This window comes from Phaeobacter sp. SYSU ZJ3003 (genome assembly GCF_041300735.1).
GTDB lineage: Bacteria > Pseudomonadota > Alphaproteobacteria > Rhodobacterales > Rhodobacteraceae > Phycobacter > Phycobacter gallaeciensis_A.
The window spans coordinates 1-53123 of record NZ_PXNU01000042.1; the positions used below are offsets into that span (position 1 = coordinate 1).

Here is a 53123-nt window from a genome sequence, read left to right on the forward strand (position 1 = left end):
CGTTCAAACCGCCGTAGGCCTCCCTCTCGAAGAGCAAAAGGGAACCGCCCTCTTGGGCAATTCCCTCTGTTCATGCTGCTCTGACCTTCGGCCGAGCTCAGATAGTCACAGCTCGGCCTCCCGGCCGCGGGCCAGGAACCACACGAAAGACACCACCGACAAAAGCAGCAAAGCGACGGCAACCGGGCTTTTCAGAACCTGGGTCAGATCCCCGTTCGTCAGCGCAAGCGATTGTGCGATGGATTTCTCGAATCTTGGTCCCAGAAAGAACGCGATGATGAAGATCACCAGCGGATAGCCGAAACTGGACATCAGGTACCCGATCACCGCGAAGATCAGCATGATCGCAACGCCGAACAATCCGTTGGTCGCCATCGACACCCCGACAAAACACAACAGAACCGCCGAGGAAAAGATGATGGACTCCGGCGCCGACACCACTTTGACCCAAAGCCGCAGCCCGACCTGCCCGATCCACAGGTTGATGAAATTCGCCATGATCATGGCCCCGAACAACCCGTAGACAAGCCGCCCCTGATTTTCGAACAGCAAGGGGCCGGGCTGCATGCCGTGGATCATGAAGGCACTGATGATCAGTGCCGCGCTGACACTGCCCGGAATTCCCAGCGTCAACAGCGGGATCAGGTTAGAGCCGACAACCGCGGAATTGGCGGATTCAGCTGCGGCGATGCCATGCAGGTTGCCCTTGCCAAAGCTTTGCGGATCTTTTGAGCGGGCCTTGGTGAAGGCATAGGACATGAAGGCGGCAGCGGTCGAACCGATCCCCGGTAAGGCGCCGAAAATGGTTCCGATGGTGGCACCGCGCAGCATGGTATAGCGACAGGACCAGTATTCCGCCCAGGTCACCCGACGGTCGTCCGGGTTGCCGGTATCCTCCATGATGATGGCGGAACGGACGCTGCCATGGGCATCGGACATGCGGCGCAGGATTTCCGAAATGGCGAGCATGCCAATCGCAACTGATGGCAGGGGCAACCCGTCGAACAGATCCCAATAGCCAAAGATGAGCCTAGGTGTGTAATGCTCCGGATCGGTCCCGACCGAAGCCACTAGCAATCCCAGCGCCGCTGCGATGATACCCTTGGTGAGGGAATTACCGATCAGCCCGGCCAGAACGGAAAAGGCAAAGATCATCAGCGCGGCGATCTCAATCGGGCCCATGCGCAGGGCCAGAACCGCCAGCGGCGCCGACACGGTAATCAATACGATGTCGCTGAAGGTATCGCCCGTCACCGAGGAAAACAGCGCCATCTTGGTGGCCTTGAGCGGCTTACCCTTCTTGGCGAGCGGGTAGCCGTCCATCGCGGTTGCCGCGGCATCGGGGGTGCCGGGGGTATTCATCAGAACCGCAGGCACCGCGCCGCCAACCAGTCCGCCCTTGTTGACCCCCACCAGAAAGGAAATCGCCACCAGCGGATCCAGCGCAAAGGTAAAGGGAATAGCAATCGCCATGGCCATGATCGGGCCGATGCCGGGCACCGCGCCTACGAATTGCCCCAGGATCACGCCGCAGATGACGAACAGAAGATTGATAAGGGAAAAGGCATCGCCAAAGCCTGCCAGGATCGTCGAAAAATCCACCATGATTTTACTCCCTCAGGGCAAGGCGCGGCCAAGCGCGTAGGTCACCAGGAACCAGATCAGCGCAGGCATGACGATGACGCCCGCCGCCAGCCAGGCCGGGCGGCGTTCCCCGATCATCCACATGATCGCAAACGCCAGCGGCGGGGCGACATATTCAAAACCGAACACGGACATCGCATAGATTCCACCTGCCAGAACCGCCACATAGGCGCCTGTAATCGCAAAGACATGCGGTCTTTGGGTGCGGTGCCCGGTCGGTTTCAGCATCAGGAACGCGCCACTAACGGCGATCACAATGGAAATCAGATTGGGCATCGTATCCGGTGACAGATTTCCCCCTTCGACCCGCTCCACATAGGAGGGGATGACCAGGAAATAGAGCACAAGACCAAGCACAAGAAAGAACGCGCCCGAAGCACGGTCGGCAGACAAACCCATGGAACCCTCCCAAGTTCTGAAACCGCCCTGCGCGCCAACACGCGCAGGGCGGTTTGCGGTTTTATTTCGCGAACAACACGGCTGCGTTTGCCAGACCGTCGGTCATCATCTTATGGGTGCCCTCGGGTCCCATGTTGATCGGCGCGCCCTTGACCGCGTTCTGCACGATTTCAGCCATTTCCGGCGAGGCAACCGCCTGGTCAATCGCGGCTGCGATGGCCTCGACCGCAGCAGGATCGGTGCCTTTTGTGGTTGCCAGATAGAACACCGGGTCCACATAGGCGTTGATACCGGATTCCACGAAGGTCTTGACCTCCGGCGCATAGCTCAGCCGCGACTGGTTGGCGCCCGCAATCACCTTCATGTCGCCGGATTCAAGATAGGGAAACTGCTCTCCCGATCCGAAACCCGCCAGAACCTGACCGCCCAGGATCAGCTTCATCACCTCGGCACCGCCATCGGCGGTCACCAGGTTGAAATCCGCTCCTGTGGTCTTGGTCGTTGCCTTCATCATCAGAACCTGCGGCGGCGCCATGGTGGCAACCGCCAGCTGCCCCTGCTCCTTGGAATAGGCGATCAGGCCCTCCAGATCGTCAAAGGGCGCATCGGCGCTGGCCACCAGCGCAAGCTCTGCCTTGGCGACGGTGCCAAGATAATCAAAGCTGTCGACATCAAACGGCAGCTGATCGCCGCGCTGAACCAACTGGACCAGAACGGGGATGCTGACCCCCATGCCAACGACCTTGCCCTGCGGGGGGCGCTGCGACAGGCCGGTGAACATGGCAACGCCGCCGCCGCCAGGCTTGTTCTCGACCACGATGTCCCAGCCGGTGTTTTTCTCCATCACGCTGGCCAGCACGCGACCCATGGTGTCTGTCGATCCGCCGGCACCAAAACCGACCTGAATGGTCAGCGCTCCATCGGGTTTCCAGCCCTCTGCGGCCAGCGGCGCGGCAAGCGTCATCATCGCGGCGGCGCCCAGCGCCATAATCCGGGATTTAAGTGTCATGTGATTTCCTCCTCTTTGTTGTCTTTCCTCCGTCACCCACAAACAAGCGCGACGGGTCTCCTCCTGGAGAGTTACTTAACCAGTAAACTATTTACCTCTCCCCTTGCTCAACAGTGAATTTCCTCGGCCAGACGACGCAGATCTCCTCACCTGCGCCGGATAGTTATGCCCCGGCGGTTTGCGCAACTCCCAGCAACGCCAGCCGCGCCGGACGCATTGCGGCAATCACTTCCAGCTGGCGCGTGGCGACCCGCGTCAGCCGCTGCGGATCCGAATGGGCCGATGCGGCCCGCAGAACCCGGCTCCACAACGCAGTCAAAAGCGTATCGCGGGTCAGCAGATAGAATTCATGCGCAAAGGCGGTTGGGTCAGGGTTGTCCAGCAACTGTTTTCGCGCAAGGTTCCAGCCTTCCAAGGCAGCAGCAACGGCCTCGGCCTCCTTGCCCTCTGCCGCCATGAAGGCCGCGAAGGCCTCCGCCGGGGGTGTACCCAGCAGACGTGTCGCCAGCATGCGTTCGTGAATGCCGTTAGCCCCTTCATAGATCGCGGTGATGCGGGCATCGCGATAGGTCTGCTCCAACCGGTATTCGCGCAGATACCCATAGCCGCCCAGCACCTGCACCCCCAGTTCGGCGCCGCGGATGCCTGCCTCGGTGCCGCTGACCTTGGCCAGCGGGGTCAGGAACTCCACCAGATCGGGATTGTCGCCCTTCTCCATGGTGACAAAGGCCAGATGCGCGATGGCGCGAGCGCCCAGTGCCCCGGCGTCGATCTCATCCAGCATCCGGCGCACATCCGCGTGGCCATCCAGCGTCACCGGCTGTCCATCCGCGCCGCGTCCCTGCTGGCGCTCTGCCGCATAGGATGCCGCAACATCGAAAGCACGCGCCGCATGGGCCACGCCCTGAAGCGCCACGTCAGAGCGGGCGTGGTTCATCATCGTGAACATCGCCATCAGCCCCTGCCCCTCGGCGCCAATCAGTTCGGCCTCGGCGCCATCAAAGGCCAACTGGCAGGTAGGGGAGGCATGCAGGCCCATCTTTTCCTCGATCCGGGTGACGGTGACAGCGTTGCGACTGCCATCGGCGCGGGTGCAGGGACACAGGAACAGAGAGAGCCCTTTGATCCCGTTGTCCGAGGTTCGCGCCAGCACCAGATGCAGGACCTTGTCGCTCATGTCCTGGTCGCCGCCGGAGATGAAGATCTTCTCACCGGTGATGTGCCAGCCATCCCCATCGGAGGTCGCACGGCAGCGCACGCGCGAGAGGTCCGATCCCGCTCCGGGTTCGGTCAGGCACATGGTCGCCAGCGTCTCACCCGAAGCCAGCGACGGCAGGTAGCGGACCTGCTGATCCGCCGAGCCGAACCGCAACAGGGTGCGCGCAGCGCCCGGAACCAGCCCGGTGACCATCTGCATGGAATGGTTGGCCCCGGAAAAAATCTCGGACGTGATCGCCAGCATCATCGCGCCCATGCCCTGGCCTCCGAATTCCTCGGGGATGGTGAGACCCGGCCAGCCCTGTTCAGCGTAAGAGCGGTATAGATCCTTGAAGCCAGCGGGCATCGCAACGCGGCCATCCGTCAGCGTGCAGCCCTCAAGATCACCGGGTTCATCCAGCGGTGCGATCTCACCTTCGGCAAAGGCCGCGAAATGCCCGGCAATCTCGGATGCGAATTCCGCATCCCAATCCGGCAGATCCGCTGTGCCCACCACATGGTTCAGCGTGAACAGAATGTCCTCAACAGGGGCGGCAAAAGGCTTCATTGGTTATTCCACTGCATAATAGTCGATTTCAACGGCAGAGGCCCGGCGGATACCGGAGCAGACAAAGAGCATGTGATTGACCCAAGCATAGCGGTCATCGCCGGTCTCCAGCCGCGCGGCGGTGCGCATGTAATAGCTGGTGGGGTCCACATCCTCGCCCTTGGCCAGCCGCGCAATCACATCAGGCGGGCCGTGACGGCTGCCGACGTTGACGATCTCGATCACCGCGCCGTCTTCGGTTTTCACCGCATAGCGCGTATCAAGATGGGCGGCGCCATCGCTGTAGATGGTCTGCCAGTCGGCCCCGAGGTTCAGCACCTCGCCGGTCAGATCGGGGCCAAGCGCCTTGCCCCCGATGATCGGTATGATCCGTCGCACACCCGCGCGTCCCTGCCCCATTTCAATCGGGGCACCCAGTTCCACCCGCAGGCGGAAGGCATGGCGCAGCTTTGGTGCGGGGATCTCCATCTCAGTCGACCCCGAGCAGACGCATGGCGTTGCCCTTGATGATGTCTTCGCGCAGGTGGTCCTTAATCGCAATTTTCTCGAAATCAGACAGCCAGCGTTCCGGCGTGATCATCGGCCAGTCGGATCCGAACAGCACCTTCTTCTTCAGAATCGAATTGCAGTATTTCACCAAGATCTCGGGGAAATACTTGGGCGACCAGCCGGAGAGGTCGATATAGACGTTGGGCTTGTGCTGAGCCACCGACAGCGCCTCTTCCTGCCAGGGGAAGGACGGATGCGCGAGAATGATCTTCATGTCCGGGAAGTCCACCGCCACGTCATCCATATACATCGGGTTGGAATACTTCAGCCGCATACCGTTGCCGCCGCGCATACCGCTGCCAACGCCGGTCTGACCGGTGTGGAACAGGGCGATACCGCCTTCTTCGGCAATCGCTTCATACAGGTCATAGGCCATACGGTCATTGGCATAGAAGCCCTGCATGGTCGGGTGAAACTTGAAGCCCTTGATTCCAAAATCCTTGATCAGGCGACGCGCTTCGCGGGCGCCCATCTTGCCCTTGTGTGGGTCGATGCTGGCGAATGGGATCAGAACATCGTCGTTCTCGGCCGCCAGCTCGGCAACCTCTTCGTTCTTGTAGCGGCGATAACCGGTTTCACGCTCGGCATCGACCGGGAAGATCACCGCGGCGATGTTCTGCTCGCGGTAATGAGCAGCGGTCTGCGGCACGGTGGGCGGATGCTGCCAAGGCGCGCCGAAGTAGCTGGCCATGGTGGCCTGCAGCTCATCATAGCCGTCGTCGGCATGGCAGCCGCAGGGCTCTTCGGCGTGGGTGTGGAAATCGATCGCGCGGACCTTGGAAAAATCTACCATCGTTGTGTTCCTATCAGAGTTTCGCAATGCCGCTGGCAGCGTCGTCATAAAGCCGCTCCAGCAGATCTGCGCGGCGCGTCAGCACCTTGCGGAAGTTGAGGTTGCCCTTGGCGGTGATCTCAGCATCGGTGAGCGAAGGCGGCTCGGCCAGCACAATGGCGCGCACCACCCGGGTAGAGGAGCCAGAAACCCGCCCTGCGCGCTCGTTCAGCCGGTGATGAATGTCGGACAGAAGCTGCGGACAGACCAGCGCGCCGCCGTCTTCTTCCAGCGTGAAGCCTGCTGCCTCGATCGCCTCGCGGTTGGGGAAGACCATCACGCCGATCTCGTTCTTGTCCTGCCCGGTCACCACCAGATCGGCGGCCAGCGGCGCCAGGGTCGAGAGCATTTCGATCCTGAGGCCCGCCGCCCGCACCCAGGTGCCGGTCAGCAGTTTGAAGTCCTCGGAAATCCGCCCGTCAAAGCGCATGCCCTTGTTGATGTCGTCCTTGTCCACGAAAACCATCGCATCACCCGTGATGAAATAGCCTTCCTCATCAAAAGCCTCGGCGGTCTTTTGCGGATCTTCGAAATAACCGGGCATCACGTTCGGTCCCTTGACCCGCACCTCGCAGCGCATGTCGTCATCCGGGATCAGCTTCAGCGTCACGCCGGTCATCGGCACACCCACCACGCCCGAACTTTCGGTCGGCTCCTGCTGGATCATCGTCGCCGGGGCGGTTTCCGTCAGCCCCCAGGAGGAGGTCATCAGCGGCACCTCGCCCTTGATCTCCATCGCCATGGTCTCAAAGCCCGACCAGACCTCCTGCGGCAGTGAGGCGCCGGCGTAAAAGATCATGTCCAGCTCTTCAAAAAAGCGCTGACGCAGCCCCGTGTCCTTTTCCAGCGCCTCCAGCAGCATGGCAAAGCCCATGGGCACGTTGAACACAAGGCTGCCGGTTACCATCGACAGGTTCTCGACGGTGCGGTCAAACAGGCCCTTCACCGGCTTGCCATCGTCGATGTAGAAACTGCCGCCATTGGCCAGCATCATGTTGAAATTATGCGAGCCGCCAAAGACGTGGTTCCACGGCAGCCAGTCCACGATGCGCGGCGGGCGCGCACGCAGGAACGGCAGGCTGTCGGCGAGTTGGGTCTGGTTGACGCACATCATCCGCTGGGTGGTCAGCACCCCCTTGGGGTTCGAGGTCGAGCCGCTGGTCATCAGGATCTTGGCAACGGTATCGGGCGTCACCTTGGCAAATCCCGCATCCACATCGATGCCCGCATCGCCTTTCAGAAGATCCGCAAAGGCCGTGACATTGGCGCCGCCGGTGCGGGTCGCGACGATCTCGACCCCTTCAAGGGCATCCAGTTTCAACGCCTCGCCGTATTGATCGGCGTCGACAACATAGGCCATCTTTGGCCGCACCAATTCGATGGCGTGACGCAGGCGGCCATGGGCGCCGTGGATCAGCGAATACTGCTCGGCCACCGGCACCGTCGGCACACCGGCGTATTGCGCGGCCAGCGACAGCAGCCCGTGATCGACACCATTGCCCGACATGATTAGGATCGGCGTATCCGCTCCCATGCCCCGCGCCAATAACGCCGCCGCAATGGCGCGCACCTGCTGCAGGGTCGCCGCATAGCTTTCCTCGCGCCAGCCCGCGCCACTGCGCTCGGCCAGGAACACCCGCTCGGGCGCCTCTTCGGCCCAGCGGTGCAGCCAGTCACCAGTCCGTTCTGTCACCGGCCCCAGATCGTATTCAGACCGCAACAGCAGGCTGCCATCGGGGCGATCCTCGCGCGTGACGGCGTGTGGCAGGAAGTTGGACGTCCGTTTCATGGTCTATCCTTTCGACAGGCTTTTCTGGATCAACTGCATCGCCGCGATCACCGTGTCGCGGGTCGTTGCATCCATGTTCTCCAGCAAGCGTTGTTCATGGGCGGTCACCGCAGCGACCGCTTTCTCATAGAGCTGGCGACCGGCCAGCGTCGCCTTCAGCGCATAGGCCCGCCGATCCGTCGGCACCCGGTCGCGCACGATCAGCTCGCGCCGCTCCAGCTCGTCTATGATCACGACAAGATTGGGCCGTTCCACATCCATCGCATCCGCCAGCTGCGACTGGCGCAACCCCGGATTATCGACGATCAGCACCAGCGCCGTATAGGTCAGCATCCGCAGATCAAAAGGCTTCAGCGTCCGGGCCAGATCGGTCTGCACGACGTTGAATGCCCGCTTCATGTGATAGCCGACAAACCCGCGCAGGGTTTCATCGCTGACGTGAGAAACGCCCATTTCAGGCTCAGGCTCTTTGATGTCGGTCTTCATCGGGTCACCGGAACTTAGGGGCACGTTTTTCAAGGAAAGCACGCAGGCCTTCCTCGGCATCCGGCGTGGTCTGCGACAGCGCCGCCGCCAGCGATTCCGTGAACAGACCATCGGCCTGCGACATGTCGTTGATGCGGGCAATCGACTGGATCATCAGATAATTCGACAAGGGCGCATTGCGGGCGATCTTGCCCGCCAGGGTCTGCGCCAGCTCCAGCGCCTCACCTTCGCCCACCGCATAATGGGCAAGGCCAAGCGCCACGCCGGTTTCGGCATCGTATTTGCGCCCCGTCAGCATCATCTCGGTCATCCGGTCCGCGCCCAGAAGACGCCCGACCCGCGCGGTGGCGCCGCCACCCACAAAGATGCCGCGCCGCCCTTCGGGCAGCTGGAAGATAGTCGAAGGTTCAGCGATGCGCACATGGGTCGAGCTTGCCAGCTCCAGCCCGCCACCGATCACCGCCCCGAACATGGCGGACACAACCGCCAACCCGCCGAACTGGATCTTCTCCATCACCTGGTGCCACTGGCGCGAGTGATAGAGGTTTTCCTCGGCCGAGCGGTGCACATGTTCCGACAGGTCCAGCCCCGAGCAGAAATGTCCCGCAGTGCCGGTCAGGATGACAACACGCACCTCCTTGGGCGGCGCCGAGAAGAAGGCATCCAGCGCCTCCAGCAGCTCTTCGCACATGGCGTTACGCTTGTCCGGGCGGTTCATCGTCAGGGTGGCGATGCTGTCATTGATGTCGATTTTGAGTATCTGATCGCTCATGCGCGGGATCCTTCAGCGCGGCGGCAGGCGCACAGCGCCATCCAGCCGGATGGTTGTTCCATTGAGAAATGGATTGGTGACGATCTGCTCGGCCAGAAGCGCGTATTCCTCGGGCGCGCCCAGCCGGGCAGGAAAGGGAATATTGGCGGTGATCTGCGTCGAAATTTCGGGCGGCAACCCTTCCATCATCGGGGTCTGAAACAGGCCCGGTGCGATGGCCATGACGCGGATGCCCGATTGCGCCAGCTCGCGCGCCGCAGGCAGGCACATGGAGGCAATCGCCCCCTTGGAAGCCGCATAGGCCGCCTGCCCCAGCTGGCCATCCTCGAAAGCAACCGAAGCGGTGTTGATGATCACCCCGCGCTCGCCATCCGCCAGCGGGTCCAGCTCTGCCATCAGGCGGGCGGCGTGGCTCATCACATTGTAGGTGCCAAAAAGGTTCACCCGCAGCGTCTTTTCGAACACATCGAACGACAGCTTGCCGCCACGACCAACGATGCGCGCCGCCATGCCGACCCCGGCGCAGCTCACCGCGATACGGGGGGCACTGCCCAGCTGCTCTGCGATGCTGTCGAGGGCTGCACCGACGGCGGCCTCATCACTGACATCGACATGCAGGGCGATGCCGCCGATCTCAGCCGCGACCGCCTTTGCCCGTTCGATATCGAAATCCAGAATGGCGACTTTCGCGCCTTTTGCGGCCAGATGCCGGGCCGTCGCCGCACCAAGGCCACTGCCGCCACCTGTGACCAGCGCCACATGTCCATCTATCTGCATAGTTCCTCCCCGAACTGGATAACTGATATTATAGTTATCCTGCATATCTTCTTTTTAATCGTTATACGAAATATCTATCTCGCGCCAACAAAACTTTCACAAACACTTAAGTTGCTAATTTTGAATGTATTTTCCGGACCAACTCGGATCTATCAGCACGAATCCATACTCCTGCATAGCTCGCGCCGCGGTCAGGTTTGATCCTGTTTCGGCTCGGCTTCGCCGTCAAAAACCTGCGCCAGGCGGGTCAGCGCCGCGTCGATTTCGGGGATCTCCATGTGGCAACAGCCCAGAACAAGCCCGTTCAGCCCGGTCACCTCGGCGGCAAATCCCGAAAGCGGGCGCAATCCCAAACCGGCGCCCCGCGCCCGCTTGCAGATCTCATGATCCTGCCAGCCATCGTTCAAATGAAACACCAGCTGCATACCCGCGCCGTGATCCGGTGCGCTGCCATAGGCGGAGAATTCCTGCTGCAGCCGCGCCAGCAGATGCTTGCGCCGCTCACCATAGATACGCCGCACCCGGCGCAAATGGCGGTAGAACTCGCCGCTGTCGATAAACTCTGCCAGGGCCTGCTGCGGCATGCCGCTGGCCCGGGTGCCAAAGCGCAGCAGGCTGTCGTGCAGCGGCGCAATCAGTGTCTCGGGCGCGACCACATAACCGATCCGCAGCGCGTTCGAGAAGGTCTTGGAAAAACTGCCCAGGTATATCGTCCGGTTCAGCCCATCGAACCCCGCCATTGCCGGAATGGGGCGCCCCGCATATCGGAACTCGCTGTCATAATCATCCTCGATGATCCAGGCGCCGGTCCGTTTGGCCCAATTGAGAAATTCCAGACGCCGCCCCGGCGCCATCGCTCCGCCCAGCGGATGCTGATGCGATGGCGTCAGCACCACCGCCTTCAGGTCGGCATCCTTTTCGGGAACACAGGCGCCAAGAGCATCGACGCGGAGGTAGTGCGAGCGCAATCCCTGCGACTGCACGATACGGTTCAGAGGCGGATACCCCGGGTCCTCGATCCCGATGGCGCTGCCGCGTGGTGCCAACGTGCGCAGGCAGAGCTCAAGCGCATCCGTCGCCCCCGCAGTGATAATGATTTGCTCGGCGCCTGCCTCGATCCCCCGCCACTCTGCCACATAGGCCGCAATGGCCCGGCGCAGCGCCGCGTTGCCCCGGACCGCGCCACCATCCAGCATGGTTTCCGGCGCCACCCGGCATATCCGCGATACGCAGCGCGCCCATTGCCGGTGCGGGAACAACCGCATGTCCGGCTCTCCACTGTTGAAGGGCAACAGGGCACGCGGCGTCTCCTTTGCAGGCTCCGGGGGTGCAGGATGCACCGGCTGCAGTTCGACCTGCCCCATGGCGCAGACGGTAAACCCCGAACCGCGTTTTCCCGCGATGTAGCCTTCGGCTTCCAGCTGCTCATAGGCCGCCACCACGGTCGAACGCGACACCCCCAGCTCTACCGCGAAACTGCGGGTGGCCGGCAGCTGGCTGGCCTCCGGGATCTCTCCCGCCGCGATCCGCGTCCGCAGCGCCGTGCAGATCTGCTCGAACACGGGAACAGACAGACTGCGGTCAATGGAAAAGGTCGGCCCGGGTACCTGCTGCACGGTATTGGTCTCCACGTTCCGCCCAATACTGCCCCATTGCGTCAGTCCGGTCTACTGTCCCACCCACGCCGCAGATCCACAAAGGTTTCGTTATAGCAGGCGCCCCCGGCGATATCCGTGCGCAGAGCCGAGGGGATCAGCGCGTTCGCCGTGCGCCCGCTGCGCGAGCTGGACAGCCAGGTGCCCTTGGGGCTGTAGACCACACCGGGCCGGGTGGCTGTCGTCACCTCCAGCGCAAAGGTCACCTCGCCCCGGGCATTCCAGACGGTGACGGGATCGCCATGGCTGAGTCCGCGCGCCTCGGCATCCTGCGGATGCACCTGTACCACCTCAGCCCCCGCCGACAGCGCATGATGGCCAAAGGTCGCGTTGGTCCGCTTGTCCGAACTGGGGGTGACCAGCACCAGCGGCAGATCCTGCGGGGCGGGGTCATAGCGCGGCACACCACAGCCGAACCGATCCTCAAGATCCTGACTGAACAGCTCAATCCGCCCCGACGGCGTCTGCGGCATCACCGAGTGGCACAGCACCAGCGGATTGCCATCCCCGGCGGTCATCGCGATGGCCTGGTCGCAGGGGATTTCGCTGGGTGGCTTACCCCCGAACACCGGATGCGACACGTCCATGGCCTGATCCATCAGGTCCTTGTCACTGTCGCGGAACTCGGGCTCCTGATACCCGAACCGGGCGGCCAATCGGCGAAAGATCTCGGTATTGGGCAGGCTTTCCCCCACCGGCGCGATCACCGGTTCCGCCCGTTGAATGTAGTTCTGCCCATAGGCGCCATAGATGTCATCATATTCGAAATGGCTGGCGGCAGGCAGGATCACGTCGCAATAAGCCATGGAATCCGTCATCACCACATCCGCGCCTGCGATGAACAGGTCCTCTTGCATCAGGGCCTCGATCATCCGGTCCTGATCGGGGTGCGTTGCAACAGGGTTGTGGTTGTAGATCATCACGGCCCCAACCGGCACATCAAGGTTCCGGTCCAGCATCTTTTCCGCCACATCGACGATATTGAAACAGCGCGTGCCGGGCCGGATCAGATGATCCCCCTGCAGGCGGGCCGTAGTCTTTGGCGCGGCGGCCCCGGATTTCGCGACCACCCCGGCACCGAGGCGCCCGTGATGGCCTGTCAGCGCATTCAGAGCCATCGCCGCCCGCAGCCCGGCACCGCCCGAGCGGGTCCGTTCGATCCCGTTGCCAAAGGAGCTTGCCATCCGGCGGGACGCGACGATCCAGTCCACCAATTGGTGCAGCTCTTCCGCAGGGAGGCCGCAGATGTCGGCGACACGATCCGGGGTATAGGCGCGGGCCTCCTCCATATAGGCGTCAAACCCATGGGTCCATTCGCCGATGAAGGCCATATCCAGCGCATCGCGCCGCTCCAATTCGGCCGCCAGTCCCAGCGCAAGAACCACATCGGTTCCCGGCCGCAGCTGCAGGTGCATATCGCATTGCTCGGCCAGCTTGATCCGCTTGGGATCAATCACCACCACCCGCGCGCCGGATTTACGGGCCTCTTTGATCACGAGCATAAAATGCAGGTTGGAGACCGTGACGTTGTTGCCCCAGACAAGGACCAGATCGGACTGCACTGCCTGCTCCGGCGGCATGCCCGGCGCGCTGCCAAAGAGGCTGGCGTAGGCCTCTCCGCGCACACCACCACAGAGCGGCCCGCGATCCAGCAACGTCGCCCCCATCCGGTAGAAGAACCGCCGGTCCATTGAGCCCCCGGCCAGTTCACCATGCGGCCCGGCATAGTTAAGCGGCAGAACCGATTGCGGCCCATGCGCCTCGATTGCCTGGTTGAAACCTGCATGGATCAGGTCCAGCGCCTCCTCCCAGGTGATCCGCTCATAAGACCCCGATCCCCTCGGGCCGGTCCGCTTCAAGGGGTGCCGCAGGCGGGCCGCGCCATGCACGAAATCCGGATAGCAGCGGGCCACCTTGTTGCAAATCACCCCGGCGGTGAAGGGGTTCGCTGTCGATCCCCGGACTTCGGAAATCTTGCCACCCTCGACCTTGACGGAGAGGCTACAGGTATCCGGGCAATCCAGCGGGCAAACGCTTGGGCGAAAGGCGGTCGGGTCTTGATTGGTCATCTCGGCCTCTGAAAACAACACTCAAAGGGCGGATACACCGGCAACTGGGAGGGCGTTAAGCTCCAATTTGGGCAAAAATGACCAGACCAATCTGGTAAAAGCACGGGGCTGGTGGGCCAAAGTGGCCCGCTATCTGGCCGCCGCACGCGCTTTTGGCGCCTGCAAGAGGCGCCAAAAATCAGGTGACGAGGAAAAGAACCCACGGCAACAGGCAGACAGAAACGACGGAATTGGGCCGATCAGTGATCGAGAGCCAGAACCTTGTTTTCCATGCCTTTTTCATAGAAGCAATGCTGCGCTCGGCCAGATCCTTTGGCCGCATAAAGCGCGACATCCGATTCATTCAGAATTTCCGCAGCGGTAAAGGTGCCGCTGTGCCAAGCCGAAAGCGTAGTGCCCGCGCTCGCCGAAATCTTGCACATCTTGCCGCCATAGGGAATCGGCACCTCCAATTCGGAGATCAGCCGTCTCGCCAGCCCTTCGATCTGGCGCAGATCGCGCAGGTCATTGAAGATCAGGACAAATTCATCGCCGCCAACACGCGCAACCGTATCGGACTGGCGGGTGCATTCTACCATGACACGGGCCACATGCTGCAACACCGCATCCCCGGCGGCGTGTCCCAGCGTGTCGTTGACCTGTTTGAAGTAATCGAGATCCAGATGCATCAGGGCAAAATCCCGGCCGCCGCTGATCAACCGATCCAGAATGTGATCCATGGCGCGGCGGTTCTTGAGGCCCGTCAGCGTATCTGTGAAGGCCTGTTCCTCGGCCGCGATCTTGGCCCCTTGCAGACGCAGGTTCAGCTGGCGCGAGGCCTCCATCGCGGCGGACTTGGCCTCAACCAGATAAAGCATCTCGATAGTAAGATCGGTTGGAGAAAAATCCGCGCTGGTCAGATCATAATCCCGCACAGCTTCCAGAACCGAGATCCCGAAGGACAGGTTGATGATCGCGCCCTGCCCCTGTGGCAAAGGCACGAGAACGCCTTTCAGGCTGGTTTGCGGCGTGTCCCGAAAATGCAAATGCAATTTGGACCCGGCCGTATTGACCAGGTCCGCCATGGACCGAACCCGGCGCGGGCGCGACAGATCGAAGACACGGAAAAACCGGCGCCCCTCCCATTTCAGATCGGGTCGGAGCTTTCTGAGCGTGGGGCCGACGCGCTGGATATACCCCTTGGCATCCACGATCGCATACATCGGGCAGATCTGATCCGCGATGACGGCAAGCTGTTCATTGGTCATCATAGGGAGTGCGCTCCCAGATCAAAGGCCCGCCCTTCGGCAAATTCTCTTTCCACCAGGGTGATAGAAATCACCTCTGCCCCGTCCTGCGCACCGCTTGAATCCAGAATAACGAGATCTCCGTAATCGTCGGCCATGGCCCGCAAAACACCCATCATGACATTTGAATAGCCGGGCAGCCCCGGCTGGCAAACCAGTTCGAAATGCCCCGGTGACTGTTCCAACAATTCCAAGCCCGGCAGATAAAGATCGGATACGGCAAGACGGGCACGCCCCGGAAGGTCATCCAGAGAATGCAAAAACTCAACATAATTGACCCCGCCGAACCGCAGCAGGCGGCGCAGGGCTTCGACCTGAGGGTTGGACACCAGAAAGGTCCCCATATCCTCAAGCATCTCAGGCAGCGGACGCTCCAGCACCGTTTCCATGGCACTCAGCATCTTGTTCGACTGGTCATCCGTATAGGTCAGCATGGCCTCGAATTGTCGAAACCCAAGCCCAGCCACATCCATGATTTCATACCAGCGGTCCGCGCCATAGGTGCTGGTCACAAAAGCCTGGATCGCCCTGTTGATCAGACCATGCATATCTTGGCCCCTTTTCCTACCGTGTCCCATTATTGGGCCCTGTGTGTTAAAAAACGCCCAACATCGGCAAAATTCATCCAAACAGCACCACGTTCCGGGCACATCCACGTGCCTCCCCCGAAACAGACCGCAGCCTCTAGGTATCCCTTGCCGACAGGACAAGCCCCCGGAGGTGGTCGTGCGCACACAGCCCGGTAAACTCCCGGTGAAACGGCATAATCCGCACCAGGCTCACAGGACACGGGCACCTGATATCTTAGCGCCAAGAGCAGGCACCGATGCGACATCATTTGCTTGAAAGAGTTCCGGCGCGGACCCTAGCGATGCCAACCCGCACCCGTCAAGCCAGATGGTATCTTGCTAGCATCCTTTCCTGCATCAGTCGCGGGGCGGCAGCAGTGCCCGCACCCGCGCAAGGGTTGCCGTGCTGACCGCGACCCCGGCCTGTTCCGCCCGCGCCCGTGCTGCGGCACGCCCATCGCCCGGCAGGCGCGCGCCTTCCTGCGCACGGACCGAGGCCACAAGCGCACCCATGCGGTCTGCATAACCTTCCCCCGAGGTCGCGCCCGGATCGATGGCAATGAAGAACTGTCCGGTGCGGGGCGGCCCGCCTACCGGCCCCGAAAACGGGCTGGCCTCACTGCCCAAAAGGGCCCCGGTCATCGCTGCCGCCAGCATCTCGACCATCAGCGCCACGCCAACGCCCTTGTACCCCCCGGCAGGCACCATGGTGCCCTTCAGTCCCGCCTCCGGGTCCGTGGTCGGATTGCCCGTCGCATCTAGCACCCAGCCTTCGGGAACCGGTCTGCCTTCGCGGGCGTGTTTCATCACCTCGCTTTTGGCGATGGTGCTGGCGGATTGGTCGATCAGAACCATGACCTGCCCACCGGGGCCTGGTGCTGCGATAGAAAAGGGATTGGTGCCCAGAACCGGCTGCGCGCCACCTGATGGCGCGATCGAAGCCGGCGCATTGGTAAAGCCGATGCCCATCAGACCCGCCTGCGCCAGCCGCTGGGTGTGACAGCCCAGAACGCCGCAATTGTAGGAATTGCGGATCGCAAGTACCGCAACACCCTGCTCCCGCGCCATCGGGATAAGATGTTCAAACCCAAGATCAATCGCGACATGGGCAAACCCGGTGGCCGCATCCACAGTCACCACGCCGGGCCGGGATCTGGAGACCTGCGGCTGGGCCTGACCGTCCACCTTGCCGCATGTCACATGCTCGGCGTAGATCGGCACATAGGCCAGACCATGGGAGGCAACCCCGTCCGCTTCGGTCATGGCCGTAGCCCGGGCCAAAGGCGCGGCATTTTCACGGCTGGTCCCCGCCGCCATCAGCGCCCGGAGCGCCAGATCTTCGATCTCTGCCAGAGAGAGGGTTTCTGTCGCGCTCATCTGTCTCCGCTTTCTGTCCGTTTCACGTCTTCATCCCGTATCAATCTCCGTATCAGTCATTGTCCGCCAGCCCGGCCCCTGCCCCGCGCAAGCGCGAGGCCTCAGTCGCCGGGGCATAGGTGCGATGGGCGAAGGTGGACAGCTGCGCCCAGACGTCATCTGTGACCTGCCCGCGCCTGACTGGCGCAAGGGGATCCCCCAACGTTGCCTCCGCGTGGCAGCGCAGCCAGGGCACATGGTCGCGCAGCATCTCTTGCCGCGTGCCGGTCGCGCAGATCTGGCGACCATCGGTCACCAGCCGTATATTCGGCCAATCAAGCGCTACGGGCCGGTCCAGCCGCTGCGCTGCCGCCGCCGCAAAGGGCAAGAGCAGCAAGGGAAAATCCACCTCCTCCATCTCAAAAACCGCACCGGTCTCAAACTGGGCGGCCCGGTCGCTCAGCGCACTGCCCGACACCAGAGGGCAAAGCCGCCCCGTGGCCTCGCGCCAGCGTCCAGCTTCAATCGCCGTCGGAGCAAGCGCGGCCACGGGACGCAGGTCGTTGCGCACCAGCAGCGCGGCCAGCTGCTCCGGGCCGGGCAAAGCCACCCTGGCCAGAAGACGCGCCGCCGCGCCAGCTTCCTCCGCCAGCCCCCAGGGCAGCCCAGCGCCCCGCGCCGCGCGTTTGCACATGGTTTCGATCTCGTTCAGCGACAGGTTCATGCGTCCGGCATCTCCGTCGAATCCGGATAGATCCAGAAATCCCCATCCCGCGCCGACAGCTCTTCGGGATAAGGCGCATTACCGAACATGCAGATCCGCACCCAGCGATCGGACCGCGGATCGAAATGCAGCGCGCCAAAGAAGGACAGTTTGCAGCGCAGCATGTCGATCGGCAGAAGATCGCAGGCAATCGTATTGTCCCGGATCTCACCATAGGGGGCCTCTGCAACGATCTGCACCCGCCGCACCGCGTGCCTGTGCTCTGGGTGGCGCAGCAGGAATTCCGCCACGCTTGTTTCCTCGGGCCAACCTTCCATCGCGCGCCCCATCGCCGCCACATCACGCCCCGGGGCCAAAGGCTGCTCATAGGGGGCGATAGGCTCCTCGGCGCGTTCACCCAGGCGCGGTTCCAGTTTTTCCTCAGAAACATACCAGACGCGGGCAGTGGTTTCGGGAAGATCCCAGTCGATGGCCAGCGCCCAGTCATGGGAGCGCTGCACGAGCTGCCGCAAACGTCCCAGCGTCATGGCGCCAGCAATCCGCCGGGTTTCCCCCACCCCACAGGCCATCGCGGAGGTCAGATCATCGACCAGCGCGCCATAGGGTTCCAGCATCAGCGACACCAACCATTCCTGCCCTTCGCAGGACAGAGATCGCTCGGCCCAGAGGTACAAACCATCCCAGGGGTGCGGGACCGATAGAACATCGCCCTCCAGATGTCCGGCCAGATGGTCGATATCCGAGATCAGCACGGAGCGTTTCCACGCTTGCCCCGGATGCCCGGTCTGCCATTTAGCCACGGAGCGACGGGCGCGGGCAAAAAGATCGCGAAACAGAGCCACCTCTTGCGGGCTGGCCTGCGGCAGGCTCCGCACCCGCTCCAGCGCGGTTTCCCGCGCGGTGATCCAGTTGTTGAACAGAACCGGGTGGTTCAGCAAAAAGGGCGCCATGCCAAGGCCGGTGGAATTGCCGATGCCCAGACGCCGGGCCAGCGCCGGATCCAGACGCGCCGCAACCCCACCCGAGCGGGCACGGGCGCGGGCATCCGCCATATGCTGCACCAGATCCCGAACAAAGGTCCGGGTCAGATACACTGACAGCATTTCAACCTGAAACGGTGCCGCGCATTCCGGCCTGTCCGCGATCATCTCGCGGTCGGCAGCGCCCAGTTTGCCCGAGCCATAGACTGCCGTGGTCCGCATCAGGTAGCCAACCGCCTCGATCTGCACCGGATCGGGCTGGCAGCCTGCCGCCAGCGCCGAGACCACATGTTCCCAAAGGCGCACCGAGCGGTTCGCCCGCGACACCGACAGCTCGCGCTCGCTCACCCGGCCAGCTTCTTGCAGCGGCACGTTCTGCGCCAGGCGGGCAATGTCGTCGGCGCCCGGAACACCATCGAACAAGGCAAAGGTCGCATCCCAGGCCTCGGCTATCACCCGGTCAGAGCGTTTTTCCGGCGGCAGGTCATGGGCAAAGGCCACAAGGGAATAGCTGCGTTCAGGGCCATGGGCGCTGTAGACCGCGTGTCCCGTACCGTCGTCGCCGATCTCGAACACCGGCCTGTCAAAGCGCCAGCCCTCGGCCTGCATCCGACGGGTCAGAATGCGCATGAAGGACAGCCGCGACTGATGGAAAGATCCCAGCCGTGCAAGGCGCATCACGGTTTCAGGCGGACGCAGCCCAGCGGGTCGGTGATCCGATGCTTCCCTTTCCAAGCTGCCCTCCTTCTTTGCTTACCCTTGTTTTTCCAGTGTTTTCCTTTGACCCGGTGCGAATTGCCTATGCCGGGCCGAACCCCTCGCTGAAGAAGCGGTACCAGTTGCCGCCCATGATCGCGGCGACCTCACCCGCGTTCATGCCAACAGCGCGCAAGCCGGTTTCGATATTGCCGAAATCGCGGTTGTCGCGGAACCAATCCGGCATCGGCGGAAATCCGGCGGCGTCAGCGGAGCCTTCGCCATAGTCGATCTCCTTGCTCCAGCGCCCGACGCGCATCCATTCCACCACGCTGTCCGGCTGATCCTGACACAGGTCCGAGCCGATCCCCAAATGCTCCACCCCAAACCTATCGGCGGTGCGGGCGATCATGCTGCAGAAACTATCCAGCGTGCATTCGGATTTGTCCTTCAGGTGGTGCGGGTAGAGCGAAAAGCCAATCATGCCACCGTTCTGCGTCACCGCTCGGATCACGTCGTCCCGCTTGTTGCGCAAGGCGGGCATCCAGCCGTGCGGGTTGGCGTGTGTGATGGCGATGGGACGCTGCGACAGATCTGCCGCTTCGATGGTGGAACGGTCGGCAGAATGGCTCATGTCGATCACCATGCCGACACGGTTCATCTCGCGGATCACCTGCCGCCCCATGCGGGTGATGCCGCTGTCTTCGGCCTCGTAACAGCCCGTCGCCAGCAGCGACTGGTTGTTATAGGTCAGCTGCATGAACCGAGCGCCGAGCGTGTGCAGGATTTCGACCAGACCGATGTCATCCTCAATCGGGGACGGGTTCTGAAACCCAAAGAAGATGGCCGTGCGCCCGCTGTCCCGCGCCCGATCGATATCGCTCGCCTGCGTGCCTTTGAGGATCAGATCCGGGTATTGCTCGAACCAGCGGTTCCATTGTTCAAAGTTCAGAACCGTTTCACGAAACCCTTCGTGATAGGCGATGGTGACATGCACCGCATCGACGCCCCCTTCGCGCAGCTGGCGAAAGATCTTTTCGGACCAGTTGGCATATTGCAGCGCGTCGATCCGCATCAGGGCCGACCCCATGCAACACGGCGCAGTGCAGTTTGGTCCATATGGCGTTTCTCCGTGTCCGATATTTGCCTTGGATGAAACTATGGACTCGGCATCCGCTTTCACACAAACTCAAACAACTCAAACTCATTTCAGAAATTTTGAAAATGGCGCTGAAAATTGAGATGCTTCGATGCTTTGCCACGGTGGCCCATTCCGGCACGCTGACCGGGGCGGCACAGCAGTTGGGACGCACGCCATCAGCGGTTTCGATGACGCTGAAACAGCTGGAGGACCATCTGGGCGAGCCGTTGTTCGAGACCGGACGCAAGAACAAGCTGACTGCGCTTGGCGCCTTTGTGCTGGAACAGGCGGACCGGGAGTTGCAGCAATTCGACACCACGGTGCGCGCAATCGAAGGCTTTGCCAGCGCCAGAACCGGCAGGGTGCGCGTGGCAGCGGTGCCCTCGGTGGCGGGCAGCATCCTGCCGCAGGCGATTTCCAGTTTCATCGCGCGGTTTCCCGGTGTCCAGATCGAGGTCTGGGATATGGAATCACGCGCCATCATCCGCGAGGTGAGCCGGGACCGGGTCGATATCGGCATTGCAACGGCCGGGTTGCCGGATTCAGATGCGATGCCCGCGCTGGATCCGCCAACGCATACTGGCCTGCATTGCAGCAACCTGATGTCAGATGCCTTTGGTTTGATCTGTCCCGACGGGCATCCGCTGGCAGCACCCGGCGGGCCGGTGTCGTGGCGCGACATCGCCGAACAGTCCTTGATCGCCAATCCCCTGTCCGCCGGGATCCGGACCAAGGTCGCGCAGACTCTGCACCGGGAGGCACTGCTGCAGGGGCACAATGTGACCTCTCTTCTGGCCATGGTGCGCGCCGGTCTGGGCATAACCATCCTGCCGGAGATGACCATGCTGTTGCTCGGCTCCTATGGTCTGGTCTTTCGCCCGCTGGCCGATCCCGAAGCCCGGCGCCACATTCACCTGCTGCGCAAGGCCGACGCCCCGCTGCTGCCGGTGGCCCGCGAGCTGGAGCGGCAGATTCAGCTGACAGCCGCCCCGTTCCAGATGTGATCCCCTGCCCCTCCACCGCTTTTTCACCGCCCCCTGCTCGCGAAGAGTTCATGACCCTGTAGGGTGGCTTTTCTTGACCGGGCAGAGTTTGGCGGGCATGCCCTATTGCACTCAGACAACAGAACACGGGTAGACCTGCGGTGGCACAGGCAACAGAAGCGCAGAGCGGAAACGAACTGACCGACCGGCTGGCGCAGGCCAGCATCCTGGTGGTGGATGACGAACCGGGCATGCGCAACTTCCTGGTCAAAACGCTCGCGCCCCACTGCCGAGAGGTCGCTGAGGCCGCGACGACCAAAGAAGCCGGAGAGCTGCTGGCCCAGCGGCATTTCGATGTGATGATCCTGGACAACATCATGCCCGGTCAAAAGGGCATCGACTGGCTGGCCCATCAGCGCAGCGCCGGCGGGTTTACCGATACCATCATGATCACCGCCTATGCGGATCTGGAAACCGCGATCGAGGCGATGCGCGCCGGGGCTGCGGATTTTGTTCTGAAGCCCTTCCGCTCGAACCAAATGCTGAATGCGGTACAACGCTGCATTCAGATGGCTCAGCTGCGGCGCGAGAACGCCCTTTTGCTGCACGAGCTGAACAGCGCCGACACCGGGCGCAGGTTGCGCAACCAACTGATCGGCAGCTCCGACGCGATTGCCGATGTGCGGCGGGTGCTGGATCAGGTCCGCGATGTCAGCACGCCGGTTCTGATCACCGGCGCCTCTGGCACCGGAAAGGAAGTCGCGGCGCGGCACCTGCACGCAGCCTCGGACCGGGCGGCGCATCCCTTCGTGCCGATCAACTGCGCTTCCATTCCGGCAGAGATGATAGAATTCGAACTCTTCGGCCATGCGCCCGGCGCTTTCCCCGGCGCGCAAGGTGGACGTGAGGGGCTGCTGCCCTCGGCACAGGGCGGAACCGTGTTCCTGGACGAGATCGCAGGTCTCAGCGCGTCGGCGCAGGCGGCATTGTTGCGGGTGCTGGAGGATGGCTTGGTCCGCCCTGTTGGCACCGAACGCAGCACCCAGCTGGATGTGCGCTTTGTCGTCTCGACCAGCAAATCGCTGAAGGACGAAGTCGCCGCCGGGCGTTTCCGCGAGGATCTGTTCTTTCGCCTCAATGTGATCGAAGCGGTGATGCCCCCGCTTAGCCAGCGCGGCACCGATGTGGTGGAACTGGCCGAGTTGTTCGTGCAGGAGATCGCCGAGCAGTTGACCCGCGCGCCCTTGCAGATCGATCCCCGTACCCGCAGTGCCCTGCTGCGCCACAAGTGGCCGGGCAATATCCGGGAGCTGCGCAACTTCATCGAGCGCTCTTTGATCTTTGGCAGCTTTCCCCTGGAAACGCTGGCCCACCCGGCGGACGGCAGCGGCCAGATCGAACCGCTGGATCAGATCGAGCGGCGCGAGATCCTGCGCGCGTTGGAGGCTGTCGATGGCAACCGCTCGGAAGCCGCCCGCAGGCTGGGCGTGTCGCGAAAGACCATCGACCGCAAATGCGCCTCCTGGGGACTATAAGCCGGGAATCGTCCATCCCCTCGCGCTCTGGCGCCCTCTGCCGACACCGCTGCTGGCACCTGATCACGCATATTTTTACCGAATTGAACAACCGGACAAACTGGCGCAAATTTTACCCCCTGGCTGGGAAACAATTTCCAAAATGTCCAAATTACCCCGGGTCGCGACTATAGCGCCCCGACAAAACGTCAGCGTAAGTTATTGTTTTTTATATTTAAAACATTGACGCACCCCTTCACAACAGCCGAAGACTACCACGTCGCATGCGCTCGCATGCCCAGCTTCGGCAGCCGACCTCGGGGAGGAGAGAGACGCCAGCCGGTCAATAATTTGGAGGATAATCCATATGAGTTCCGCACCCAATCGGGGGCCGCTTTCCTTTCTGCTGAAGGAAAACATCGTCGCAGGCCCCGGCTTCAACCGCTGGCTGGTACCCCCGGCCTCGATCGCCATTCACTTGTGCATCGGCTCGGTCTACGCCTGGTCCGTATTCAACCCTGCTCTGACGCGCCAGCTGGGCGTTGTCAGCCCCGCTGCTGACGACTGGAGCCTGACCTCGGTGGTCTGGATCTTCTCGGTCGCCATCGTGTTCCTCGGCCTGGCTGCTGCCTTTGCCGGCAAATGGCTGGAAAAAGTTGGCCCGCGCATGGTCGGCACCGTTGCTGCCTTCTGCTGGGGCGGCGGTTTCCTCATCGGCTCGGCAGGGATCGCCAGCCATCAACTGTGGCTCGTTTACCTTGGCTATGGCGCCCTCGGCGGCTGCGGTCTGGGTCTTGGCTATGTCTCGCCGGTTTCGACCCTTCTGCGTTGGTTCCCGGACCGTCGCGGCATGGCAACCGGCATGGCGATCATGGGCTTTGGTGGCGGCGCGATGATCGCAGCCCCGGTCAAAGGCTGGCTGCTGTCCATCTATGCCAAGGCACCTGAATACCTTGGCACGCGCGAAGCCATCGACACCGTGATCGAAGGCGGCCGAGTATTTGCCCAGACCGCAAACGGCATGGTTGAGGTTGTCATCGCATCGGCGTCCCAGGCGGCAGCCCTGCCCGGCGGCGGCGAGGCTGGCGTCTATGTGGTTGGCACCGGCGACACCGGCGCATCCTCCACCTTCCTGACCCTTGGCATCGTCTATTTCATTGTGATGATCATCGCCTCCTTCAGCTATCGCGTTCCTGCAGAGGGCTGGAAACCCGAAGGTTGGGAGCCGAAACCGGCCGCTTCGGGTCTGATCACCAAGAACCACGTCCATATCGACCAGGCGCTGAAAACACCGCAGTTCTGGCAGCTGTGGGTGATGCTGTGCTTCAACGTGACGGCTGGCATCGGTGTGATCGGCGTCGCCAAGACGATGATGTCGGAAATCTACGGCACCACCATGCCGCTGATCGTGACCGCGGCTTTTGCCTCGACCTATGTTCTGATGATTTCGGTCTTCAACATGGTCGGCCGCTTCTTCTGGGCCTCGACCTCTGACTTCATCGGGCGCAAGAACACCTATCACGCCTTCTTCATCCTTGGCACGATCCTGTACCTGTCGATCCCATATTTCGCGACCGCAGGCGCAGCAAACCCGTCGATGTTCTACCTGATCGGCTTCTACGTCGCGACGATGATCATCTTCTCGATGTATGGCGGCGGCTTTGCCACCATCCCGGCCTATCTGGCGGATATGTTCGGCACCATGCACGTGGGCGGCATTCACGGCCGGTTGCTGACCGCATGGTCCACCGCCGGTGTGCTTGGTCCGCTTGCGATCACGTCCTTGCGTCAGATGTCGGTGAACAATGCGATTACGGATCTTGCCGCCAAGGTAGATGCGCAGGCCTTTGAAACAGCCTTTGGCGCGCCGGTGTCGCAGCTGGACGCTCTGGTGTCCGCGAAGACGGTGACAATCGCCAAGCTGATGGAGATCGCACCGCAGGGCATCGTCGATCCGACGCCGAGCCTTTACAATACGACCATGTATTGCATGGCGGGTCTGCTGATTGTGGCCTTCTTTGCCAACCTCCTGATCCGGCCGGTGGGCTCGCACCACCACCACCCGGAAACCGGCGCAGCACCCTCACCCGCCGAGTAACTCCAAAAAAATCCCAGAACCTGAAGGGGGCCTGTAAGCGCAGGCTCCCTTTTTGCATTTATCGCCATGCACGGCCCGTGCGCCGGTCACGCCCGTAAGGTTCGCGTAAGCGGCACCACCCATATCGGGCGCCAACCCTGTACAAGTATCGCAAGGAGCGTGTCATGCAGATCCTCAGGAAACTCGCCGTTCTGGTCACAGCCATCGGGCTGGCAACGCCGGTATTGGCCTCTTCCCCACCCAGCCAGGGCGCATTGCGCTTTGACGTCATTCGCAAGGGCAAGGATATCGGAGAGCTCAGCTACAGCTTTTCAGGCTCTGCCGCCAAATACTCCGTCCAGGTCGTCACCGATATCGCCGTCAAGATCCCGCTGATCCGCGTCAATGCCTATGCCTTCAAGCAGAACAGCGTCGAGACATGGGCAAATGGCAAGATGACCTCGATCCGCTCGGCCACCGATGATGACGGCGACGCGCATCAGATCAGCGAAAAGGGGCGTGGCCTGCTGCCCGCAAGCCTGTGGAACGATGATATTCTGAAACGCCGCCAGTTACTCAACACCATCGACGGTACCGTCATGTCGGTGCGGGTGATCGATCTAGGTGTTCAGAATGTCCCCACCCGCAGCGGCCAGCTGCGCGCCCATCACTATCGTATCTCAGGCGATCTCGAACGCGATGTCTGGTATGACCAGAACGGAGACCTTGCACATGTTTCCTTCAAGGCCGATGATGGGTCAACCGTGACCTACCTGCGCAAATAGGATCGCAGCCCATGCGGCTTCTCTATGTGGAAGACAACGAAAGGTTGGCGCAAAACACCTGTGCCAGCCTTGAAAGCAATGATTTCGTCGTCGACTGGGTGGCGACTGGCGCGGATGCGGTGCATTCCGCGCGCAGTTATTCCTATGACGCGATCATCCTCGACCTGGGCCTGCCGGACATGGACGGGCTGTCGGTGCTTGATGGGATCAAACAGGCCAATGCCGACACGCCGGTGATCATCTGCACCGCCCGTGATGCACTGGACGAACGGGTAAAGGGCCTCAATGCCGGATCTGACGATTATCTGGTCAAACCCTTTGACAGCAGCGAGTTGATCGCCCGCATCCGCGCCGTTCTGCGCCGCCCGGGCGGTGCGCTGGGGCTGAAGCTGAACCTTGGCAACATCCGCTTTGACACCAACGATCGTTCCGTTGAGATTGCTGGCCAGCCCGCCCGGTTTTCCCGTCGCGAGCTGGATTTGCTGGAGGTCTTCATGCGCCGCAAGGGGCGCATCCTGTCCAAGGACAGCATTGAGAACGCGCTTTACGGATTTGATGCGCCGCCGACGCCGAACGCCATCGAAGTCGCGATTCACCGGCTGCGCAAGAAACTGCAGGATCTGGGCGCCGCAAGCACCGTCCACACGCTGCGGGGCATCGGCTACCTGATGGAAGACGACGGTCAATGAAGGCCCTCACCCAGTCTGCCCATGCCCCCCTTGGCGGACCGGGCTCACTGCAGCGCAAGCTGACAGTCAATATCGTCCTGGCGCTGCTGCTTGCCATCGCAATGTCCGTCACGATCCTGATCTCCGAGTTTTTCGAACATCTGGAAGAAAACCTCGAAGAGACCCTGCTGCGCGAAGCAAACGAGGTTCTGGTTCAGGCCGACCCGGAGGCGGAGAATTATGGCCTGCCGGTGCAATCGCTCCGGTTTCGCGGCGCCGAGGGCGCCTATCGCTATACGGTGTTTGGTCCGGAGATGGAGCTGCTCGCGGGCGGTGAGACCTCTCCGCAAATCAAGGCGCAGATTGCACCGCTGTCGCTTGGCACCGCTGCCGAGATTGACCTGCCGGGAGAGCGGCGCGGCATGGCGCTGTGCGGCATCAATGCAGGGCTGAAGATCTGCGTCCTTGCCTCGGCCTATGCCCCCATCGCCGATACCAGCATCCTTGATGCCATGTGGCACGAGGTAGAAGAGCAGATCATCTGGATCGTTCTTGGCGCGGTGCTGGTACTGTCATCGGCGCTGCTGGCGGCGCGGCTCTCCCTGCGGCCGCTGGATCGCGTCATGCAGCAGGCCGGCAGTATCGGCCCCGACGCCCCGGACCAGCGCCTTTCGCCCGAAGGATTGCCGTCCGAGATCGTGCCCCTCGTCGCTGCCGTTAACAGCGCCTTTGCCCGGCTGGAAAAAGGCTACCGGTCGCAGCGCGAGTTTTCCTCGAATGTGGCGCATGAGGTCCGCACCCCTCTCGCGGTGCTGCACTCCAGCGTCGATACCATCGGTGACGCCGAGGTCCGCCAACGCCTCAAACAGGATCTGAAACAGCTAGAGCAGATCTTTGAACAGCTGATCGATCTGGCCCGCGCCGATGCTCTGGAACCCTCGACCTTTCAGGAAATTGCTCTGGACGATCTGGCGGTGCAGATATCCTGCGCTCAGGCCCCGAACGCCATCCGCGCGGGCAAAAGCCTGGCCGTCACCGGCGCCAAGGGCGTCCGGATCCGCGGCAATGAGGGCCTTCTGGCCATCGCGCTGGACAATCTCGTGCGCAATGCGCTGATCTATTCGCCCGCCGGAACCGAGGTTGAAATCTGCGTCATGGCAAATCCACCCGGCATCGCGGTTCTGGATCGCGGTCCCGGAGTGCCCGAAACGGAACGCGAGGCGCTGTTCGAACGCTTCAACCGCGGCTCCGAGCCGGGCCGGGGCAAGGGCTCGGGAATTGGCCTGGCCATTGTAAAGGCCGTGGCCGAGGCCCATGGTGCCCGGGTCGACATTGCCGACCGGGATGGCGGTGGCAGCCGGTTCAGCACCGAATTTTCATAAAACATCACAGATACCTGACCTGCTCCGCCCATGGTTCTGCGAACCTGTAAGCGGGCTGTAAGCCTAGCGCGCGATTTCCCTAGACAACAGGAAATCCAAGCGAGGCGCTCCATGCGAATTGAGTTTTTGACGCCGACCTCTCCCGGCCGTGAAGCCGCTGAGGCCCATATCCGTGACGTTTACGACACCACCTATGCGGCGCAGGTCAAAGGCTTTGCCCCGGTTCTGGCAGCAGCCTCCAACGCAGAGGGTAAGATCCTCTGCGCGGCCGGGATCCGCACGGCGCAGGACGGTTTTTTCTCGGACTGCTACCTGAATGGCGATTTCTGCGAGGTCCTGAAGGAACGCACCGGACGCGATATCCACGCCAGCCAGATCATGGAGGTAACATCCCTGGCCTCGGTGTCGCCCTTTCCGGTATTGCCCCTGCTCGACCGCATGATCGACTGGGGACGGCAGCAGGGCGTGGTCTGCGGCGTATTCACTGCCACCCTGCCCCTGCGCCGCCTGCTGACGCGCACCGGGCTGGGCTATATCCCCCTTTGCGCCGCTGCGGCGGACCGCGTGGCAGATCCGGACAGCTGGGGCAGCTATTACGACACCGATCCCTGGGTCTGCGCCTTCATCGAGACCGAGACGGATCTGGCATTGCTGACGCCCGGCACCGCTGCGCCTGCATCACTGCCGGGCCTTCAGGGAGGCGCTGCATAATGGACATGGTATTCGAGGCCCTGTGGTGTCACGCGGCAGAGCACCCGCAAACGGTTGCCTTTTCCGGCGATGGCGACAGCCTGACCTGGGCCGATCTTGCCGCCGAAGTCACCGCGCTTGCGGCGCGGCTGGACGGTGCGCCGCGTACCGTTGGCATCGCCCTTCCGGGCGGCTGCGCCTATGTAGTGGCCGATCTGGCGCTAACCCTCACCGGCCGTCGGCAGGTGCCGCTGCCGTTTTTCTTTGCGCCCGAGCAGATTGCCCATGTGATCAAGGACGCCGGGATCGGCGCCCTTATCACCGCACCCGAAACCGCCGGGCAAAGCGCTTTGCCGGAGATCCCCCTGTCGCTCGGCCATACCGGTGCTGGAGCGCGGCATAACCAGACCTCGGCAGCCTCCAAGGCAGAGCGGATCATCTACACCTCCGGCTCCTCTGGGCGCCCGAAGGGCGTTGTCATCGGAAGCAGCCAGTTGCAGGCCTCGCTGAATGCACTGCTGCCCGTGGTGGCCCCGACGCACACCGACCGCCACCTGTCGATCCTGCCCTTGGCGCAGCTTCTGGAACAGATCTGCGGGATCTTCCTGCCCATTCTGGCGGGCGCGGAAACCCGGTTTGACTTCAACGCCACGCGCACTCTGTTCGGCGCCGAAATCGGACCATTGACCGCCGCCTTTGCCCGCGAAAGGCCCACCACCAGCCTGCTGGCGCCCGCGCTTCTGGGGCGCTGGGTTCAAGACCTCAGCAGCAAGGACGGCCGGGCGCCCAACTCACTACGCTTCGTGGCCGTCGGCGGCGCTGCCAGTTCGCCCGCGCTGTTGCACGCCGCCGAGGCTGTCGGCATCCCGGCGCACGAAGGCTACGGTCTGTCGGAATGCTGCGCCGTGGTGGCTATGAACCGCCCCGGACACAATGCCATCGGCACCGTCGGAGAGATTCTGGAGGGGCTCGACGTTCAGATCATCGACGACGAGATCACCGTCGCAGGCCCCACCGTGATGACCGGGTATCTCAATGGCGATCCGCCCCCTGCCCGCTGGCACACCGGCGATCTAGGCCGCATCGAAAACGGGCGTCTGATCGTGGACGGGCGCAAGGACGCGCTGATCGTCACCGGCGCCGGACGCAACATCTCACCCGAGTGGGTCGAGCAAAGGATCAACGCCGATCCCCGCGTCGTCAGCTCGGCCCTTGGTCTGCACCAGGACGGATCGCTGGTTCTCGTGGTCGCCGCCGTGGCTCCGATCAGCGGCACAGACATCGCCGCCGCACTGGAAGGGATCCCGCCCTATGCGCAGCCTGCGGCGGTAATCCTGACCTCTCCGACAGAGCCGGGCCTGCTCTTTGCGGCAGGCACCCCGAACCGCGCCGTCGCCGCCCGGATTATCAACGACCGCCCGGCGCAGCCTCTTTCCCAGACAGCCGAAAGCCTTGCCTCATGACCCAGAAAAAGACCGTTCTCATCACCGGCGCGGGATCCGGCATCGGCCGGGCGCTGACGATGGAAGCCGCACGCCTTGGCCATGTGCCGCTGATCACCGGACGCAGCCGGCACAAGCTGGAAGAGACCGCCACGCTCGCAGGATTGCCTGAGAGCGCCATCCTGCCCGCAGACGTGACCCTTGCTGAGGATCGCGCAAGGCTGGTGGTGCAGGTCGGTGGGCGGCTTGATATCCTGATCAACAATGCCGGCTGCCTGACCGTCGGACGGCTGACGGATCTTGGCGACGCTCAGCTGCAGGCGATGACCGACACCAACCTGATGGCCCCGATCGCGCTGACCCGGGACCTGTTGCCCGCGCTACGCGCAGGTCAGGGACGCGTGGCAAACATCGGCTCTGTCTTCGGCGATATCGCCTACCCCTATTTCGCGGCCTATTCGGCGACGAAGTTCGGCCTGCGGGGCTTTTCTGACGCGCTGCGGCGCGAATTGTCTGGCAGCGGCGTTGGCGTCACCTACATCGCCCCGCGCGCCGCCCGCACCGCCGCCGAAAACGAGTTCGGCGCCCTGATCGAACCGCTGGAGATGACGCTCGACAGCGCGGAACGGGTGGCTACAGAAGCCTGGGAGGCAATCCGCAAAGGCAAACGCGAGAGCTTTCCCCGCGGCAAAGAGCGGTTCTTTGTCAAAGTCCAGCGGCTGTTCCCGCAGCTGGTCGACCGCTCTGTCGGGGCTCAGGCCCGCACCGAGAAAACCATCGCCGCCCTGGACAGCCTGCGCCGCGTCTAGACCCTTCTGATTTCAAGTAGAAAGACCAATCATGACCTATACCGTGATCCGCGCCGCGCGCACCGGCAGCCAGATCGACGCCCCCGCCATTGCCGCCGTCCGCGACCATCTGAGCCGCGACGGCTGGGCGCTGCTGCGGGGCTTTGATGTCGACATGGCCGCCTTCAGCGCCCTGACAGCCGAGCTGTGCAGCACCATCACCTTTGACCCCGCACGGGAATTTTCCGAGCGCAACACCCAGATGGTGGATGCCGGGCTTGGCCCGATCGGGTTGCATATCGAAAACGGCAACACCCCGGTCTGCCCCGATATCGTTGCCTTCTATTCCGCCAAGGCCGCCTTTGAAGGCTCGCAAACCACGATCTGCGACGGGCGCGATGTGCTGGCCAGCATGTCGGAGGCGCAGCGCGCCCGGTGGAGCCAGCCGATGACCGTCTCGCGCAAGCTGCCGGAACTTTTGTGGAAACGCTACCTGGCCAATGAACACCCCGCGATCTCGGAACCTGAAGAGGTGACCGAAGAGCATATCCTGCAATTCAAGGCAGCGATCCCGAACCAGGATTTCGACATGCATGAGGATGGCTCGCTCACCTATCATATCACGCTGAACCCGGTGCGGCCCTCGGCCCTGTCCGGCGCTGCAGGCTTTGCCAATGCGGTTCTGGGCCCGTCGCACAATTACGAGCCGCCCGTCTACCGGCTGGCAGATGGCAGCCTAGTCAGCGCCGAAGAGATCGAGGAGCTGCGCGAACTGGCCGAAGACCGCACCACCGAGATCAACTGGCAGGACGGCGATATCGCTGTGCTCGACAATACCCGCATCATGCACGGGCGTCGAGCGATCAAGGATCAGGATCGCCAGCTGTTCATCGGCATGGGCCGGGTCTGATTATAGTCCCTCTGTGCCCTCACCCGTTGCCGGGAAACCGGCTGCGGGTCCGGTTGGCAAAGGCCACCAGCGACAGCATCACCGGCACCTCGACCAGCACACCGACCACGGTGGCCAGCGCGGCGCCGGAATTCAGCCCGAACAGCGAGATCGCAACTGCAACCGCGAGTTCAAAGAAATTCGAGGTGCCGATCAGGGCGCAAGGCGCGGCGATCCGGTGCGGCACCTTCAGCGCGAAGGCCGCGCCATAGGCCAGCGCGAAGATCCCATAGGACTGGATCAGGATGGGCACCGCGATCAAGGCGATAACCTCGGGCCGGTCCAGGATTACCTGCCCCTGCAGGCCGAACAGGATCGTCACCGTCGCGATCAACCCGATCACCGACCAGGGTTTGACGTGGGCCTGAAACCCCTCAATCCGCGCCGCGCTGCCCAGCCTTTTCCGGGTCCAGATCCCGGCCAACAGCGGTAGCAGCACAAAGAGGATCACCGACAGAACCAGCGTTTCCCAGGGCACCTCGATATCTGTGACGCCCAGCAGGAAGGCGACGATGGGCGCAAAGGCAAAGACCATCACCACATCATTCAGAGACACCTGCAGCAGGGTGTAATTCTCATCCCCGCGCGTCAGCTGCGACCAGACGAAGACCATCGCGGTACAGGGCGCCGCCCCCAGCAGGATCAGACCGGCAATGTACTGCTGCGCATCCTCGGGCGATACCAGATCGGCAAAGATGCCTTCGAAGAACAACACCCCCAACAGCGCCATGGTGAAGGGTTTGATCAGCCAGTTGACCACCAGCGTGATGCCCAGACCCCGCGGCTGTTTGAAAGCATCCTTCACCGCGGCGGGATCGACGCCGACCATCATCGGATAGACCATCGCCCAGATCAGCACCGCAACCACCAGATTGACCCGCGCCAGTTCCGCCGCCGCAATCATCTGCACCAACGCCGGTGCGATATTGCCGATGACGATGCCTGCCACCATGGCCAGCGCGACCCAGACGCTCAGATATCTTTCAAAGATGCTCATGGTGCGACCTCCGCCCCTTCGACATGCAGTTTGCCTGCAGCAAGCGCCGACAGCGCCACCATTAGGGCCGCCGTCCCGAGAACAAGCGCCAGCCCCCCGGCCTGATAGGTTAGCCCGGACAGAAGCGTACCAGCGAGACGCCCGCCCGCATTGGCCATGTAGTAGAACCCGACATCCATCGTCACCCGCTCAGCCTTGGTGAAGGCGAGGATCAGGTAGGAATGTAGCGAAGAGTTCACCGCGAACAGCGCCCCAAAGGCCAGAAGGCCAAGGACCAGAACAGCGGTCATCCAAGGCTGCGGCGCCGGGGACATCCAGACGGCAAGGGTCAGCGCCGCAGGCACGGTAAACAGTGCCAACGCCCAGCTACGCGCGGCGCGGATCAACGCAGCTTGGGGGCGTTTCGCAGCCCCGAGCAGCCAGGGTGCCGCCGCCTGCACCGCGCCATAGAGGATGATCCAGACTGCCATGAATGTGCCGATCATGAAAAAGGCCGCGCGGTTGCCCGCTTCGGTTCCATCCGACAGCACCGCGTAGAAATAAATCGGGATGCCCACCACGAACCAGACATCGCGCGCGCCGAACAGAAACACCCGCGCCGCCGACAGCCAGTTCACATTGGCGGATTTCGAGAACACCTCGGAAAACTTCGCGCCCTTTCTCCCGGTCCGTAGTCCCGGTGGCATCAGCATCACGATGGCGGCAAAGACCAGCGCCAGAACCATGGCCATGGCAATGATCGACCAGCTAAACCCAAGCGTCGCCAGCAGCGCCGCACCCAGCAAAAAGCCCAGGCCCTTTACCGCGTTCTTCGATCCGGTCAGCACCGCCACCCAGCGAAACAGCCCTCCGTTTGCGGATGGCGCCAGCAGTTTCACCGCCGATTTCGACGACATCTTGGCCAGATCCTTGGCCACGCCCGAAATGCCTTGCACACACATCACGAAGACGACCGAGACACCGATGGCCCAGTCCGGATCAAGCTGCGTCAGCGCGCCCAGCGCCGCGATCTGCAACGCCAGCCCGGCATAAAGCGTCGCCGCCAGCCCGAACCGCGCCGCGATCCAGCCCGCCGAAAGGTTCGTCACCATCCCGGCGATCTCATATAGGACAAAGAGATAGGCCAGCTGCACAGGGGAAAACCCCAGCGTGTGGAAATGCAGGAGGACCAGCATCCTCAGCGCCCCATCGGTGAGCATGAAGGCCCAATAGGCCGCCGTCACCGCGATATAGGCCGACAGACCCTCAGGGCGATGGTTCACAGTGAGGCTCCGACCATTAGGGCCACATCGACAAGGCGCCAAGCGTAGCCCATTTCATTGTCATACCAGGCATAAACTTTCACCTGGGTGCCATTGATCACCATTGTGGAGGGCGCATCGATGATCGAGGAGCGCTGATCATTGGTGTAATCGGTCGAGACCAGCGGGCGGGTCTCATAGCCAAGGATGCCCTCCAGCTCCCCTTCGGCGGCCGCTTTGAACAGGGCGTTTACTTCCTCGGCCGTGGTTTCACGCTCCACCTCGAAAACACAGTCGGTGAGCGAGGCATTCAGCAGCGGTACCCGCACCGCATGGCCATTCAGGCGCCCGGTAAGCTCCGGATAGATCAGCGTGATTGCCGTGGCGCTGCCGGTGGTTGTCGGGATCAGCGAATTCAGCGCCGAGCGCGCCCGGCGCAGATCCTTGGCGGGGCGGTCGACGATCGTCTGGGTATTGGTGACATCGTGGATGGTGGTGATGGAGCCGTGCCGGATACCCAGATTTTCGTGGATCACCTTGACCACAGGCGCCAGGCAATTGGTGGTGCAACTGGCAGCCGTCACAATGCTATGGCGCGCCGGATCATAGGTGCCCTCATTGACGCCATAGACGATATTGGCCGTATCGCCATCCTTGACCGGGGCGGAGACCACGACCTTTTTAACGCCCGCGTCGAAATAGGGGGCAAGCTTGGCCTCTGTCTTGAACACACCGGTGCAGTCGATGACCACATCCACGCCGTCGAGCGGCAGTTTGGACAGATCGGAGGTGCCGATGAAGGGAAGACGCATGTCATTGATCGTCACGCTGTCTGCATCATGGGAAAACTCTGCATCCCAGCGCCCATGCACCGTGTCGAACTCCAAAAGATGTGCGTGCATTTCCGGATCACCCACCGCGTCGTTAATCCAGGCGATTTGCGCGCCCTGCTCCAGCAGCGGTTTCAGGGCAAGTTTTCCGATCCGGCCAAGGCCGTTCACAGCATATGTGGTCATTGGGTGTCTTCCTGTGCTTGGCTGGCGATATCATCCACCGCGTGTTGCAGGGCGATGCGGTCCAGGGTTTCGATGGGCAGCGCCGTAAAGGCCTCGATCCGGCGTTTCAGCGCGCCATAGGCCTGATGAAAGGCAAGGCTTTTCTCGGCATCAGTGCCTTCGGCCTTGACCGGGTCCGGCATGCCCCAGTGACCGCTGATCGGCTGACCGTCCCAGGCGGGGCATTCCTCGTTTGCGGCCTGATTGCAGACGGTAAAAACGAAATCCATCTGCGGCGCACCGGGACTTGTAAACTCAGACGTGTTCTTGGCCCGCAGATGCGCGGTGTCATGCCCCTTGGATTGCAGCACCTCCACCGCGAAGGGATTCAGATCTGACTGGGGGCGGGTTCCGGCGGAGTAGACGTTGAACCGATCCGACGCGCGACCGCGCAGGATGCTTTCGGCAAAGATCGAGCGGGCGGAATTTCCGGTGCATATGAATAGCACGTTGTATTTGCGCGCGGTCATGGCGGGATGCCCTGTTTGGGGGGAAGTGGCGGCGGGCAGGCAAAGGTCCGGACGCCCGCGGCAACAATCGAGCATCAGATAGTCAAAGGTTTGTTGCACCGCTGACATATCGACTGTGTAAAGCAGCGAGGTCCCGGCCCGTTCCTGCGTCACCAACCCCGCCTGCATTAGCGCAGACAGATAGGTGGACAGGGTGCTGGCCTTCAGATCCAGCGCCCCGGCGATTTCACCTGCGGGCATCCGGTCCGGATAGCGCCGCATCAGCAGCCGGAAAATGGCCAGTCGCTGTGGATGGCCGAGCGTGGTCAGGCGGGAGGGAATCTCTTTTTCCATACTTCATGAATATCGGAAATATAAAGCATGCTCCAGTGAAGATTTTGTAACGATCTGATGACACGGGCCTGACGACACGGGCCGAAATGAAAACCGCCCCCAGGATGGAGGCGGCTACAGGTTACAGAACGGCAAGCGGGGTTATTCCCATTCCATCTCCTCATAGACGGTCTGCGCATTGCGCCCGGCCAGGCTGTCGAATTGCTCAAGCCCGGCAAAGGCAGACTGATCGATCCCGGGCGCGTCCATGATGTCGCCGCCCTCTTCGATAAGGGTACCGATCTGGGAGCGCAGGTTCACAAGGTATTCGTAGGTGTCAGCGCGGGCCTGTTCCAGCGTGGTGGCATGGCCATGGCCGGGAACCACATGGGTCGGCTCATTGGCCGCCATCGCCTCAAAGGTCTCGATCCAGCTTTTGGCATTTGACTGCGGCCCGACGCCAAGGATCCGCTCCACATAAACAATATCCCCGGTGAACATCACATCCCGGTCCTTGAGCCAGACAAAACTGTCGCCCGGCGTATGGGCCTGCCCGTGATGGGTGATCTGGAAGGTCAGACCACCGACCATGAGATCATGACCCGTTTCAAAGGTCACATCGGCATAGCGCGGCTCGGTGCCTGCCAGTTCATCGCCCAATAGCTGCGAAAGCATCGTCATCTGCATAGACTGGCGGTCCTTGTGATCCGCCACGGCAGCCTCGGATGCGATCACGGTTGCGCCTTGCGCCTGCCAATAGCCATTGCCTAGCCAGCGGTGATCCTGCCCGCCGGTGTCGATCACATAGGTCACCGGCTGATCGGTGATCTGATCTATGGTGGCGTCAATCATCTCGGCACCTTTCCAGGAGCCGCCGGGATCCATCAGCACGACCCCTTCGGAGGTCACCACTACGCCGAAGGTGGCATTGTTGCCGAGGTTTTCAGTGTTGCGTTGGCTTTTCGGACCAACCAGCGCCCAGACATCATCGGTAACCTTCTGCACCTCCAGCACATCCGCGAAGGCGGCCAGCGGCAGGGCTGACAGAACAAGGGTCAAGGTAAGTGATTTCATGTGCAGCCCTCCCGGCATCTGCGCGCGTTCCCGTAAGACCCTGCCAGAGTGGGCGAGCGTCAGACAGAGGACCATCCGACGCAGACAAAAAGACTGGCCCGGCATGTCCGCCCGGGCCAGTTCATAATTTCAGGGCTAATACTCAGTCGCCGTCGGACACGCCCGCTTGCCGCAGCCGCGCCCGGCGCGCGCGATAGCTTGGCAACAGCACCAGAAGCCCCGCCAACACCAGAAGAGCCAGCGTCATCGGCCGGTCCAGAAGGAATCCCAGCCCGTCATAAAGCTGCATCGCCCGGGCAAAGTTATCCTCCAGCATTGAGCCAAGGATGAAGCCGATCAGCAAGGGGGCAAGTGGGTAATCCGCGAACCTCAGTATGGTCGCGCAGACGCCAAGCCCAACGAGGATCAGCAACTCGGTTGCGTTGTTCTGCCCGATGTAGGCCCCCATCAAGGTGAAGAACAGGATGAAGGGGATCAGGTAGTTGCGCGGCACCGCCAGCACCTTGGCAATGTAAGGGATCAGCGGCAGGTTCAGCACCAAGAGCACCAGATTGCCCACATACATGGAGATGATCACCGCCCAGAAGATCTGCGGCTCGTCGATCATCAGGCGCGGCCCCGGCGAGACATTGAGCGCGATGAGCGCACCCAAGAGGATCGCCGTGGTGCCCGATCCGGGAATGCCCAGCGTCAGCAGCGGCACGAAGGATCCGGTGCAGGCCGCGTTATTGGCGCTTTCCGGCGCCGCCAGCCCTTTGACCGAGCCTTTGCCGAATTGCTCCTGCTCCTCCTTGGGCGCAATGTTGCGCTCCACCGCATAGCCCAGGAAGGACGCAATCGTGGCCCCAGCCCCAGGCAATACCCCGATCAAAAACCCTTGGATCGATTGGCGACCGATCACCGGGGCAATCGCGCGCGCCTCGTCCCGCGTGATGCGCAGGTCCTTGATCTCGCTGCTGCCGCCGTCCGTCTTGGACCGGCTGGGATCCAGCACCAGATACAGCGCCTCGGGCAAGGCGAACATCGCCATGGCAAGGGTGATAAAACCAAAGCCGGACTGCAGATCCATGATCCCCATGGTGAAACGCGGCATATTGAACAGCGCGCCCTCGCCCACGGTGGCCATGATCAGCCCCAACAACGTCATCAGCAGCGCCTTCACCACCTGACCGGTTCCGGCAAAGGCCGCGATGGCCGACAGCCCCACCACCATCAGCGCAAAATACTCTGCGGAATGGAACAGCAGCGCCACGGTTGCCAGCGCGGGCGCAAAGATCATCAACAGCACCGCGCCGATGCTGCCCCCGCAGAAGGACGAGATCGCCGCCACCGTCAGCGCCTTGCCGGCCTTGCCCTGCCGCGCCAACGGATAGCCGTCAAACGAAGTCGCCACGGTCGAAGCAACCCCCGGCGCATTGATCAGGATCGACGAGGTCGAGCCGCCAAAGATCGCGCCATAATAGACCCCGGCCAGAAGGATCAGCGCCGCAGAAGGGTCGCCGATGGTGATCGCCACCGGGATCATGATCGAGATGATGCTCATCGGGCCCAGGCCCGGCAGCATGCCGATGAATGTGCCGATCAGACAGCCGCCGATCACCATCATCAGGTTCGTCAGGGAAAAGGCGCTGGAAAGGCCAATCATGATACCTTCGAACATATCAGCCTCCCACGCCAAAGAACATCGGCCAGGGGCTGAGGAAGATCCCCAGAACCTCTTGCACCAGATACCAGACGCCGCCCGCCGCAAGCGCCGCAATGGGCAGCAGGACGTGCAGCTTGCGCTCACCCAGGATCACCGCGCCAAGGGTCAGGAAGCCCACCGTGGAGATCAGGAACCCGGCGGGCCGCAGCAAGAGCGCATAGGCTACCATCAGAGCCAGAAGCGCCAGCGCCTGCCCCAGTTTATAATCGCCAAGCCGCCGGTGATCGATGTCGCCAACCTTGGGGCCGCTGTCGCCCTTTTGCGGGCTCAACACAATGATCAGGGCGCAAATGGCCGCCAGCACCGACAGGACCTTGGGAAAGGTGCTGGGCCAGATGGCATTGAATTTCATGAAGGGGGGAAGGCCTGCGTCCATGGTGAAATAGGCCGCATAGCCATAGGTGAGGCTGATCAGCAGGATGACCAGCGCGATCCATCGGTCAAGCGCCATGTTCTCCTCCGGGTACGTCTTGGAAAATGGAATGGCGTCGCCTGCCGGGCAGATCTATCGATGCCCCGGAGGCGACGCCGGTTTGGAAACGCGGGATCAGAGGAACCCGAGTTCCTGCATCAGCGATTTGATGACCTCTTCCTGACCTTCCAGGAACTTTTCGAAGTCCTCGCCGCTGTTGTGGATGTTGACCCAGCCGTTGCGAGCCCGCACCTCTTCCCATTCGGGCGTGTCGTACATCTTCGCGATGGCTGCCTGATAGGCTGCTTTGCGCTCTTCCGGCAGGCCGGGGGCGCCGAAGAAACCGCGCCAGTTGACAAAGCTCGCGTCTATGCCCTGCTCCTTCATGGTCATAGCATCGGCATAGGCCGGTACGCGGTCATCTGCGGTAACACCGATGATCTTCACCTCGCCCGCGTTGGCCAGATCGATGGCCTCGGAGAACCCGGTGGAAAGCGCCTTGATCTCGCCCGACAGCAGCGCCGCCATGGCCATACCGCCCGCGTCATAGGGGATGTATTTGACCTCAGTCGGGTTCTCGCCCGCTGCCTTCATCACCATGGCCGCGACCAGATGATCCATTCCGCCCGGAACCGAGCCGCCGCCGATGGCGGTGCCGCGCGGGTCTGCCTTGTAGGCGGCGATCAGGTCGGCCATGGAATTGATCGGGCTGTCCTTGCCCACCACAATGGCTGCGTAGTCGCCGATGGTGCCTGCAACCATGGTCAAGTCGCGGAAGTTATGCGGGAAGACCCCGGTCAGCGAACGGATCACGATGGGGGTAGAGTTCACCATCAAGGTGCCGTGGTTGCTATCGGCGTTCTCGATCAGGTAGCCGATGGCCTTGCCGCCGCCACCACCCGACATGTTCTCGAAGGATGCCGTGCCCACAAGTCCTGCCTTGGTCAGCGCCTCGCCGGTGCCGCGCGCAGTGCCGTCCCAGCCACCGCCGGCGCCGCCGGGAATCAGGAAATGGATGCTGTCGACGGCCATGTCTTCGGCCATCGCGGGTGCGCCAAGGGCAAGGGTCGCGGTCGCCGCAGCCATCAGGGCCCGTCGGGTCAAGGTAAATGTCATGTGTTGTCCTCCCATTTGACAAGTGGCGGCCAAGCCGCTCATGACTGAATGAAGAACACGCAAAGCTGACACGGACCTGTCACAGACCTGTCAGCATGCGCCGGATCAAGGACAAGGATGGGATGCGATTTCTGCTGGTTGAGGACAACATGAGCCTGGCAGCTGCGGTCTGTGACCGGTTGCGGATGGATGGCCATGTTGTCGACCATGCGCCAGGCGCCCGGGACGCCGAGGCATTTTCCGCAACCACGGATTACGATCTGATTTTGTTGGATATTATGTTGCCGGACGGGGATGGCCGCAGTTTCCTGAAAGCCCATCGCGCCCGCGAGGGAAAGACCCCGGTGATCGTGCTGACGGCGCGATCAGAAGTGTCGGACCGGGTCGGCGTGCTGGACCTTGGCGCTGACGATTACATCACCAAACCCTTTGATTTTTCCGAGTTGGAAGCCCGCTGCCGTGCGGTTCTGCGGCGTCAGGGCGGCAACAGTTCCAACCAGCAGCGATTCGCGAATCTGGTCTTTGATCCGCTGGCCGGCACGCTTGTGGTGGCCGGAACCCCGGTGCCGCTACGCAACAAGGAACTGCGGCTGCTAGAAATCTTCCTGAGCGCCCCGGACCGCATTTATTCCAAGGCAAAACTGGTGGACCGGTTGTTTTCCTACGACGAGGAAGTGTCGGAGAACGCCATCGAGGTCTATGTGGGTCGGCTGCGCAAGCGCCTTGCCGGATCCGGCGCAGCCATCGTAACCGTGCGCGGGCTGGGCTACCGGATGTCGCTGGCATGACCCCGCCGCAGCCCCCCGCACCCCAGCCCCCTCCCCTGCGCACCAGCGGATCGCTGCGGCGCCGGTTGATCCTGCAGGTGGTGATGAGCGCGGCGTGTCTGGCCACGATCCTGTTTTTCACCGTTCTTGTCTTTACGCGCGACGTGTCTCAGCGCACCCATGACAGCATCCTGCTCGCCTCGGCGACATCGATCATGGATTCGGTGCGGGTACAATCCGGCGCCGTCACCCTCGATATTCCCTATGCGGCGCTTTCGATGCTGGGCAATGTCAGCGACGACAGGGTGTTCTACAGTGTGCGTCAGGATGGCCAGCTGCTGACCGGATACGAAGACCTGCCGCAGACCGCCCAGCGCCCTGCCCCGGGAGATCCCGCCTTTGATACCGAAAGCTACCGCGGCAGCAGCCTGCGCATGGTGGCGCTGGTCCGGCGCCTGTCCCTGAACAACGGACCGGTCGATGTGGTCATCACCGTGGCTCAGACCCGCGAAGGACAGGCGGCCGAGCTGGGGCGGCTGACCCGCTGGGCCATGTTGATGGGCGGCGGTTTTTTCCTGATTTCCGCCCTGCTTGGTGTCTGGGCCGCACAATCCAGCATCCAGCCGCTGCACGCGCTCAGTGCCGTTGTCTCGCGCCGTGGTCCCAAGGACCTGCGCCCGGTCCGCCATGCGGTGCCCAGCGAAATGCTGCCACTGGTGCAATCACTGAACCGGTTTATTGAACGCCTGCGGGTCTCCCTCGCGCGATCCGAAGACTTCATCGCCGAGGCCGCGCACCGGGTCCGCACGCCGCTGGCCACGGTCCGGGCACAGGCCGAAATCACCCTGCGCCGAGTGGACAAGGCAGAAAATCGGGCCTCCTTGCGTGAGATGATCCGCGCTATCGACGAAAGCTCCCGCGCGGCGGGCCAGCTTTTGGATCATGCCATGGTGACCTTCCGCACCGACAGTCTGGAACGTAAGGAGGTGGCCCTTGACACGCTGACCCATGACCTGGTCGACCGGCTGCGGCCCGTGGCGGATCTGAAGGATATCGACCTGCAGTTTGCCTGCGACGGGGTTGCGCCGCTCTGGGGCGATGCCATTCTGATCCAGAACGCAGTGCGCAATATTCTGGATAACGCCATCAAATACGCCCCTTCGGAAACCAATGTTGAGGTCACGGTGCGGCAGGGACCGCTGGACGCCATCGTCTCGGTCCAAGATCAGGCAGGTGGATTTCCCGAAGACACAGATACAGCCGCCCTGACCGAACGGTTTGTGCGCGGCAGCAATGCCGCCGGGACAATCGGCTCCGGCCTCGGGCTGACCATTGCCCGCGAAGTTGCCGAAGCCCATGGTGGTAAGCTGGTCATCGCCCATTCAGATACAGGAGCCGGAGCATGCGTTTCCTTGTCTTTTCCCTTGCGCTGATGGTGTCGGCCCTGGGGCTGGCCTTGCCCGCATCCAGTTTTGAAGTAGAGGAATTCCGCCGTTTTGGCCCCGAGGGCGCCCCGGCGCTGCGGGTATTGTCCACCACGGACATGGATGTTCTGGCGCCGCTGGTCGAGAGTTTTCTTGCGGACAGGCCGGGCACCGCCATCGAATACACCACCGTCAGCAGCGCTGTTTTGATGGAGGTGGTGACCACGGGTTCGGGCCCGCAGGCGCGGTTTGATATCGCCGTCTCTTCTGCCATGGACCTGCAGACCAAACTGGCCAACGATGGCTATACCTGGCGCCACAGGTCTGCCGCGACCGACGTCATGCCGGACTGGGCGAACTGGCGTGATCATGTCTTTGCCTTTTCGCAGGAACCTGCATCCCTGCTGTTGTCGCGCGCCGCCTTTACCGGGCTGGAACTGCCCCGGACCCGACAGGATCTGATCCGCCTTCTACGACAGAACCCCGATCGGTTCCGGGGCCGTATCGGCACCTATGACATCGCCACCAGCGGCCTTGGTTATCTGTTCGCCACCCAGGATGCGCGGACCTCGGATTCTTACTGGCGCCTGATGGAGATCTTTGGCGGGCTAGAGGTGCGGCTTTACTGCTGTTCGGGGCAGATGATCCGCGATGTCGCGCGCGGAGATCTCGCCATCGCCTATAATGTGCTGGGCAGCTACGCGCTGGCGCGCACTGACCTGACAGACAGTATCGAGATCATCGATCCGCAGGATTACACCAACATGATGCTGCGCACCGCCGTGATCCTGGAAAATGCCGAGCAGCCGGATCTGGCCGGAGCCTTTGTCGATCATTTGTTGCAGGCGGCCTGGGGTCCTGACCCCGATCCCGGCTACCCGTTTCACCGCTACCCGGTCGAAGCCAGCGATCACAGCGCGCCCCTTCGGCCGATCCAGCTGGGGCCGGGGCTGCTGGTGTTCCTGGATCGACTGAAGCGGGCGCGGTTCCTGAACGAATGGCACAGCGCCGTCAGTCAGAAATAGCCTGCGCGCGCCGCTTCACATCCAGCGCGGATCGTCCACCTCTAGCGGGAAATGCCGCGGCAGCAACCCTGCCTGGAACCAGTTGATGAAGCTGTAGATGGAATAAACCGGTACCCCAGTGACCTTGCGCAGGTCCCGCGCATAGGGAACCATATTGGTGCATTCCAGCACGATGGCGCCAACGTCCGGATAGCTTTGCATCATGCCAAGACCCGCATCGATCATGTCAAGACGGCAGGCCGCGAAGTCGATTGTCGGCTTGTCCCCCAGAAAATCGCGGGTCATGCAGCGCCCGCCATCGGTTCCCACCACCGGCGTGTCCGGCGGCGCCCCCGCAGCGGCCAGATGCTCCGGGCCCAGCGCCTCTTCGGAGATCGTCAGAACGCCACAGCGTTTCCCGGCGGGCAGCAGGCTTTGCACCATCGGCACCTGCATCAATGAGGATGTAGCCACCGGCACGCCAAGCGCCGATTTCACCTCCTCCTGTATCAGCGACAGGAAACCGCAAGTGGTGGTGATACCATCGCAGCCCGAACGGATCAGGTCATGCCCCGCCTCGATAAAGCGCTCGGCCAGGTCAGATGGGTCATTGCGCACCACCCGGTCGGGACTGGCGCCTTCGACAACACGATACTGCACCGGAAAATCCCAGGTCAGCGCATTTCCGACATCGCCATGCACCCGTGGAAACTGCGTTTCCAGCATCAGGATCCCAACAGTCGCTCCGTAAACCGTCTTTCCACCGCGCTCCATATCCGTGCCCTCCCGCTTTGCGTTCTCAAACAGTCATAAATCGTAAAATTATCATAAACTCACGCGATAGCAGGCCCTCAAGTCAACAGATAAGCGTCGTTGAGATAACCCGTTGTGGCCTCTTCGATGCAGGTATGCCCGCGCGGGATCAATCTGACACGGCCAGGGTATAGGACACCAGCGCGGTTTTCAGCCGGTCCAGAAATTCCTGACCGATCGCCGAAAGCGGTCGTGCGCTTGAGGTGATGACGGCCATTTCCATCAGGATTGCGGGCTTAAACCGGCGCGAGACAAAGCCGCCGTCCCGGTCGAAATCCAGCACGAAGGGATCAATGATGGCAACGCCCATGCCTTCTTTGACGAAACTCAGCAGGTTCTTGAACAGATGCGCATGGACCCGCGCCCGCAGCGGCACCCCCGCCTGCAGAAACGCTTCACGGGTGCGGCGGTGGGTCATGTGATCCGGCCCCATCACGATAAACGGTTCGCCCTCCAGCAATTCTGGCGTGATTACCTCGTGCCGGGCCAGCGGGCTGGCCTCCGGCATGGCGATGCGACATTCCACGGTGACCGGATGCACATCCAGCGCATCATACAGAAGCGGCATTTCGCAAATGCCGATCTCGAACAGGCCCGACAGCACCCATTCCTGTATCTTGGACGAATATTGCGACTGGAAGGAAATCGACAGATCCGGCCGGTCACGGGCAAATTCGGCGATCAGCCGCGGCATGAAACCAAAGGACATCGAATGCTGCGAGGCAACCTGCAGTTGGCCGACCTGCTTGTTCTGCAAATCGATCACCGCCTGGGTCACATGATCAAAGCCCCGCACCACGGTATCGATTTCCCGGAACAGCAGCGTTGCCTCGGGCGTGGCGGTCAGCCGCCCCTTGACCCGTTCGAACAGTTTGATCCCGGTCTGCCGCTCCAGTTGACTCAGCAGATTGGAAATGCCCGGCTGCGAAATCCCAAGGGTCGCCGCCGCCCCAGTGACGGTTCCGGTTTCCATCACTGCATGAAAAGCCTGCATCTGTCGGAATCTGAGGTTCATATCACAATCATATCATTTTTCCTGATACCCCTGCCAGATAATAGTATTTGAAATGATATAATTCCCTATGCATGGTTGGCCAAAACCAGCAGAGACAATGACAGAAATCATGACCACCTACAGTTTCGCAGAACGGCCCCCCGCATGAGCGTGCCGCAGACCATCGTGATCGGCGCGGGCATTGTCGGCGCCGCCACCGCCATCTGGCTGCGCCGCGCAGGCCATGAGGTGACACTCATTGACAAGGGCGAGCCGGGCATGGGCGCGTCCTATGGCAACGGCTGCATTCTGGCCAGCTGCGCCATTGTGCCGGTCACCACGCCCGGGCTGCTGCCCAAGGGGCCGAAATACCTGATGGACCCCAATTTCCCGCTGTTCATGCGCTGGTCCTACGCACCGAAACTGGTGCCCTGGCTGGTGAAATACCTGTCGCATGCCAACGATGGTGACACCCGCCGCATCGCCAAGGGGCTGACCCATGTTATCGGCGACAGCGTCGAACAGCATCAGGCCCTGACCCGTGGCACCCCCGCGGCCAAATGGGTGCAGGAAAGCGACTATTGCTTTGCCTATGAAAACCGCGCGGCCTTTGACGCGGATAAATACGTCTGGGACCTGCGCCGCGAGGCCGGGTTCGTGCCCGAGTTGATCGAAGGCGCCGAAGTACAGGAACGGGAACCGATCCTTGCGCCCGAGATGAAGTTGCTCGCGGTGATGAAAAATCACGGCTTTATCCTCAACCCCGGTAAATATGTTCAGGATCTGGTGAAGTTGCTGCAAGAGATGGGCGGACGCTTCATACAGGCCGAGGTTAAGGATTTTGACCTGTCCGGTGGGCGCATCAGCGCCGTGGATACCGACAAGGGTCGCTTTGAATGCCGCGAGGCGGTGCTGGCCACCGGCGTCTGGTCCAAGCCACTGATGCAGAAACTGGGGCTCAAAGTGCCGCTGGAGGCGGAGCGCGGCTATCACATCGTCTTCAAGGGGCCCAGCCAGACCCCCAACAATCCGATGATGCTGGCCTCGGGGAAATTCGTTGCGACCGCGATGGATCAGGGGCTACGCTGCGCGGGTGTGGTGGAGTTCGGCGGCCTCAGCGAAGAAAAATCCAAGGCACCGCTGGCGCTTCTGCGCCGCAAGGTCAAGCAGTGCTTTCCGCAGATGGTCGCGGAGAGCGAGGAAGAATGGCTAGGCTATCGCCCCGCGCCCTCGGACAGCCTGCCGCTGATCGGCGAGGTCGGCAGCACCGGCGTCTATGCCGCCTTTGGCCATCACCACGTCGGCCTGACCGGCGGCGCCAAGACCGGCCGTATGGTCGCCGATATGATCGCAGGCCAGCCCAGCAATATCGACCTGCGCCCCTATGAACCGGACCGGTTCGCCTGAGACGCCAAAATCATAAGAACCATAAAAAAGACCAACCAAAACAGGGAGATCAAAATGATCGCTAATTTCACAAAGACCGTCGCATATTCCGTCTCTGCCCTGGCCCTGTCGGCTGCGGCAGCCGCAGCGGAAAAATGGGACATGCCCATGGCCTATGCCGCCACCAACTTCCATTCGGAAATGGGCGTCGTATTTGCCGACAAGGTCCGCGACTATACCGGCGGTGAGATCGACATCACCGTGCATCCGGGCGGCTCGCTGTTCAAAGGCGGCGAGATCAAGCGCGCCGTGCAGACCGGGCAGGCCCCCATCGGCGAACGCTTCATGTCCGCCCATGCCAACGAGGCGCCGCTTCTGGGCTGGGACAACCTGCCCTTTGTCGCCACCACATACGCGGACAACGAAAAGCTGTGGGCCGCCGCCAAGGACAAGGTGAACGCCCAGCTGTCCGATCTCAACCTCGTGGCGCTTTACACCTGCCCCTGGCCCGGTCAGGGCTTCTACTTCAACAAGGAAGTCGGCTCTTCGGCCGATACTCAGGGCGTGAAGTTCCGCTCCTATAACACCGCCACCGCCACCTTTGCCGAAGAACTGGGCATGATCCCGGTGCAGATCGAAGCGGCAGAGCTGTCGCAGGCGCTGGCCACCGGCGTTGCCGAGGCCTTCATCTCCTCCGGCTCCACCGGCTATGACCGCAAGGTCTGGGAGCATCTGAGCCATTACTACAAGGTCAACGCCTGGCTGCCGCGCAACTATGTCATCGTCAACAAGCAAGCCTGGGAAGGCCTTAGCGATGATATGCAAGCCGCCGTTCAGAAGGCCGCCGATGAAACCGGTGCCGCCTGCGCCGCCAAGTCCGAGGAACTGGCAAACTGGTATTTCGACCAGCTGAGCGAAAATGGCATGACCGTCACCGACGCCAGCCCCGAGTTCCTGGGCGAGCTAAAGGCAATCGGCGCCAAGATGACTGAAGAATGGCTGGCCTCGGTCGGCGATGATGGCAAGGCCATTCTCGACGCCTATAACGGCAACTGATCCGTCCACCCGGGCGCGACGGCTCCGCCCTGCCTGGCGCGGGCGGAGCCTAATCTTTTCTGACTTTCTGGGGGTGTCGACTTGCGCGACTGGCAACCGTTTCTGGGCCTGCCGCTGTGGCTGTGGCTGTTTGTAATTCCAACCCTTGTGGCGCTGGCCTGCCTGCTGGCCCCCGGCCCCACCGGACGCATCCTGCGTCCCGTGCAACGCGTGACAGATAAGCTGTATCTCGGCTCTGGCGTTCTGGCGGCGGGTTTCATGCTGCTGATCCTTCTGCTGATCGTGGCGCAGATGGTCGCCCGCTGGAGCAACCTGACCTTTCCCGGCTCCACCGAATACGCCGGCTATGCCATGGCCGCGACATCCTTTCTGGCGCTGGCCCATGCATTGACGCGCGGCGCCCATATCCGGGTGTCGATCTTTCTCAATATCAGCCCCCGGATCGGTCTGGTTCTCGATGCAGTGGCGATGTGGATCGCGGCCATCACCGCGACCTATTTCGCCCGCTACGCAATCAAGACTAACATCTTTTCCAAGATGCTGAATGACCGCACGCAGGGGCAGGATTTCGTGCCGGAATGGCTCTTGTCCTTTTTCGCCATGTTCGCGACCGCCCCCAGCAAATGGGGGGAGCTTTGGGCCAAGACCGGGTCCGAATGGGTCTATACCCCGGTGTGGCTGCCGCAGCTGCCCATGTCCATCGGCACCGTTCTGCTGGCGCTTGCCTTGTGGGACTACCTGTGTCGCCTGCTGATCACCCGCCGGTCCAGCATCAATTCGGAGGCCGTGGAATGAGCGAGATCTACACCACCATCATTTTTCTCTTCGTGCTGTTTGCCTTGCTCGGCAGCTCGGTCTGGATCGGCCTCGCGCTGATGGGCGTGGCATGGGTCGGGATGGAGTTGTTCACCACCCGCCCCGCAGGCGACGCGATGATCACCACGATCTGGACCGGCGCCTCCAGCTGGACGCTGACAGCGCTGCCGCTCTTCATCTGGATGGGAGAGATCCTTTATCGCACCCGCCTGTCCGAGGATATGTTCCGTGGCCTTGCGCCCTGGATGCGCTGGCTACCGGGTGGCTTGCTGCACACCAATATCGCCGGCTGCACCATCTTTGCGGCTGTCTCGGGCTCTTCCGCCGCGACGCTGACCACCGTTGGCAAGATGTCGATCCCCGAGCTGCGCAAACGTGGCTACCCTGAGTTCATGATCATCGGTACGCTGGCGGGCGCGGCAACGCTGGGCCTGATGATCCCGCCTTCGCTGACGCTAATCGTCTATGGCGTGTCGATCAATGAATCGATCACCAAGCTGTTCATGGCGGGGATCTTTCCGGGTCTGGTGCTGGCCGGTTTGTTCATGGCCTATATCGTCGGCTGGCATCTTTTCTACAAAGGCGAACGCCCGCAGGAAGAGCCGAAAATGACCCTTGGGCAGATGCTGGCCGAAAGCCGGTTCCTGATCCCGGTGCTGCTGCTGGTCGCGGTTGTCATCGGGTCGATGTACCTGGGCTATGCCACCGCGACCGAAGCCGCCGCGGTCGGTGTCCTTGGTTCGATGACGCTGGCATTGGCGCAGGGCTCTCTGACCTGGCGCACCTTCTCGGCCTCGCTGATGGGCGCGACACGCACCTCGGCGATGATCGCACTGATCCTGATGGGTGCCTCGTTTCTGTCGCTGGCCATGGGGTTCACCGGGCTGCCGCGGGCGCTGGCTGGCTGGATCGATCAGATGAACCTGTCGCCCCTGGTGCTGATCATTGCATTGACGCTGTTTTATGTGGTGCTGGGGATGTTCCTGGATGGCATTTCCTCAGTCGTGCTGACCATGGCCATTGTCGAGCCGATGATCCGACAGGCCGGAATCGACGTGATCTGGTTCGGCATCTTCATCGTCGTGGTGGTGGAGATGGCGCAGGTGACACCGCCCATCGGCTTCAACCTTTTCGTGTTGCAAGGCATGACCCGGCACGAGATCTCCTACATCTCGAAGACTGCCATTCCCATGGTCGGCCTGATGCTGGTGATGGTGGTGATCCTTGTCGCCTGGCCCGAGCTGGCCACCTGGCTGCCGGAGAACATCCGCAGCACGCCGTCCGGCTAAGGGGCGGGCTGAGGGCATGCTGAATGCGCTTGCCTTTGTGGCCCGGCACGGCCGGGCCGCTTTGGTTCTGGGCCTTGTGGCAGGGCTTTTCCTGCCGGATCTGGCTCGGCTCCTGCGCCCTTGGCTGCCGCAGATGGTGGCGGGACTGTTGTTCCTGACCGCCTTCCGCATCGGTGCCCGCGCCGCCCTTGGCGGACTTTCCGAAGGGCTGTCCTCGCTGCGGGCGGTTCTGGTTCTGCAACTGATGCTACCTCTGGCGGCGCTGCTGCTCCTTTGGCTCACCGGTCTCGCCGGAACGCCCGCGGCAATTGCGCTGGTTCTGATGCTGAGCGCCCCGTCAGTCACCGGGGCCCCCAATATCACCCTCCTGCTGGGGCACGCGCCAGAGCCTGCCTTTCGCGTTCTGGTGCTGGGCACGGCGCTGATGCCGCTGACGGTGATCCCGGTCTTCCTGCTGGTGCCCGATCTTGGTGGGCTGGAAGCTGTCCTGTGGGCCACACTGCGGCTCATCGGCACTATCGCTCTCACGGTCATTACCGCTTTTGCCCTGCGCCACCTGATCCGCCCCGATCTGCGTCAGGAGCAGGTGCAGGCGCTGGACGGGATGACGACCCTGGCGCTTGCGGTGATCGTGGTCGGATTGATGGCGGCGCTGGGACCTGCGCTGCGACAGGATCCCCTCTTGGTCGCCAAATGGATGACCTTCGCGCTGGCCGCCAATTTCGGCATGCAGTTGCTTACCTATGCCGTGCTGCGCCGCCGGGGCCACGAAGCGGTTGCCGCACCCTATGCCGTGGTCGCGGGCAACCGCAATTTTGCTTTGTTTCTTATCGCTCTACCCGCGAGCACCACCGATCCGCTGCTGATCTTTCTCGGCTGTTATCAGGTGCCGATGTATCTGACTGCTGTCGTGATGCACCGCGTCTATGCGCGCTCTCGACCCGAAAAAAAGGCCGGGTAACACATGGCCCGCTGTCAACCTGGGAAAAGCTGCGCCATTTCCTTGTCGAACTTGGCCCAGCTCAGCACTGCCTTATTGCCCGCCAGACCGTGATAGTAGGACTTCCCGCTGGAGGTCGGCAGACCGGCCCAGATCTTGGCCAGATTGTTCATAAAGTCATGACGGCTCATATCCCCTGCCACGGTCGCGCTGAAGCCGGCCTCTTCGAGAAGCTGTTGCGCCAGCCGGTCTTGAAGCTGTGGAGAGAACCGGTCAGAGCGGTTGGCCCCCACATGTTTCACCAGCCGTTTCAGGGTGGCCGGAATGAACTGATAGCGGCCGATGGCATGCTGCTGACCAGGGGTGTCGTCGATCCATTTGTAAATTTCGCCGATGGTCATATGCGTCGGCAGTTTCGAAGGGCGGATCGTTGCGGCGTATTGCACCGCATCATATTGCGCCTTGCCTGCCTCGGCGCTGGCAATCAATTGCATCAGCCTGCGCGCAGCATCGCCACCGACAATGCTGCGGCGCGTTACATCCCGGAACATGCTGGTGCCGCTGCGGCCCCGGAAAAGGCTGGCCAGATTGGCCTGCACCGCCTCCATCTCAGCCTCCAGATCGGGCTGTGCCCGTGCCTCTGTGGTCGTGCGCGGAATGATCTCGGCCTTGGCAGGGATGGCCAGAACCGGACGCCTGTCTCCCCCGCCCTTCTGAAAGAACTGTTCACTGACAATGGAGAACTGTTCGCTCGCCCCCAAACCGGTGGCCAGAAAAGAGAACGACAGGGCTGTAAACGCCAGTGCAGAATTGCGATGGGCCATGGAAACCTTCTGTTTCGAGCGACAAGCAGCCCTCATCCTGACCGGACAGAATTGATATTTCCTTTAATTGCATTCGAGAAAATACGCGAACCGCCCCTAAAACGGACAGGCAAAGGCCACCGCCCCGGGTTAGCCCGCCTCTGACAGGACCTTCTGCATCAGCACCAGATCCAGCCATTGCCCCCATTTGCGCCCGACCTGCGGCATGCGGCCGACCTCGGCAAAGCCAAGCGAAGCATGAAAAGCGATGCCGCCGGGATTGGCGCCACTGACACCGGCCACCAGCACATGGATGCCGTCGGCGCGGGCGACATCCTCAAGCCGCGCCATCAGCCGCCGCCCCAGCCCACGCCCCTGCGCAGCCGGAGCGAGCTGTATCGAATGTTCCGCCGTGTGCCGATACCCCGGCCCGCCGCGAAACGCGCCATAGGTCGCAAATGCAACCACCTGCCCGTCGATTTCGGCCACCAGATAACGCGGACCGCGTTCCCCGATGACGTCCCGCAGGGCAGCAGGGGTCTTTTCGTCGCTGGTAAAGGTGATCAGCGTATCCCGGATCATGTCATTGGCGATCCTTGCAATCGCCTCGGCATCCTCAAGGTCGGCCTGACGGATAAGCTCGGCCATCCTGTCTCCTCTGAGCTGTTCCAACCTGTTGTCGCGCGAACTCTGCGCCCGCAGCATCGCATCCTAGGAGCGGCCATAGCAACGGACAAGATCAGGGCATACCGCGAAGGAAGATCGGGGGTTGATCGCAACATGCAATCGGTGGCGGGGAGACAGGGATTCGAACCCTGGGAACGCTCTCACGTTCAACGGTTTTCAAGACAGCGGGACATGACATTATTTCAGCCACATAGGTCATAATTTTCCCAGAACATTTACAGACCATAGAGTGATCCTGGGAAACGTCACAGCACGCCAAAATCCACCCTGTTTCCTTTGCCCAGATACAGCCTCAGGAGCTGCGAGGCACAGATAGTTGGGGTTGTGTCCCGAGGGATGGTGTAAGAGGCCGCGCGCGGAGCCTTTGGCGTAGCGCAGCGCGCGGCCGGTCTGGCGGCCACCGCGCTTCTTCGTAATCTGAGGTTGTTCAAAGACCGACGACAACGAAGGAGAGCACGATGACCGAGACCATGATTGACCTTCCGAGCGTAATCGCCAAGAGCGATGATACGGATTTTCTGCGCGATTTGATCCAGGATGCGGCTCAACGGCTGATGGATATCGAGGTGGCCGCCGTTTGCGGAGCCGGGCACGGCGAACGCAGCCCGGAGCGCTCAAACCAACGTAACGGATACCGGCTGCGCCAGTGGGACACTCGGGCTGGCACGATCGGCTTGAACATTCCGAAGCTGCGCAAGGGCAGTTACTTCCCGACCTTTCTGGAGCCACGCCGGACCGCCGAGAAGGCGCTGATGGCGGTGATACAGGAAGCCTACATCCACGGTGTCTCGACGCGGGCTGTCGACGATCTGGTGCGCGCCATGGGTCTGACGGGCACGTCGAAGAGCCAGGTGTCGCGGCTGTGCGAGGAGATTGACGAGCGGGTGCAGGCGTTCCTGAACCGCCCCCTTGAGGGCAACTGGGGGATGTCCCTGTTGATGTTGAACTTTGCTTGAAGGGTGGCGTTGCTTTCCCTGAGCCGTAGG

48 protein-coding genes and 1 pseudogene are annotated in these 53123 nt (G+C 62.1%); 19 read left to right on the top strand and 30 right to left on the bottom strand.

Annotated elements, in window-relative coordinates; all coding sequences use genetic code 11:
• Nucleotides 1-105 precede the first annotated feature (105 nt).
• The 18 genes from C6W91_RS15240 to C6W91_RS15325 form a co-directional block, all read right to left on the bottom strand.
• Nucleotides 106-1605: a tripartite tricarboxylate transporter permease gene (locus tag C6W91_RS15240; RefSeq protein ID WP_370571034.1), complete on the bottom strand. Its 1500-nt coding sequence runs from the start codon at nt 1603-1605 to the stop codon at nt 106-108.
• A gap of 12 nt (nt 1606-1617) precedes the next feature.
• Nucleotides 1618-2043, bottom strand: coding sequence for a tripartite tricarboxylate transporter TctB family protein (locus C6W91_RS15245; RefSeq protein ID WP_274867332.1), 426 nt, complete (start codon nt 2041-2043; stop codon nt 1618-1620).
• A gap of 61 nt (nt 2044-2104) precedes the next feature.
• The gene (locus C6W91_RS15250; RefSeq protein WP_370571035.1) at nt 2105-3052 is read right to left on the bottom strand and encodes a Bug family tripartite tricarboxylate transporter substrate binding protein; all 948 of its coding nucleotides are present in this window, start codon (nt 3050-3052) and stop codon (nt 2105-2107) included.
• Between the two features lie 163 nt (nt 3053-3215).
• Nucleotides 3216-4817: an acyl-CoA dehydrogenase family protein gene (locus tag C6W91_RS15255; protein WP_370571036.1), complete on the bottom strand. Its 1602-nt coding sequence runs from the start codon at nt 4815-4817 to the stop codon at nt 3216-3218.
• Between the two features lie 3 nt (nt 4818-4820).
• Nucleotides 4821-5285 carry a DUF3237 domain-containing protein gene (locus C6W91_RS15260; protein WP_370571037.1) on the bottom strand — a complete coding sequence of 155 codons (465 nt, stop codon included), beginning with the start codon at nt 5283-5285 and terminating at the stop codon, nt 4821-4823.
• A 1-nt stretch (nt 5286) separates the two neighbouring features.
• Nucleotides 5287-6159 carry an amidohydrolase family protein gene (locus C6W91_RS15265; protein ID WP_065270936.1) on the bottom strand — a complete coding sequence of 291 codons (873 nt, stop codon included), beginning with the start codon at nt 6157-6159 and terminating at the stop codon, nt 5287-5289.
• Between the two features lie 13 nt (nt 6160-6172).
• Nucleotides 6173-7987, bottom strand: a complete 1815-nt coding sequence (locus tag C6W91_RS15270) for a feruloyl-CoA synthase (RefSeq protein ID WP_370571038.1) — start codon at nt 7985-7987, stop codon at nt 6173-6175.
• A gap of 3 nt (nt 7988-7990) precedes the next feature.
• A complete protein-coding gene (locus tag C6W91_RS15275; RefSeq protein WP_370571039.1) occupies nt 7991-8473 on the bottom strand; it encodes a MarR family winged helix-turn-helix transcriptional regulator in 483 nt (160 codons plus the stop codon).
• A 4-nt stretch (nt 8474-8477) separates the two neighbouring features.
• Nucleotides 8478-9245 (bottom strand): crotonase/enoyl-CoA hydratase family protein, encoded by a 768-nt coding sequence (locus tag C6W91_RS15280; RefSeq protein WP_274832390.1) that lies wholly within the window; start codon nt 9243-9245, stop codon nt 8478-8480.
• Between the two features lie 12 nt (nt 9246-9257).
• Nucleotides 9258-10022, bottom strand: coding sequence for an SDR family NAD(P)-dependent oxidoreductase (locus tag C6W91_RS15285; protein ID WP_370571040.1), 765 nt, complete (start codon nt 10020-10022; stop codon nt 9258-9260).
• Nucleotides 10023-10213: 191 nt separating this feature from the next.
• The gene (locus tag C6W91_RS15290; RefSeq protein ID WP_370571041.1) at nt 10214-11638 is read right to left on the bottom strand and encodes a PLP-dependent aminotransferase family protein; all 1425 of its coding nucleotides are present in this window, start codon (nt 11636-11638) and stop codon (nt 10214-10216) included.
• A 41-nt stretch (nt 11639-11679) separates the two neighbouring features.
• Nucleotides 11680-13746: a molybdopterin-dependent oxidoreductase gene (locus tag C6W91_RS15295; protein WP_370571042.1), complete on the bottom strand. Its 2067-nt coding sequence runs from the start codon at nt 13744-13746 to the stop codon at nt 11680-11682.
• A 239-nt stretch (nt 13747-13985) separates the two neighbouring features.
• The gene (locus C6W91_RS15300) at nt 13986-14996 is read right to left on the bottom strand and encodes a GGDEF domain-containing protein (protein WP_065270942.1); all 1011 of its coding nucleotides are present in this window, start codon (nt 14994-14996) and stop codon (nt 13986-13988) included.
• Nucleotides 14993-15580 carry a heme NO-binding domain-containing protein gene (locus C6W91_RS15305; protein WP_065270943.1) on the bottom strand — a complete coding sequence of 196 codons (588 nt, stop codon included), beginning with the start codon at nt 15578-15580 and terminating at the stop codon, nt 14993-14995. The genes C6W91_RS15300 and C6W91_RS15305 overlap by 4 nt, the downstream gene beginning before the upstream one ends.
• Nucleotides 15581-15958: 378 nt before the next feature.
• Nucleotides 15959-16978, bottom strand: coding sequence for an Ldh family oxidoreductase (locus C6W91_RS15310; protein ID WP_370571043.1), 1020 nt, complete (start codon nt 16976-16978; stop codon nt 15959-15961).
• 52 nt (nt 16979-17030) lie between these two features.
• A complete protein-coding gene (locus C6W91_RS15315; protein ID WP_370571044.1) occupies nt 17031-17681 on the bottom strand; it encodes a DUF3726 domain-containing protein in 651 nt (216 codons plus the stop codon).
• Nucleotides 17678-19339: a hypothetical protein gene (locus tag C6W91_RS15320; RefSeq protein WP_370571071.1), complete on the bottom strand. Its 1662-nt coding sequence runs from the start codon at nt 19337-19339 to the stop codon at nt 17678-17680. The genes C6W91_RS15315 and C6W91_RS15320 overlap by 4 nt, the downstream gene beginning before the upstream one ends.
• A 121-nt stretch (nt 19340-19460) precedes the next feature.
• On the bottom strand, nt 19461-20432 hold the full coding sequence (locus tag C6W91_RS15325) for a membrane dipeptidase (protein WP_370571045.1): 972 nt from the start codon (nt 20430-20432) through the stop codon (nt 19461-19463).
• Nucleotides 20433-20581: 149 nt separating this feature from the next.
• Between C6W91_RS15325 and C6W91_RS15330 the strand changes: the two genes are divergently transcribed.
• The 10 genes from C6W91_RS15330 to C6W91_RS15375 all read left to right on the top strand — a co-directional run bounded on the left by C6W91_RS15330 (nt 20582) and on the right by C6W91_RS15375 (nt 31737).
• Complete coding sequence (locus C6W91_RS15330) at nt 20582-21502, top strand: LysR family transcriptional regulator (protein ID WP_370571046.1); 921 nt, start codon at nt 20582-20584, stop codon at nt 21500-21502.
• Between the two features lie 140 nt (nt 21503-21642).
• A complete protein-coding gene (locus tag C6W91_RS15335; protein ID WP_370571047.1) occupies nt 21643-23016 on the top strand; it encodes a sigma-54-dependent transcriptional regulator in 1374 nt (457 codons plus the stop codon).
• Nucleotides 23017-23362: 346 nt separating this feature from the next.
• Nucleotides 23363-25093 (top strand): OFA family MFS transporter, encoded by a 1731-nt coding sequence (locus tag C6W91_RS15340; protein ID WP_370571048.1) that lies wholly within the window; start codon nt 23363-23365, stop codon nt 25091-25093.
• A 164-nt stretch (nt 25094-25257) separates the two neighbouring features.
• Nucleotides 25258-25857, top strand: a complete 600-nt coding sequence (locus C6W91_RS15345; RefSeq protein ID WP_368946924.1) for a DUF6134 family protein — start codon at nt 25258-25260, stop codon at nt 25855-25857.
• Between the two features lie 11 nt (nt 25858-25868).
• The gene (locus C6W91_RS15350; RefSeq protein WP_370571049.1) at nt 25869-26546 is read left to right on the top strand and encodes a response regulator transcription factor; all 678 of its coding nucleotides are present in this window, start codon (nt 25869-25871) and stop codon (nt 26544-26546) included.
• Entirely contained in the window at nt 26543-27907 is a 1365-nt protein-coding gene (locus tag C6W91_RS15355) for a sensor histidine kinase (RefSeq protein ID WP_370571050.1), read from the top strand. The genes C6W91_RS15350 and C6W91_RS15355 overlap by 4 nt, the downstream gene beginning before the upstream one ends.
• A gap of 111 nt (nt 27908-28018) precedes the next feature.
• Entirely contained in the window at nt 28019-28618 is a 600-nt protein-coding gene (locus tag C6W91_RS15360; protein ID WP_370571051.1) for a thermostable hemolysin, read from the top strand.
• Nucleotides 28618-30060 (top strand): AMP-binding protein, encoded by a 1443-nt coding sequence (locus C6W91_RS15365; RefSeq protein WP_370571052.1) that lies wholly within the window; start codon nt 28618-28620, stop codon nt 30058-30060. The genes C6W91_RS15360 and C6W91_RS15365 overlap by 1 nt, the downstream gene beginning before the upstream one ends.
• Entirely contained in the window at nt 30057-30848 is a 792-nt protein-coding gene (locus C6W91_RS15370; protein WP_370571053.1) for an SDR family NAD(P)-dependent oxidoreductase, read from the top strand. Before C6W91_RS15365 ends, C6W91_RS15370 begins: the two co-directional genes overlap by 4 nt.
• A 31-nt stretch (nt 30849-30879) precedes the next feature.
• Nucleotides 30880-31737: a TauD/TfdA family dioxygenase gene (locus C6W91_RS15375; RefSeq protein ID WP_370571054.1), complete on the top strand. Its 858-nt coding sequence runs from the start codon at nt 30880-30882 to the stop codon at nt 31735-31737.
• A 19-nt stretch (nt 31738-31756) separates the two neighbouring features.
• Here C6W91_RS15375 and arsB read toward each other — a convergent pair whose 3' ends face one another.
• The 8 genes from arsB to C6W91_RS15415 form a co-directional block, all read right to left on the bottom strand.
• Nucleotides 31757-32773, bottom strand: coding sequence for an ACR3 family arsenite efflux transporter (gene arsB / locus C6W91_RS15380; RefSeq protein WP_370571056.1), 1017 nt, complete (start codon nt 32771-32773; stop codon nt 31757-31759).
• Complete coding sequence (gene arsJ / locus C6W91_RS15385) at nt 32770-34035, bottom strand: organoarsenical effux MFS transporter ArsJ (RefSeq protein ID WP_370571057.1); 1266 nt, start codon at nt 34033-34035, stop codon at nt 32770-32772. The genes arsB and arsJ overlap by 4 nt, the downstream gene beginning before the upstream one ends.
• Nucleotides 34032-35030, bottom strand: coding sequence for an ArsJ-associated glyceraldehyde-3-phosphate dehydrogenase (locus tag C6W91_RS15390; RefSeq protein ID WP_370571058.1), 999 nt, complete (start codon nt 35028-35030; stop codon nt 34032-34034). The genes arsJ and C6W91_RS15390 overlap by 4 nt, the downstream gene beginning before the upstream one ends.
• Nucleotides 35027-35872 (bottom strand): helix-turn-helix domain-containing protein, encoded by an 846-nt coding sequence (locus C6W91_RS15395; protein ID WP_370571059.1) that lies wholly within the window; start codon nt 35870-35872, stop codon nt 35027-35029. The genes C6W91_RS15390 and C6W91_RS15395 overlap by 4 nt, the downstream gene beginning before the upstream one ends.
• Before the next feature lie 141 nt (nt 35873-36013).
• The gene (locus tag C6W91_RS15400) at nt 36014-36925 is read right to left on the bottom strand and encodes an MBL fold metallo-hydrolase (RefSeq protein ID WP_370571060.1); all 912 of its coding nucleotides are present in this window, start codon (nt 36923-36925) and stop codon (nt 36014-36016) included.
• Nucleotides 36926-37067: 142 nt separating this feature from the next.
• Nucleotides 37068-38585: a tripartite tricarboxylate transporter permease gene (locus C6W91_RS15405; protein ID WP_274839588.1), complete on the bottom strand. Its 1518-nt coding sequence runs from the start codon at nt 38583-38585 to the stop codon at nt 37068-37070.
• A gap of 1 nt (nt 38586) precedes the next feature.
• A complete protein-coding gene (locus C6W91_RS15410; protein WP_370571061.1) occupies nt 38587-39081 on the bottom strand; it encodes a tripartite tricarboxylate transporter TctB family protein in 495 nt (164 codons plus the stop codon).
• A gap of 96 nt (nt 39082-39177) precedes the next feature.
• Nucleotides 39178-40158, bottom strand: coding sequence for a tripartite tricarboxylate transporter substrate binding protein (locus tag C6W91_RS15415; RefSeq protein WP_065270963.1), 981 nt, complete (start codon nt 40156-40158; stop codon nt 39178-39180).
• A gap of 122 nt (nt 40159-40280) precedes the next feature.
• Between C6W91_RS15415 and C6W91_RS15420 the strand changes: the two genes are divergently transcribed.
• The 3 genes from C6W91_RS15420 to C6W91_RS15430 are packed head-to-tail and all read left to right on the top strand — an operon-like array spanning nt 40281 to nt 43374.
• Nucleotides 40281-40946 carry a response regulator transcription factor gene (locus tag C6W91_RS15420; RefSeq protein ID WP_274832371.1) on the top strand — a complete coding sequence of 222 codons (666 nt, stop codon included), beginning with the start codon at nt 40281-40283 and terminating at the stop codon, nt 40944-40946.
• Entirely contained in the window at nt 40943-42358 is a 1416-nt protein-coding gene (locus C6W91_RS15425) for a sensor histidine kinase N-terminal domain-containing protein (protein ID WP_370571064.1), read from the top strand. The genes C6W91_RS15420 and C6W91_RS15425 overlap by 4 nt, the downstream gene beginning before the upstream one ends.
• The gene (locus C6W91_RS15430; protein ID WP_370571065.1) at nt 42328-43374 is read left to right on the top strand and encodes an ABC transporter substrate-binding protein; all 1047 of its coding nucleotides are present in this window, start codon (nt 42328-42330) and stop codon (nt 43372-43374) included. Before C6W91_RS15425 ends, C6W91_RS15430 begins: the two co-directional genes overlap by 31 nt.
• A 15-nt stretch (nt 43375-43389) precedes the next feature.
• Here the strand turns inward: C6W91_RS15430 and C6W91_RS15435 are convergent, their stop codons facing one another.
• Together C6W91_RS15435 and C6W91_RS15440 are read right to left on the bottom strand one after the other, a co-directional pair.
• Nucleotides 43390-44127 carry an aspartate/glutamate racemase family protein gene (locus C6W91_RS15435; RefSeq protein WP_065270966.1) on the bottom strand — a complete coding sequence of 246 codons (738 nt, stop codon included), beginning with the start codon at nt 44125-44127 and terminating at the stop codon, nt 43390-43392.
• 148 nt (nt 44128-44275) lie between these two features.
• The gene (locus C6W91_RS15440; RefSeq protein ID WP_274838345.1) at nt 44276-45181 is read right to left on the bottom strand and encodes a LysR family transcriptional regulator; all 906 of its coding nucleotides are present in this window, start codon (nt 45179-45181) and stop codon (nt 44276-44278) included.
• Between the two features lie 144 nt (nt 45182-45325).
• Between C6W91_RS15440 and C6W91_RS15445 the strand changes: the two genes are divergently transcribed.
• The 5 genes from C6W91_RS15445 (at nt 45326) to C6W91_RS15465 (ending at nt 50668) form a co-directional block, all read left to right on the top strand.
• Complete coding sequence (locus tag C6W91_RS15445; protein ID WP_370571066.1) at nt 45326-46567, top strand: NAD(P)/FAD-dependent oxidoreductase; 1242 nt, start codon at nt 45326-45328, stop codon at nt 46565-46567.
• Between the two features lie 54 nt (nt 46568-46621).
• Nucleotides 46622-47602 carry a TRAP transporter substrate-binding protein gene (locus C6W91_RS15450; protein WP_274867359.1) on the top strand — a complete coding sequence of 327 codons (981 nt, stop codon included), beginning with the start codon at nt 46622-46624 and terminating at the stop codon, nt 47600-47602.
• Between the two features lie 81 nt (nt 47603-47683).
• Nucleotides 47684-48397, top strand: coding sequence for a TRAP transporter small permease (locus C6W91_RS15455; RefSeq protein ID WP_370571067.1), 714 nt, complete (start codon nt 47684-47686; stop codon nt 48395-48397).
• On the top strand, nt 48394-49707 hold the full coding sequence (locus C6W91_RS15460) for a TRAP transporter large permease (protein WP_370571068.1): 1314 nt from the start codon (nt 48394-48396) through the stop codon (nt 49705-49707). Before C6W91_RS15455 ends, C6W91_RS15460 begins: the two co-directional genes overlap by 4 nt.
• 16 nt (nt 49708-49723) lie before the next feature.
• The gene (locus C6W91_RS15465; RefSeq protein WP_370571069.1) at nt 49724-50668 is read left to right on the top strand and encodes a hypothetical protein; all 945 of its coding nucleotides are present in this window, start codon (nt 49724-49726) and stop codon (nt 50666-50668) included.
• A gap of 14 nt (nt 50669-50682) precedes the next feature.
• On the opposite strand, the gene C6W91_RS15470 is transcribed toward C6W91_RS15465, so the two are convergent.
• Entirely contained in the window at nt 50683-51471 is a 789-nt protein-coding gene (locus C6W91_RS15470; RefSeq protein ID WP_065270973.1) for a hypothetical protein, read from the bottom strand.
• Between the two features lie 129 nt (nt 51472-51600).
• Nucleotides 51601-52098 (bottom strand): N-acetyltransferase family protein, encoded by a 498-nt coding sequence (locus C6W91_RS15475; RefSeq protein WP_370571070.1) that lies wholly within the window; start codon nt 52096-52098, stop codon nt 51601-51603.
• Nucleotides 52099-52595: 497 nt separating this feature from the next.
• Here C6W91_RS15475 and C6W91_RS15480 point away from each other — a divergent pair.
• A pseudogene (locus tag C6W91_RS15480) lies at nt 52596-53060 on the top strand (transposase); the annotation flags it as partial.
• Nucleotides 53061-53123 lie beyond the last annotated feature (63 nt).

Bases quoted from the DNA above. Each gene is read 5' to 3' on its own strand.
- C6W91_RS15240 (WP_370571034.1), bottom strand. From the start codon at position 1,605: ATGGTGGATTTTTCGACGATCCTGGCAGGCTTTGGCGATGCCTTTTCC.
- C6W91_RS15245 (WP_274867332.1), bottom strand. From the start codon at position 2,043: ATGGGTTTGTCTGCCGACCGTGCTTCGGGCGCGTTCTTTCTTGTGCTT.
- C6W91_RS15250 (WP_370571035.1), bottom strand. From the start codon at position 3,052: ATGACACTTAAATCCCGGATTATGGCGCTGGGCGCCGCCGCGATGATG.
- C6W91_RS15255 (WP_370571036.1), bottom strand. From the start codon at position 4,817: ATGAAGCCTTTTGCCGCCCCTGTTGAGGACATTCTGTTCACGCTGAAC.
- C6W91_RS15260 (WP_370571037.1), bottom strand. From the start codon at position 5,285: ATGGAGATCCCCGCACCAAAGCTGCGCCATGCCTTCCGCCTGCGGGTG.
- C6W91_RS15265 (WP_065270936.1), bottom strand. From the start codon at position 6,159: ATGGTAGATTTTTCCAAGGTCCGCGCGATCGATTTCCACACCCACGCC.
- C6W91_RS15270 (WP_370571038.1), bottom strand. From the start codon at position 7,987: ATGAAACGGACGTCCAACTTCCTGCCACACGCCGTCACGCGCGAGGAT.
- C6W91_RS15275 (WP_370571039.1), bottom strand. From the start codon at position 8,473: ATGAAGACCGACATCAAAGAGCCTGAGCCTGAAATGGGCGTTTCTCAC.
- C6W91_RS15280 (WP_274832390.1), bottom strand. From the start codon at position 9,245: ATGAGCGATCAGATACTCAAAATCGACATCAATGACAGCATCGCCACC.
- C6W91_RS15285 (WP_370571040.1), bottom strand. From the start codon at position 10,022: ATGCAGATAGATGGACATGTGGCGCTGGTCACAGGTGGCGGCAGTGGC.
- C6W91_RS15295 (WP_370571042.1), bottom strand. From the start codon at position 13,746: ATGACCAATCAAGACCCGACCGCCTTTCGCCCAAGCGTTTGCCCGCTG.
- C6W91_RS15300 (WP_065270942.1), bottom strand. From the start codon at position 14,996: ATGATGACCAATGAACAGCTTGCCGTCATCGCGGATCAGATCTGCCCG.
- C6W91_RS15305 (WP_065270943.1), bottom strand. From the start codon at position 15,580: ATGCATGGTCTGATCAACAGGGCGATCCAGGCTTTTGTGACCAGCACC.
- C6W91_RS15310 (WP_370571043.1), bottom strand. From the start codon at position 16,978: ATGAGCGCGACAGAAACCCTCTCTCTGGCAGAGATCGAAGATCTGGCG.
- C6W91_RS15315 (WP_370571044.1), bottom strand. From the start codon at position 17,681: ATGAACCTGTCGCTGAACGAGATCGAAACCATGTGCAAACGCGCGGCG.
- C6W91_RS15320 (WP_370571071.1), bottom strand. From the start codon at position 19,339: ATGCGCCTTGCACGGCTGGGATCTTTCCATCAGTCGCGGCTGTCCTTC.
- C6W91_RS15325 (WP_370571045.1), bottom strand. From the start codon at position 20,432: ATGCGGATCGACGCGCTGCAATATGCCAACTGGTCCGAAAAGATCTTT.
- C6W91_RS15330 (WP_370571046.1), top strand. From the start codon at position 20,582: ATGGCGCTGAAAATTGAGATGCTTCGATGCTTTGCCACGGTGGCCCAT.
- C6W91_RS15340 (WP_370571048.1), top strand. From the start codon at position 23,363: ATGAGTTCCGCACCCAATCGGGGGCCGCTTTCCTTTCTGCTGAAGGAA.
- C6W91_RS15345 (WP_368946924.1), top strand. From the start codon at position 25,258: ATGCAGATCCTCAGGAAACTCGCCGTTCTGGTCACAGCCATCGGGCTG.
- C6W91_RS15350 (WP_370571049.1), top strand. From the start codon at position 25,869: ATGCGGCTTCTCTATGTGGAAGACAACGAAAGGTTGGCGCAAAACACC.
- C6W91_RS15355 (WP_370571050.1), top strand. From the start codon at position 26,543: ATGAAGGCCCTCACCCAGTCTGCCCATGCCCCCCTTGGCGGACCGGGC.
- C6W91_RS15360 (WP_370571051.1), top strand. From the start codon at position 28,019: ATGCGAATTGAGTTTTTGACGCCGACCTCTCCCGGCCGTGAAGCCGCT.
- C6W91_RS15365 (WP_370571052.1), top strand. From the start codon at position 28,618: ATGGACATGGTATTCGAGGCCCTGTGGTGTCACGCGGCAGAGCACCCG.
- C6W91_RS15370 (WP_370571053.1), top strand. From the start codon at position 30,057: ATGACCCAGAAAAAGACCGTTCTCATCACCGGCGCGGGATCCGGCATC.
- C6W91_RS15375 (WP_370571054.1), top strand. From the start codon at position 30,880: ATGACCTATACCGTGATCCGCGCCGCGCGCACCGGCAGCCAGATCGAC.
- arsB (WP_370571056.1), bottom strand. From the start codon at position 32,773: ATGAGCATCTTTGAAAGATATCTGAGCGTCTGGGTCGCGCTGGCCATG.
- C6W91_RS15390 (WP_370571058.1), bottom strand. From the start codon at position 35,030: ATGACCACATATGCTGTGAACGGCCTTGGCCGGATCGGAAAACTTGCC.
- C6W91_RS15395 (WP_370571059.1), bottom strand. From the start codon at position 35,872: ATGGAAAAAGAGATTCCCTCCCGCCTGACCACGCTCGGCCATCCACAG.
- C6W91_RS15400 (WP_370571060.1), bottom strand. From the start codon at position 36,925: ATGAAATCACTTACCTTGACCCTTGTTCTGTCAGCCCTGCCGCTGGCC.
- C6W91_RS15405 (WP_274839588.1), bottom strand. From the start codon at position 38,585: ATGTTCGAAGGTATCATGATTGGCCTTTCCAGCGCCTTTTCCCTGACG.
- C6W91_RS15410 (WP_370571061.1), bottom strand. From the start codon at position 39,081: ATGGCGCTTGACCGATGGATCGCGCTGGTCATCCTGCTGATCAGCCTC.
- C6W91_RS15415 (WP_065270963.1), bottom strand. From the start codon at position 40,158: ATGACATTTACCTTGACCCGACGGGCCCTGATGGCTGCGGCGACCGCG.
- C6W91_RS15420 (WP_274832371.1), top strand. From the start codon at position 40,281: ATGCGATTTCTGCTGGTTGAGGACAACATGAGCCTGGCAGCTGCGGTC.
- C6W91_RS15425 (WP_370571064.1), top strand. From the start codon at position 40,943: ATGACCCCGCCGCAGCCCCCCGCACCCCAGCCCCCTCCCCTGCGCACC.
- C6W91_RS15430 (WP_370571065.1), top strand. From the start codon at position 42,328: ATGCGTTTCCTTGTCTTTTCCCTTGCGCTGATGGTGTCGGCCCTGGGG.
- C6W91_RS15435 (WP_065270966.1), bottom strand. From the start codon at position 44,127: ATGGAGCGCGGTGGAAAGACGGTTTACGGAGCGACTGTTGGGATCCTG.
- C6W91_RS15440 (WP_274838345.1), bottom strand. From the start codon at position 45,181: ATGAACCTCAGATTCCGACAGATGCAGGCTTTTCATGCAGTGATGGAA.
- C6W91_RS15445 (WP_370571066.1), top strand. From the start codon at position 45,326: ATGAGCGTGCCGCAGACCATCGTGATCGGCGCGGGCATTGTCGGCGCC.
- C6W91_RS15450 (WP_274867359.1), top strand. From the start codon at position 46,622: ATGATCGCTAATTTCACAAAGACCGTCGCATATTCCGTCTCTGCCCTG.
- C6W91_RS15460 (WP_370571068.1), top strand. From the start codon at position 48,394: ATGAGCGAGATCTACACCACCATCATTTTTCTCTTCGTGCTGTTTGCC.
- C6W91_RS15465 (WP_370571069.1), top strand. From the start codon at position 49,724: ATGCTGAATGCGCTTGCCTTTGTGGCCCGGCACGGCCGGGCCGCTTTG.
- C6W91_RS15470 (WP_065270973.1), bottom strand. From the start codon at position 51,471: ATGGCCCATCGCAATTCTGCACTGGCGTTTACAGCCCTGTCGTTCTCT.
- C6W91_RS15475 (WP_370571070.1), bottom strand. From the start codon at position 52,098: ATGGCCGAGCTTATCCGTCAGGCCGACCTTGAGGATGCCGAGGCGATT.